This is a genomic window from Clostridium lacusfryxellense (assembly GCF_018861735.1).
Lineage (GTDB): Bacteria > Bacillota > Clostridia > Clostridiales > Clostridiaceae > Clostridium_AD > Clostridium_AD lacusfryxellense.
Map to the genome: position 1 here is coordinate 1 of NZ_JAHLEB010000004.1, position 57,671 is coordinate 57,671.

62 protein-coding genes and 1 pseudogene are annotated in these 57,671 nt (G+C 30.2%); 56 read left to right on the forward strand and 7 right to left on the reverse strand.

The window, feature by feature from the left end; translation table 11 throughout:
* The first annotated feature begins 284 nt into the window (after positions 1-284).
* The 22 genes from spoIIIAA (at position 285) to KPL55_RS03935 (ending at position 18,798) form a co-directional block, all read left to right on the forward strand.
* Positions 285-1,190, forward strand: a complete 906-nt coding sequence (spoIIIAA, locus tag KPL55_RS03830) for a stage III sporulation protein AA (RefSeq protein ID WP_216305386.1) — start codon at positions 285-287, stop codon at positions 1,188-1,190.
* A gap of 1 nt (position 1,191) precedes the next feature.
* Positions 1,192-1,710, forward strand: coding sequence for a stage III sporulation protein SpoIIIAB (gene spoIIIAB, locus KPL55_RS03835; protein WP_216305387.1), 519 nt, complete (start codon positions 1,192-1,194; stop codon positions 1,708-1,710).
* 15 nt (positions 1,711-1,725) lie between these two features.
* Complete coding sequence (spoIIIAC, locus tag KPL55_RS03840; RefSeq protein ID WP_216305388.1) at positions 1,726-1,923, forward strand: stage III sporulation protein AC; 198 nt, start codon at positions 1,726-1,728, stop codon at positions 1,921-1,923.
* A 71-nt stretch (positions 1,924-1,994) separates the two neighbouring features.
* Positions 1,995-2,378, forward strand: coding sequence for a stage III sporulation protein AD (gene spoIIIAD, locus KPL55_RS03845; RefSeq protein WP_216305389.1), 384 nt, complete (start codon positions 1,995-1,997; stop codon positions 2,376-2,378).
* 56 nt (positions 2,379-2,434) lie between these two features.
* Positions 2,435-3,583, forward strand: a complete 1,149-nt coding sequence (gene spoIIIAE, locus KPL55_RS03850; protein ID WP_216305390.1) for a stage III sporulation protein AE — start codon at positions 2,435-2,437, stop codon at positions 3,581-3,583.
* Positions 3,584-3,647: 64 nt separating this feature from the next.
* Entirely contained in the window at positions 3,648-4,241 is a 594-nt protein-coding gene (gene spoIIIAF / locus KPL55_RS03855; RefSeq protein ID WP_216305391.1) for a stage III sporulation protein AF, read from the forward strand.
* A gap of 155 nt (positions 4,242-4,396) precedes the next feature.
* The gene (spoIIIAG, locus tag KPL55_RS03860; protein WP_376770424.1) at positions 4,397-4,945 is read left to right on the forward strand and encodes a stage III sporulation protein AG; all 549 of its coding nucleotides are present in this window, start codon (positions 4,397-4,399) and stop codon (positions 4,943-4,945) included.
* A gap of 38 nt (positions 4,946-4,983) precedes the next feature.
* On the forward strand, positions 4,984-5,487 hold the full coding sequence (locus tag KPL55_RS03865; RefSeq protein ID WP_216305393.1) for a SpoIIIAH-like family protein: 504 nt from the start codon (positions 4,984-4,986) through the stop codon (positions 5,485-5,487).
* Between the two features lie 81 nt (positions 5,488-5,568).
* Entirely contained in the window at positions 5,569-5,958 is a 390-nt protein-coding gene (locus tag KPL55_RS03870) for an Asp23/Gls24 family envelope stress response protein (protein ID WP_216305394.1), read from the forward strand.
* A 94-nt stretch (positions 5,959-6,052) separates the two neighbouring features.
* Positions 6,053-6,448, forward strand: coding sequence for a transcription antitermination factor NusB (gene nusB / locus KPL55_RS03875; RefSeq protein WP_216305395.1), 396 nt, complete (start codon positions 6,053-6,055; stop codon positions 6,446-6,448).
* Between the two features lie 155 nt (positions 6,449-6,603).
* On the forward strand, positions 6,604-7,452 hold the full coding sequence (locus KPL55_RS03880; protein WP_216305396.1) for a bifunctional 5,10-methylenetetrahydrofolate dehydrogenase/5,10-methenyltetrahydrofolate cyclohydrolase: 849 nt from the start codon (positions 6,604-6,606) through the stop codon (positions 7,450-7,452).
* A complete protein-coding gene (xseA, locus tag KPL55_RS03885; RefSeq protein WP_216305397.1) occupies positions 7,442-8,647 on the forward strand; it encodes an exodeoxyribonuclease VII large subunit in 1,206 nt (401 codons plus the stop codon). Before KPL55_RS03880 ends, xseA begins: the two co-directional genes overlap by 11 nt.
* The gene (locus KPL55_RS03890; RefSeq protein WP_216305398.1) at positions 8,647-8,880 is read left to right on the forward strand and encodes an exodeoxyribonuclease VII small subunit; all 234 of its coding nucleotides are present in this window, start codon (positions 8,647-8,649) and stop codon (positions 8,878-8,880) included. The genes xseA and KPL55_RS03890 overlap by 1 nt, the downstream gene beginning before the upstream one ends.
* Before the next feature lie 15 nt (positions 8,881-8,895).
* The gene (locus KPL55_RS03895; RefSeq protein ID WP_216305399.1) at positions 8,896-9,765 is read left to right on the forward strand and encodes a polyprenyl synthetase family protein; all 870 of its coding nucleotides are present in this window, start codon (positions 8,896-8,898) and stop codon (positions 9,763-9,765) included.
* A 102-nt stretch (positions 9,766-9,867) separates the two neighbouring features.
* The gene (dxs, locus tag KPL55_RS03900) at positions 9,868-11,730 is read left to right on the forward strand and encodes a 1-deoxy-D-xylulose-5-phosphate synthase (RefSeq protein WP_216305400.1); all 1,863 of its coding nucleotides are present in this window, start codon (positions 9,868-9,870) and stop codon (positions 11,728-11,730) included.
* Positions 11,731-11,786: 56 nt separating this feature from the next.
* Positions 11,787-12,599, forward strand: coding sequence for a TlyA family RNA methyltransferase (locus KPL55_RS03905; RefSeq protein WP_216305401.1), 813 nt, complete (start codon positions 11,787-11,789; stop codon positions 12,597-12,599).
* Positions 12,600-12,652: 53 nt separating this feature from the next.
* Positions 12,653-13,534 (forward strand): NAD(+)/NADH kinase, encoded by an 882-nt coding sequence (locus KPL55_RS03910; RefSeq protein WP_216305402.1) that lies wholly within the window; start codon positions 12,653-12,655, stop codon positions 13,532-13,534.
* Positions 13,503-13,955, forward strand: coding sequence for an arginine repressor (locus tag KPL55_RS03915; protein ID WP_216305403.1), 453 nt, complete (start codon positions 13,503-13,505; stop codon positions 13,953-13,955). The genes KPL55_RS03910 and KPL55_RS03915 overlap by 32 nt, the downstream gene beginning before the upstream one ends.
* 11 nt (positions 13,956-13,966) lie before the next feature.
* Positions 13,967-15,655 carry a DNA repair protein RecN gene (gene recN / locus KPL55_RS03920; RefSeq protein WP_216305404.1) on the forward strand — a complete coding sequence of 563 codons (1,689 nt, stop codon included), beginning with the start codon at positions 13,967-13,969 and terminating at the stop codon, positions 15,653-15,655.
* A gap of 350 nt (positions 15,656-16,005) precedes the next feature.
* Entirely contained in the window at positions 16,006-17,232 is a 1,227-nt protein-coding gene (spoIVB, locus tag KPL55_RS03925; RefSeq protein WP_216305405.1) for a SpoIVB peptidase, read from the forward strand.
* Between the two features lie 205 nt (positions 17,233-17,437).
* Positions 17,438-18,256: a sporulation transcription factor Spo0A gene (gene spo0A, locus KPL55_RS03930; RefSeq protein ID WP_216305406.1), complete on the forward strand. Its 819-nt coding sequence runs from the start codon at positions 17,438-17,440 to the stop codon at positions 18,254-18,256.
* A 149-nt stretch (positions 18,257-18,405) separates the two neighbouring features.
* Positions 18,406-18,798: a hypothetical protein gene (locus tag KPL55_RS03935; RefSeq protein WP_216305407.1), complete on the forward strand. Its 393-nt coding sequence runs from the start codon at positions 18,406-18,408 to the stop codon at positions 18,796-18,798.
* An 82-nt stretch (positions 18,799-18,880) separates the two neighbouring features.
* Here KPL55_RS03935 and KPL55_RS03940 read toward each other — a convergent pair whose 3' ends face one another.
* The gene (locus KPL55_RS03940) at positions 18,881-19,096 is read right to left on the reverse strand and encodes a hypothetical protein (RefSeq protein WP_216305408.1); all 216 of its coding nucleotides are present in this window, start codon (positions 19,094-19,096) and stop codon (positions 18,881-18,883) included.
* Between the two features lie 298 nt (positions 19,097-19,394).
* On the opposite strand from KPL55_RS03940, the gene spoIIM reads away from it, so the two are divergent.
* From spoIIM to scpB, 5 genes and pseudogenes are all read left to right on the forward strand, one after another.
* Positions 19,395-20,042, forward strand: a complete 648-nt coding sequence (gene spoIIM / locus KPL55_RS03945) for a stage II sporulation protein M (protein ID WP_216305539.1) — start codon at positions 19,395-19,397, stop codon at positions 20,040-20,042.
* 265 nt (positions 20,043-20,307) lie between these two features.
* Positions 20,308-21,186 carry a tyrosine recombinase gene (locus tag KPL55_RS03950; protein WP_216305409.1) on the forward strand — a complete coding sequence of 293 codons (879 nt, stop codon included), beginning with the start codon at positions 20,308-20,310 and terminating at the stop codon, positions 21,184-21,186.
* A 234-nt stretch (positions 21,187-21,420) separates the two neighbouring features.
* Positions 21,421-22,602: a D-alanyl-D-alanine carboxypeptidase family protein gene (locus KPL55_RS03955; protein WP_216305410.1), complete on the forward strand. Its 1,182-nt coding sequence runs from the start codon at positions 21,421-21,423 to the stop codon at positions 22,600-22,602.
* 245 nt (positions 22,603-22,847) lie between these two features.
* Positions 22,848-23,588 carry a segregation/condensation protein A gene (locus KPL55_RS03960; RefSeq protein WP_216305411.1) on the forward strand — a complete coding sequence of 247 codons (741 nt, stop codon included), beginning with the start codon at positions 22,848-22,850 and terminating at the stop codon, positions 23,586-23,588.
* Positions 23,589-24,170 (forward strand): annotated as a pseudogene (scpB, locus tag KPL55_RS03965) (SMC-Scp complex subunit ScpB); the annotation flags it as partial. It lies immediately after the preceding gene.
* Positions 24,171-24,384: 214 nt separating this feature from the next.
* On the opposite strand, the gene ytfJ reads toward scpB, so the two are convergent.
* Together ytfJ and KPL55_RS03975 are read right to left on the reverse strand one after the other, a co-directional pair.
* Positions 24,385-24,849 carry a GerW family sporulation protein gene (ytfJ, locus tag KPL55_RS03970; RefSeq protein WP_216305413.1) on the reverse strand — a complete coding sequence of 155 codons (465 nt, stop codon included), beginning with the start codon at positions 24,847-24,849 and terminating at the stop codon, positions 24,385-24,387.
* Entirely contained in the window at positions 24,842-25,432 is a 591-nt protein-coding gene (locus KPL55_RS03975; protein WP_216305414.1) for a DUF2953 domain-containing protein, read from the reverse strand. Before KPL55_RS03975 ends, ytfJ begins: the two co-directional genes overlap by 8 nt.
* 161 nt (positions 25,433-25,593) lie before the next feature.
* Here KPL55_RS03975 and KPL55_RS03980 point away from each other — a divergent pair, with 161 nt between their 5' ends.
* On the forward strand, positions 25,594-26,721 hold the full coding sequence (locus KPL55_RS03980; RefSeq protein ID WP_216305415.1) for a D-alanyl-D-alanine carboxypeptidase family protein: 1,128 nt from the start codon (positions 25,594-25,596) through the stop codon (positions 26,719-26,721).
* Positions 26,722-26,928: 207 nt separating this feature from the next.
* On the opposite strand, the gene KPL55_RS03985 is transcribed toward KPL55_RS03980, so the two are convergent.
* A complete protein-coding gene (locus KPL55_RS03985) occupies positions 26,929-28,521 on the reverse strand; it encodes a recombinase family protein (RefSeq protein WP_216305416.1) in 1,593 nt (530 codons plus the stop codon).
* 212 nt (positions 28,522-28,733) lie between these two features.
* Here KPL55_RS03985 and KPL55_RS03990 point away from each other — a divergent pair, with 212 nt between their 5' ends.
* Together KPL55_RS03990 and KPL55_RS03995 are read left to right on the forward strand one after the other, a co-directional pair.
* Positions 28,734-28,886, forward strand: coding sequence for a hypothetical protein (locus KPL55_RS03990; RefSeq protein ID WP_216305417.1), 153 nt, complete (start codon positions 28,734-28,736; stop codon positions 28,884-28,886).
* A 71-nt stretch (positions 28,887-28,957) separates the two neighbouring features.
* Entirely contained in the window at positions 28,958-31,282 is a 2,325-nt protein-coding gene (locus KPL55_RS03995) for an ATP-dependent Clp protease ATP-binding subunit (protein WP_216305418.1), read from the forward strand.
* 53 nt (positions 31,283-31,335) lie between these two features.
* On the opposite strand, the gene KPL55_RS04000 is transcribed toward KPL55_RS03995, so the two are convergent.
* Entirely contained in the window at positions 31,336-31,995 is a 660-nt protein-coding gene (locus KPL55_RS04000; protein ID WP_216305419.1) for a phosphatase PAP2 family protein, read from the reverse strand.
* A gap of 179 nt (positions 31,996-32,174) precedes the next feature.
* On the opposite strand from KPL55_RS04000, the gene KPL55_RS04005 reads away from it, so the two are divergent.
* From KPL55_RS04005 to KPL55_RS04025, 5 genes are all read left to right on the forward strand, one after another.
* The gene (locus tag KPL55_RS04005; RefSeq protein WP_216305540.1) at positions 32,175-33,110 is read left to right on the forward strand and encodes a sulfide/dihydroorotate dehydrogenase-like FAD/NAD-binding protein; all 936 of its coding nucleotides are present in this window, start codon (positions 32,175-32,177) and stop codon (positions 33,108-33,110) included.
* Positions 33,107-34,384, forward strand: a complete 1,278-nt coding sequence (locus tag KPL55_RS04010) for an FAD-dependent oxidoreductase (RefSeq protein WP_216305420.1) — start codon at positions 33,107-33,109, stop codon at positions 34,382-34,384. The genes KPL55_RS04005 and KPL55_RS04010 overlap by 4 nt, the downstream gene beginning before the upstream one ends.
* Before the next feature lie 293 nt (positions 34,385-34,677).
* On the forward strand, positions 34,678-35,709 hold the full coding sequence (locus KPL55_RS04015) for a LacI family DNA-binding transcriptional regulator (protein ID WP_216305421.1): 1,032 nt from the start codon (positions 34,678-34,680) through the stop codon (positions 35,707-35,709).
* A complete protein-coding gene (locus tag KPL55_RS04020; RefSeq protein ID WP_216305422.1) occupies positions 35,706-36,080 on the forward strand; it encodes a DUF2264 C-terminal domain-containing protein in 375 nt (124 codons plus the stop codon). The genes KPL55_RS04015 and KPL55_RS04020 overlap by 4 nt, the downstream gene beginning before the upstream one ends.
* Positions 36,081-36,144: 64 nt before the next feature.
* Positions 36,145-36,567: a putative ABC transporter permease gene (locus KPL55_RS04025; protein ID WP_216305423.1), complete on the forward strand. Its 423-nt coding sequence runs from the start codon at positions 36,145-36,147 to the stop codon at positions 36,565-36,567.
* 79 nt (positions 36,568-36,646) lie between these two features.
* On the opposite strand, the gene KPL55_RS04030 is transcribed toward KPL55_RS04025, so the two are convergent.
* The gene (locus KPL55_RS04030; RefSeq protein WP_216305424.1) at positions 36,647-37,093 is read right to left on the reverse strand and encodes a MarR family winged helix-turn-helix transcriptional regulator; all 447 of its coding nucleotides are present in this window, start codon (positions 37,091-37,093) and stop codon (positions 36,647-36,649) included.
* A 243-nt stretch (positions 37,094-37,336) separates the two neighbouring features.
* Complete coding sequence (locus KPL55_RS04035; RefSeq protein ID WP_216305425.1) at positions 37,337-37,522, reverse strand: hypothetical protein; 186 nt, start codon at positions 37,520-37,522, stop codon at positions 37,337-37,339.
* Between the two features lie 188 nt (positions 37,523-37,710).
* On the opposite strand from KPL55_RS04035, the gene KPL55_RS04040 reads away from it, so the two are divergent.
* From KPL55_RS04040 to KPL55_RS04140, 21 genes are all read left to right on the forward strand, one after another.
* Positions 37,711-37,854, forward strand: a complete 144-nt coding sequence (locus tag KPL55_RS04040; RefSeq protein WP_216305426.1) for a hypothetical protein — start codon at positions 37,711-37,713, stop codon at positions 37,852-37,854.
* 243 nt (positions 37,855-38,097) lie between these two features.
* Positions 38,098-38,292, forward strand: coding sequence for a hypothetical protein (locus KPL55_RS04045; protein ID WP_216305427.1), 195 nt, complete (start codon positions 38,098-38,100; stop codon positions 38,290-38,292).
* Positions 38,293-38,588: 296 nt separating this feature from the next.
* Complete coding sequence (locus KPL55_RS04050; protein WP_216305428.1) at positions 38,589-39,587, forward strand: asparaginase; 999 nt, start codon at positions 38,589-38,591, stop codon at positions 39,585-39,587.
* A gap of 145 nt (positions 39,588-39,732) precedes the next feature.
* The gene (locus tag KPL55_RS04055; RefSeq protein WP_216305429.1) at positions 39,733-41,094 is read left to right on the forward strand and encodes an NCS2 family permease; all 1,362 of its coding nucleotides are present in this window, start codon (positions 39,733-39,735) and stop codon (positions 41,092-41,094) included.
* 139 nt (positions 41,095-41,233) lie between these two features.
* On the forward strand, positions 41,234-42,388 hold the full coding sequence (locus KPL55_RS04060; RefSeq protein WP_216305430.1) for an aminotransferase class I/II-fold pyridoxal phosphate-dependent enzyme: 1,155 nt from the start codon (positions 41,234-41,236) through the stop codon (positions 42,386-42,388).
* A gap of 223 nt (positions 42,389-42,611) precedes the next feature.
* Positions 42,612-43,490 (forward strand): YicC/YloC family endoribonuclease, encoded by an 879-nt coding sequence (locus KPL55_RS04065; RefSeq protein WP_216305431.1) that lies wholly within the window; start codon positions 42,612-42,614, stop codon positions 43,488-43,490.
* A gap of 14 nt (positions 43,491-43,504) precedes the next feature.
* Positions 43,505-43,777 carry an extracellular matrix/biofilm regulator RemA gene (gene remA / locus KPL55_RS04070; RefSeq protein WP_216305432.1) on the forward strand — a complete coding sequence of 91 codons (273 nt, stop codon included), beginning with the start codon at positions 43,505-43,507 and terminating at the stop codon, positions 43,775-43,777.
* Entirely contained in the window at positions 43,777-44,388 is a 612-nt protein-coding gene (gmk, locus tag KPL55_RS04075) for a guanylate kinase (RefSeq protein WP_216305433.1), read from the forward strand. The genes remA and gmk overlap by 1 nt, the downstream gene beginning before the upstream one ends.
* Positions 44,381-44,599, forward strand: a complete 219-nt coding sequence (gene rpoZ / locus KPL55_RS04080) for a DNA-directed RNA polymerase subunit omega (protein ID WP_216305434.1) — start codon at positions 44,381-44,383, stop codon at positions 44,597-44,599. Before gmk ends, rpoZ begins: the two co-directional genes overlap by 8 nt.
* Position 44,600: 1 nt before the next feature.
* Positions 44,601-45,791 (forward strand): bifunctional phosphopantothenoylcysteine decarboxylase/phosphopantothenate--cysteine ligase CoaBC, encoded by a 1,191-nt coding sequence (coaBC, locus tag KPL55_RS04085; RefSeq protein WP_216305435.1) that lies wholly within the window; start codon positions 44,601-44,603, stop codon positions 45,789-45,791.
* A 59-nt stretch (positions 45,792-45,850) separates the two neighbouring features.
* Positions 45,851-48,052, forward strand: coding sequence for a primosomal protein N' (gene priA, locus KPL55_RS04090; RefSeq protein WP_216305436.1), 2,202 nt, complete (start codon positions 45,851-45,853; stop codon positions 48,050-48,052).
* Between the two features lie 41 nt (positions 48,053-48,093).
* Positions 48,094-48,543, forward strand: coding sequence for a peptide deformylase (gene def / locus KPL55_RS04095; protein WP_216305437.1), 450 nt, complete (start codon positions 48,094-48,096; stop codon positions 48,541-48,543).
* Position 48,544: 1 nt separating this feature from the next.
* Positions 48,545-49,474, forward strand: a complete 930-nt coding sequence (fmt, locus tag KPL55_RS04100; protein WP_216305438.1) for a methionyl-tRNA formyltransferase — start codon at positions 48,545-48,547, stop codon at positions 49,472-49,474.
* A 73-nt stretch (positions 49,475-49,547) separates the two neighbouring features.
* Positions 49,548-50,225 carry a zinc metallopeptidase gene (locus KPL55_RS04105; RefSeq protein WP_216305439.1) on the forward strand — a complete coding sequence of 226 codons (678 nt, stop codon included), beginning with the start codon at positions 49,548-49,550 and terminating at the stop codon, positions 50,223-50,225.
* Between the two features lie 28 nt (positions 50,226-50,253).
* Positions 50,254-51,582 carry a 16S rRNA (cytosine(967)-C(5))-methyltransferase RsmB gene (gene rsmB, locus KPL55_RS04110; protein WP_216305440.1) on the forward strand — a complete coding sequence of 443 codons (1,329 nt, stop codon included), beginning with the start codon at positions 50,254-50,256 and terminating at the stop codon, positions 51,580-51,582.
* Positions 51,583-51,609: 27 nt separating this feature from the next.
* The gene (gene rlmN, locus KPL55_RS04115; RefSeq protein ID WP_216305441.1) at positions 51,610-52,647 is read left to right on the forward strand and encodes a dual-specificity RNA methyltransferase RlmN; all 1,038 of its coding nucleotides are present in this window, start codon (positions 51,610-51,612) and stop codon (positions 52,645-52,647) included.
* Positions 52,648-52,659: 12 nt separating this feature from the next.
* Positions 52,660-53,412 (forward strand): Stp1/IreP family PP2C-type Ser/Thr phosphatase, encoded by a 753-nt coding sequence (locus tag KPL55_RS04120; RefSeq protein WP_216305442.1) that lies wholly within the window; start codon positions 52,660-52,662, stop codon positions 53,410-53,412.
* Positions 53,387-55,351, forward strand: coding sequence for a Stk1 family PASTA domain-containing Ser/Thr kinase (pknB, locus tag KPL55_RS04125; protein ID WP_216305443.1), 1,965 nt, complete (start codon positions 53,387-53,389; stop codon positions 55,349-55,351). The genes KPL55_RS04120 and pknB overlap by 26 nt, the downstream gene beginning before the upstream one ends.
* Positions 55,352-55,421: 70 nt before the next feature.
* Positions 55,422-56,291 carry a ribosome small subunit-dependent GTPase A gene (rsgA, locus tag KPL55_RS04130; RefSeq protein ID WP_216305444.1) on the forward strand — a complete coding sequence of 290 codons (870 nt, stop codon included), beginning with the start codon at positions 55,422-55,424 and terminating at the stop codon, positions 56,289-56,291.
* A complete protein-coding gene (rpe, locus tag KPL55_RS04135; protein ID WP_216305445.1) occupies positions 56,288-56,938 on the forward strand; it encodes a ribulose-phosphate 3-epimerase in 651 nt (216 codons plus the stop codon). The genes rsgA and rpe overlap by 4 nt, the downstream gene beginning before the upstream one ends.
* A 1-nt stretch (position 56,939) precedes the next feature.
* Positions 56,940-57,575 (forward strand): thiamine diphosphokinase, encoded by a 636-nt coding sequence (locus tag KPL55_RS04140; RefSeq protein WP_216305446.1) that lies wholly within the window; start codon positions 56,940-56,942, stop codon positions 57,573-57,575.
* The last annotated feature ends 96 nt before the right edge of the window (positions 57,576-57,671 follow it).

Sequence of the window (57,671 nt, forward strand, 5' to 3'; positions counted from 1 at the left end):
TTCAAGCTTTATAATATCCTTTTTGGTAAATAATATTTTACTCATTTGCCACCATCCTATCTATATATAAATTATACAAAAAAAGCACCTATAATCCAAACACTTTTTTTTAAGTGTCCTTCCTATAGGTACCAGTTTATTAGGGTTCTTTTTTTTTGTTCTTTTTTGTGGATTAATTCATATAATATGTAAAATGAATCCTATCCAAGTTAATAGTTTTTAAATATATATGGAATATTTTACTAGACTTCATAATAGAAATTATATATGGGAGTGTGAAAAAAATGTTAGCTACTAAAGATTTATTTGAAATATTGCCTAAAAGCATCAGGAGCAAATTAGAACAAGTAAATAATGTGCAAAAGCTTGAAGAGATTAGGATAAAAGTAAACAAGCCTCTGTTCATTCACATCGGAAGTAAAGAGGAAAAATGGGATTATATCGCAACGACCGAGGATTTGAAATACATAATGCAGAGGATAAGCAATTACTCTATATATGCTTTTGAAGAAGAGATTCGGCAAGGGTATATAACAATAAAAGGTGGTCATAGGGTTGGCCTGTGTGGTATATGTGTTGTAGAAAATAACAACATAAAAACTATTAAAGATATATCATCTATCAACATAAGAGCATGTAAAGAAATTATTGGTTGTGCCGATAAAGTAATGCCTTACATTATGCAAAATGGTTCAATGCATAATACGATTATTATATCACCACCTAAATGTGGAAAAACTACACTACTTAGAGATATTACAAGGCAGGTATCGGGCGGTGATAAAGGTAAAAATGTTTCAATAATTGATGAGAGATCTGAAATAGCTGGTTCTTACAAAGGGATACCGCAAATGGATGTAGGAGTTCGAACAGATGTTTTAGATAATTGCCCCAAGAGTCAAGGTATTATGATGGCGATTCGAAGCATGTCTCCTGATGTCATAGTTTGTGATGAGATTGGTACCCAAAATGATATGGAAAGTATATTAATGGCATTAAATTCTGGAATAAGTTTAGTTACAACTATTCATGGTTTTGGAATTGAAGATTTGTATAAAAGGTTAGTTTTTAAAGATATTGTGGAAAACTACGTTTTCTCGCGGGCAATAGTACTTAGTAACAAGAAAGGAATAGGAACGATAGAATCTATTTATGATTTTACTAAAGGCATAGATGTGTGGAGGTCATAAAATGATTAAAATAATAGCTTGTTTAGCAATTTTAGGGGCATCAACTATGGCTGGGTTTATATACAGTGAGCGGCTCAAATATAGAGTTTCCCAGCTTAATGAAATAGAACGCGCAGTATATCAACTTCAGAATGAAATAACTTATGTACACGTGCTTTTGCCGGATGCGTTTAAAAGCATAGCAAGTAAAAGCAAAGAGCCTATAAAGGAGCTTTTTGATAAAACGGGTAAATTATTATCTAGTAATGAATATGAGAATGTATATGAGGCAATGAAAGCCTCCGTAAACTTATTGAAAAGTAAATTATATCTGAATTCTGATGATATAAATGTTATTTTGGATTTAACTAAAACTCTAGGAGAATCTGATATTCAGGGTCAAAGTAGTATATTTTCGCTTACTATATCGAATTTAAAAAAACAAATTAAGATTTCAGAAGAATTTATGAACAAAAATATAAAAATGTATAGATATTTAGGGTTTTCCTTTGGGGCAATGCTCGTAATTGCATTAATATAGGGAGGGGGTTTTTACGTGTTAGATGTTAGTTTGCTGTTTAAAATAGGGGCAACGGGTATTTTAATTATTATTATAGACAAAGTTTTAAAAAGTGGTGGCAAGGATGACATTGCTGTAGTTGCAAATTTAGCCGGAGTAATATTGCTTCTTATAATGGTTATAAATTTAGTGAACAAACTCTTTACCTCTGTTAAAACGTTGTTTCAGTTTTAGGACAAGTATATAAAGTCTTAAAATTTTATATACTTGCTAGGACACTTGCGCAGGCAATCGAGGAGGATATTATGGAAATAATCAAGATTGTTGCATTTGCTTTCATGGCACTATTTATTGTACTTATATTTAAAGGTAGAAGGGATGATTTAGCTATTCAAGTGAGTATTGCAGCTGGGATATTAATTTTTTTATTTATGGTAAACAAACTTACAATAATAATGGGATTTTTACAAACCCTTGCAAATAAAGCTAACATTGATGTTGTTTATTTAAACACGGTTTTCAAAATACTTGGTATTGCATACTTAGCTTCATTTTGCAGCGAAATTTGCAGAGATGCTGGAGAAAGTAGTATTGCAGCTAAGGTAGATTTTGCTGGGAAAATATTAATACTAGTTTTGGCAATACCTATCCTAATGGCGGTTATGCAATCCATTCTAAAAATAATGTAGATAAAAATTATGATATGCGAAAAAAAATGGTCCTAATTTTAACGTAGAGGTAGAATATGAAAAAAATACTATTGATTTTACTATTTTTAATATGTTTGCCAATTAGTGTACAAGCTGCAGAGATAGGCCAAATAGGAGAAAAAGAACAAACGGAGATAAGCAATTTGTACGATTATATCTCTAATGTTAAAACAAAGTATGAAATATTTAACGATATGGAGCCGAAAGCTTTTGTAGAACAATTTATAAAAACCGGAGAGAATGGTATTAGTTTTAAAAATATTACAGGTTATCTTATTAAATACACATTCAAAGAAGTTATTGCATCTATGCAGCTAATTGGAAGTCTAATGATTATTGCTATTATTTGTGCACTTTTGCATAATCTTCAAAGTGCCTTTAATAAAGAGAGTTTATCAAATATAGCATATTTTGCGTGTTATGGCGTAATGATTGTAATGATTACTAAAAGTTTTTATATAGTGGTGGAGCTTGCTAAAACTACTATTCTTAATATGACCGATTTTATGGCGGCACTTATCCCAGTACTGATGATGCTTCTAGCCAGCGTTGGAGGATTTGCAGAAGCAACATTACTGGATCCTGTAATAATGGGTTTTGCAACTATTAGTTCTAGAATTTATGTGGACATCATAATCCCAATAATATTTATGAGCTTCGTACTACAATTTGTTAAAAATATATCGGATGATTATAAAATTAATAATATAACAAAGCTTTTAAAACAAATTGCTATTTGGGTACAGGGAATGGTGATGACAGCGTTTATTGCAGTTATTACGTTAAGAAGTATAGCAGCGAAAACTTTAGATCAAGTTACTATAAAAACAGCAAAGTTTGCAGTAGATACTTTTGTACCGGTAGTGGGGAAATGTTTATCAGATGCAATTTCTACTGTGGCTGGATATTCGCTTCTTTTAAAAAGTGCCATAAGTGGACTTGGGTTACTTGTTCTTATAGTAATAGTAATATTTCCAATTCTAAAACTGCTAATTATGGCTTTTCTATATAAAGCGGCAGCTGCATTAATCGAACCAATAAGTGATAGACGTACAGTAGATTGCATAAATTCAGTAGGCGATTCTATTCTTCTTTTAATGTCGTGTGTAATATCGGTAAGTATAATGTTTTTCATAATGGTAGCTATAGTGGCATCCACGGGGAGAGGCATTATAGGTGGATAAGTATCATGGATTGTTATAATAACCTATTAAGAAGAAATTCAATAAAAAAGGAGGTGGTGTTAATTTGATAGAGCTATTAAAACTTTGGGTAACAAGCATTACCATAGCTGTCTTTTTTATCACTGCAGTGGAAATGATTTTGCCTGATAATAGCATGAAAAAATATGCTAAATTTGTTTTGGGGCTGCTATTAATTGTAGTAATCATAAAGCCTATAATAAAAATTTTTGATAAGGACTTTAATATTAGTGCATATTCTGGAAAAGTAACTAGTTATATGGAAACTGGAACATCCAAGGCTAACATTAAAAAATATAAAGACAGCAATATATTAAATACGGCAGAAAACTTTAAAAAGAATTTAGAAAATCAATGCATAACAAATTTGGAAGAGACTTATCCAGAAAATAAATATAATGCTGATATAGATGTTGTTTATGATAGCAAAAATGGAGTATTTAATATTAATACAATTGGAATTGGAGTAATTGACCCGGGAGTTAAAAGAATAAATAATATAGAAATAGATTCAAAAAGCGTTAGTACATCTAAAAAAGATGTTATAGAGGGTGCTAAGGGAAACAAAATTAAGAATTTAATAAGCAGTAAATTCAAAATATCTAATAATATTATTACTGTTTATAAATCTAATTCATAAAACAATCTATTCTTAAAACTGTATTAGAAGAAGAAATGAGGGGGATTTCGATGAACAATGATAATTTGCTTAGTAAATTTACTGAGTATATTAAGACAAAACTAAATGGTGGAAAGGGAGAAAATAAAAACGATAATAACAAAAAATCTGATAAAATGCTAGGAAACTTAGTATTAATAATTTTAGTGGCGGTTGTAATAGTACTAGCAAGTAGCTTTTTCAAGTCTCCAAAGGTAACCACTTCAGCAGGAGCTACTGAGACAGAGGCAGACAAGGTTTCTAAGGAAAGTAGCGCTACGAAGATAGACGATTATGAAGCACAATTAGAGGATAAGCTTAAATTAACGCTTCAAGGCATTGAAGGGGTTGGTAAGGTACAACTTATGATTTATTTTGAGAGTGGAGAGGAAAGTGTTCCAGCAGTAAATGTCACTGATTCTAAAAGTCTTACAGTAGAGAATGATACAACGGGTGGCAAAAGGAATATCAATCAAGAAAACAATGGAAGTACAGTTGTTATGTCAAACAATGGAGATGAAAATCAGCCATTAATAGTAAAAACATATAAGCCGGTTATTACTGGTGTTTGCGTAGTGGCGCAGGGATCAAGTGTAAGGATTACAGAACTAAGAATTAGACAGGCAGTAATTAATTTATTTAATTTACCAGAAAGTAAAGTTAATGTATATCCTATGAATAAGTAGCATATAATTTCAAAGAAAGGTAGATGGGGGGAAATATTATGAATAAAAAACAGTCAGGTATAATTGTTACGCTGGTAGTACTTATTGTGTTTGCGGGGTATCTCGCAACAAAGGTGAATGGACCATTATATGTAAATGATGGTGATTTTAGTACGGAGAAGAGTGCAATATCTTTAAATGAAAGCAAAACTACTTCAAGCTATTTTACAGAAGCAAAATTATCAAGAACGCAAGACGATGCAAGAACTCTTCAAGATATCAAAACTTTAATGGATGATGTTAATACTCCAAAAGCTCAAAAGGCAACTGCTGCAACTCAGTACATGAACATATCAATGGCTACGCAAAATGAAGGAGACATTGAACTTGCATTAAAGGCTTTAGGGTATAATGAAGCAATGTGCAGTATAGTAGATGACAAGGTACAAATATTAGTTAAAAGCACAAAAAAACAACTTACTGAAGCTGAACTACGTAGCATAAAAGATGTAGTAATGAGCAAAACTAAATTGGAAAAAATTGAAGTTAAGATAAAAGAATAATAATTGTAAATGCTATATTTATCTGATATAATAAATATAGCATTGTCATGTTTTACCTAAGTTAAATAAGGGGGTACTAATATGGAAGATAAGATTTTAAATGAAACTGAAATGGGTGTTGTTAAAATATCTGAGGATGTTGTTAGTGTTATAGCTGGACTCGCTGTTGCTGAAATACAAGGAATTGTTGGTATGAGTGCTAGTTTAGTTGGTGGAATAACTCAAATATTAAGTGGTAAGAAAAATTTATCTAAAGGCGTTAAAGTCAATGTTGGAGAAAATAGTGCAATAATTGATCTACACGTTGTAGTTGAATATGGTGTTAGAATTCCACAAGTAACTGAAAAAGCACAAATAAATGTAAAAAAATCTGTAGAGCTTATGACAGGCCTTACAGTATCAGCCGTAAATGTGTTTGTTCAAAACGTTGTATTACCTAAAACAGAAAAGCTAGTGGAAATAGAAGCATAAAATATTCACTCTCTGTAATAGAGGGTGTTTATTTATATACAGGGTATTATAATATTAAAATTACATTTAGGCAGGAATATTAGGAGGATTACTAATGAATAGAAGAAAGTCAAGAGAAGCTGCAATGAAATTACTTTTCGAAATGTCAATAAATAAAGAAAAGTATGAGGACATAATTGAAAATTTTAAAGAGAATACAGATATGGATTTAGTGGATATAGATATTGAGTATATTACTAAGGTTTTAGCTGGAGTTCAAGAGAATAAGAAGGAAATTGATAAAAATATTGAAAAACATTTAATTAAATGGAAATTAGATAGACTTTCAAAAATGAATTTGGCTATTTTGAGGATAAGTACATATGAAATTTTATTTGAGGAAGAAATACCAAATAAGGTATCCGTAAATGAAGGTATAGAACTTGCTAAGAAATATGGTGAAGACAGTTCACCAGCTTTTGTAAATGGTATATTAGCAAAAATGCTTTAGAATATAAAGTAAACTAAATAATAATAAAATAACTAGTCAGATATTAATAGTATATTTGGCTAGTTATTTTATTTTACTAAAAGAGGAAATCTGATACTTTGTTAGAAATATATTGTTAAGTAAGTAATTTAAATTTGTGTTTAGGAGAGGGTAATGTGGGAATTAGAGTTAATGGAAAAGAAATAGTTGAAACATATAGAGATGAGATTAGGACAATAATAAAGGATGTGGTTGATAAGGGGCTACGTGTACCGTCAATTAAGACCATTTTGGTAGGAGATGATGGGGGCTCGTTGTCGTACGTTAGAAGTCAAAATAACCTGTGTAATAAATTAGGGATTTCATATAATTGTATTCAATTGGATAAAGAGATAAGTCAAAAGGATTTAGTAGATATTATAGAAAAATTAAATCAAGATAATAGTGTGGATGGAATAATTATTCAATTACCATTACCCAAAAACCTAAATGAGAAGGAAATCACATCTAAAATTTCGTATAAAAAGGATATTGATGGATTAACAGATGTAAATATGGGTAGATTTTATAAAGGAGATAAAAGCTTTATTCCTTGTACTGCATTAGGTGTCATTGAGATGATAAAAAATACTGGATGCATTATTAAAGGAAAACATGCGGTTGTTATTGGTAGAAGCAATATTGTAGGAAAACCAGCAGCGCAACTACTACTTAACGAAGATGCAACTGTTACTATATGTCACTCAAAAACTACTAACCTAAAGCAGATTTGTAAAACGGCTGATATAATAGTAGCAGCAATAGGTAAACCTGGGTTTGTAACAAGTGAATTTATAAAAGAAGGGGCCGTTGTTATAGATGTTGGGACAACAATGATAGATAACAAAGTTACCGGGGATGTATGTTTCGAGGATGTTATAGATATCGCAAGTTTTGTTACCCCAGTACCAGGTGGAACAGGTCTTATGACCACAACAATGCTTATAAAAAATGCTTGCGCTGCGTGGAGGGATAATGTTTATTAAAGTAATAACAGTAACTGCCCTTAATGGGTATATTAAAAAAATAATAGATAGTGATTTTATATTAAATAATGCGAATGTTAAAGGTGAGTTATCTAACGTAAAATTACATTCAAGCGGACACATATACTTTACGTTAAAAGATTCATTTGGAAAGGTGAATTGTGTAATGTTCAAATCACAAGCTCAAAAACTAACGATTACACCTAGAGATGGTATGAATGTTATAATTAGAGGTAAGGTTTCTGTTTATGAGAAAGGTGGGGCATATCAAGTTTATTGTGATTCCATGGAGACAGACGGAGAAGGTCAACTATTTTTAGCTTTTCAAAATCTAAAGGAAAAACTAGCAAAATTAGGTCTGTTTGATGACAATCATAAAAGGATTATCCCATCATTTCCTACTAGAATTGGAATAATTACATCGCAAACAGGTGCTGCAGTTAAAGATATTATTAATGTTGCAACAAGGCGTAACTCAAATGTTAATATGTTAATATATCCAGCGCTTGTCCAAGGTGTGAATGCCAGTACTGAAGTTGAACAAGGCATAAAATATTTTAATAGTTTAAAAAATGTTGATTTAATTATTATTGCAAGAGGAGGAGGCTCGATAGAGGAATTATGGGCATTCAATGAAGAAAATTTAGCTTACGCAATTTATAATTCTAAGATACCTATAATTACCGGAATTGGTCACGAAACAGACTTTACTATAGCAGACTTTGTTTGCGACCATAGAGCACCAACTCCATCGGCTGCGGCAGAAATAGCTGTGAGGAATTTAAAAGATTTAAATAATGAAATTAAAACACTTAGAGAACTTTTACTAAGATCCGTGGAATTTAAGGTTACTAAAGAATACAATAAAGTCAACTTACTAAATAAAACTTTAAAAGTTAATAATCCTTTGAATTTTATAGTGAACCAGTATAGACATATAGATAATTTAAAAGAAAATTTAAATTATAAATTTGATTCAAGGATTTCAATGGAAAAACAGAAACTCTCGAAATTGAATGCACTTTTGCATGCACACAACCCTTTGAATGTGTTAAACAAGGGGTATTCGATTTTGCAAAATAATGAAAATAGAGTTATTAGTGAAATTAGTGAACTTAAAAATATAAAAGATGTGAAAATTACATTAAAAGATGGTAGTGCTTTGTTTAAATTAAGTAATTTGGAGGAGTTTTAATGGCTAAGAAAAAAGAAACATATGAAAACATGATGGAAAGACTTGAAGAAATTGTTGGGATTATGGATGGAAATGAAGTAACGCTTGAAGGCACTATGGCAAGTTATGAAGAAGGCATAAAAATATGTAACAATCTATACAAAATTTTAAATGATACCGAAGGTAAAATAAAAATATTAACAGAGGTCGGTGAAAAAGATTTTATAACACTTGCAGATGATGCTAAATCATAATGAAAGAGGTAAAGAATGAATATAAAATTGCTTAAAGATGAAGTGGAACAATGGATAAGTGATTATTTTGGTGATAAACAAGAAGTTAATATTAGAAATTTTGAGGCAATGAGTTATAGTATAAAAGTTGGAGGCAAGAGAATTAGACCTATATTAATGCTTCTTACATACAGTCTATATAAGGAAGATTTTGAGAGTATATTGCCCTTTGCATCAGCTCTTGAAATGATTCATACATATTCTCTTATTCACGATGATTTACCAAGCATGGATAATGATGATTTGCGTCGTGGAAAACCTACGAATCATAAAATATATGGTGAGGCTATTGCAATACTTGCTGGAGACGGTCTATTAAATGAGGCTATGATAATAATGTTAAATGAATGCCTAGACGGAAATTTAAATAAAATTAAGGCAAGTGCCCTAATAGCAAAAGCTTCTGGTGCAGAGGGGATGATAGCTGGACAAATTTGTGATATTTTAAGCGAAGGCAAAGTGATATCTGAGGAAGAACTTTTATATATGCATAGAAATAAAACAGGTCAATTAATTATTGCTGCAATATTAAGTGGTGCTACATTAGGAAATGCAAGTGAAGAAGATTTAAGCGCCTTAAAGATGTTTGGCGATAAATTGGGATTAGCTTTTCAAATAAAGGATGATATATTAGATGTTGTTGGGGATGTTGCTATTTTAGGAAAAAATGTAAAAAGTGACGAATGTAATAATAAAACTACATTTATAACAATGTATGGACTAGCAAAATGCAAAGCAAAATGCAACGATCTAACGCAAGAGTGTTTTCAAATACTAAAAGGGTTAAAGGCAAATACTAACTACTTAGAAGAAATTACAGAGTTTTTACTTAAAAGAGAATATTAAATAACCACTAATAATAGCTTTTGAATTAAATATTATTATATGATATAATATTTGCATAAATGTGGGTAAAATAATATATTTAATAAAAGAGGATAGATATATATGAGTAAAATATTAGATGATTATAATGATATAAATAAGATAAAAGAAATGACGATACAAGAACTTAATGTTCTTGCTCTAGAAATAAGAAAGTTTTTAATTGAAAAAGTCTCTAAAACTGGAGGCCATTTAGCTTCTAATTTGGGAGTGGTGGAGTTAACCTTAAGTTTATTTAATGTATTTGACTTAGAAAAAGATAAAATAATATGGGATGTTGGTCATCAATCCTATGTATATAAAATTCTTACAGGAAGGAAAGATAAATTTGATTCTCTAAGAACTTTTGGTGGATTAAGTGGTTTTCCAAAAAAAGAAGAAAGTAAATATGATTTTTTTGAAGCTGGGCATAGCAGTACTTCAGTTTCTGCAGGCCTTGGCATGGCAAGAGCTAGAGACCTAAAGAAAGAAGATTTTAATGTTATTTCGGTAATTGGAGATGGTGCACTTACAGGAGGCATGTCTTTTGAAGCTTTAAATGATGTAGGATTTAGAAAAACTAAAATGATTATTTTGCTCAATGATAACCAAATGTCTATTTCTAAAAATGTTGGAGGGATGTCTAAGTATTTAAGTCAATTTAGAATTGATCCAACTTATAATAGAATAAGAGATGAAATAAATTCTACTCTTAGAAAGATTCCTAATGTAGGCAATGGTATGGTTAAATCAATTGAAAAGATTAAAAATGGAATTAAGCAGGTTATTGTACCAGGAATGCTTTTTGAGCATATGGGTATAAAATATTTAGGACCTATAGATGGGCATGATATTAAAGAGGTAAGTAAGGTTTTGAAGTTAGCTAAAAATATAGATGGACCAGTTATTATTCATGTTATAACTAAAAAAGGTAAGGGTTATAAATTTGCTGAAGAGCAGCCACGTAAATTTCATAGTATGGGCCCATTTAATCCATCAAATGGAGAGTTATGTAGTAGTTCTAAAGAAAGTTACTCAGATGCATTTGGACAACAGATTGTTCATCTTGCAAAGGAGAATAAGAATATAGTAGCAATAACAGCGGCAATGCCTGAAGGTACAGGGCTTGAAATGTTTTCAAAAGAGTTTAAGAATAGGTTCTTTGATGTAGGGATTGCAGAGCAACATGCTGTTACTATGGCGGCAGGGATGGCAGCATCAGGTTTAAAGCCCATTTTTGCTGTTTATTCTACTTTTCTTCAAAGAGCATATGATCAAATTTTACATGATGTGTGCATTCAGAGATTACCTGTTATTTTTGCAATAGATAGAGCTGGCATAGTTGGACCGGATGGGGAAACTCATCAAGGAGTATTTGATTTATCATATTTATCTCATATTCCTAACATGACAATTATGGCCCCTAAATGCATAGGCGAACTTAAGACAATGCTAACTTTTGCTGTAGAGCAAGATTACCCAATTGCTATACGATACCCTAGGGGAGGGGATAGTAGCAATGTTGAAATGTTACCTATGGAAAATTTCAAAAGGGGAAAATGGGAAACACTGTTTGATGGAGGTAAAATAGCATTTATAGCTACAGGTAAAATGGTTCAAAATGCTATACTTGTTAGGGAGAAATTAATGAATATGGGTGTAGAAGCTACTGTGATTAATGCTTGTTTTATTAAGCCTATTGATACATCGCTAATATCAGAATTAATTTATAAAAATTATTCACTAGTAACTATAGAGGATAATATTGTACATGGAGGATTAGGTTCTTTAGTACTAGAGTATGTAAACTCATTAGATGTTAAAACAAAGGTTATTAATTTAGGATTTAAAGATGAGTTTATACCACATGGAAAAGTGGATATATTGTACAGATTACATAAACTTGATGTGGATGGAATTTTTGAAAGTATTTTAAAATTAGTTTGAAGTTAATCTAAAAGTGCTTTAAATAAAGACTTTAGAGGGTTCATGAGGAGTTTTTTATGTTAGAAGATAAAGAGAGATTAGATGTTATTGTGGTTGATAGAGGAATTATTACCTCTAGAGAAAGAGCAAAGGAAAATATTATTGCAGGAAAAATATTTGTTGATGGTATTAAAACTACTAAATGTGGAAAAAAAGTAGATATATTATCTAGTATTGAATTTATTGGAGAAGATATCCCCTATGTAAGTCGTGGGGGATTAAAGCTCAAAAAGGCTATAGAATCTTTTGACATCAATCTTAAAGGTAAAATTTGCCTTGACATTGGTGCATCTACAGGAGGATTTACAGATTGCATGCTTAAGCATGGTGCATCTAGGGTATACTCTATAGACGTAGGGACAAACCAGTTAGATGACAAGCTTAGATGCGATTCACGAGTGATCTCAATGGAGAAGACAAACATAAGATATTTAAGTGTGGATAGTATTGGTGAACTTGCATGTTTTGCAAGTGTTGATGTGTCATTCATATCCCTTGGGAAAGTTATTCCTAGTTTACTTAATCTATTAAAAGATGATGGTAGTGTTGTAGCACTATTAAAACCACAATTTGAAGTAGGGGTAGGCATAGTAAATAAAAAAGGAGTAGTAAAAAACCCTAATGAACATGTGAAAGTAATAGTTGGAGTTTTAAGTTTTTTGAAAAGTCTAGATGTAAAGGTTATTAATATTAATTACTCATCCATAAAAGGACCTAATGGTAATATCGAATATTTAATTTATTTTACAAAAGATAAATATCAATTTGAAAATTATAATGAAGACAATATAAAGCAATTAGTTGGTGATGCACACAAAGATTTAAATTAGGGCAAAAGAGTAATCATTAGTTAATGTCTGCTAGTAAGCGCTAAGGAGGGAATATGAAGAATATAGGCATTAATATAAATACAACTAAGGATAAAGATGGGAAAATAATTAAGTATGTAAAAGACATTGTCAGAAAATATGTAGATGATACTAATATATATACATTTCAGGATGCCATTGGACTTGATAATATCAAATATAACAATTTGGATATTATTATCGCTTTGGGTGGCGATGGAACTATTTTAAGAACATCACGAAACTTAAATAACTCTAATATTCCAATTTTAGGCGTTAATATAGGTAATTTAGGATTTCTTTCAAGTGTAGAACTATTAGAATTTGAAAATGCAATGAAAAAATATATCGAAGATGATTATTTTGTAGAGGATAGAATGATGCTTAAGTGCACTTTGCCATATAGAGAGAGACAAGAAGAATATATTGCATTAAATGACATTGTTGTATCTAAAGGAACGCTAGCAAGGGTTGTTAAATATGAACTTCATATAGATAATAAATTTTACCTGGATTTTACAGGAGATGGACTTATAATAGCTACTCCAACAGGATCTACAGCATACTCATTATCAGCAGGAGGACCTATAATTTATCCAAACCTAGATGTTATAGCCTTAACACCTATTTGTCCACTATCATTGTCTATGAGGACTATAGTACTTGATTCTAAAAGCGAAATATCTATTAGTATAAAAAGTGAGCATGAAAGCATATTCTTAACGCCAGATGGGCAGCGTGCAATAAAACTCAATAACTATGAGAAAATATTAGTAAGTGTCTCAAATAGAAAATGTAGATTAGTTAAATTTAATGATTATAATTATTTTAGTATACTTAGAAAAAAAATAATTTCTAGAACAATGGACTGTGAGGGAGAAAAAGATGAAGATAGCACGGCATGCAAAAATAATTGAAATTATTCAGGGCAAAGAGGTTGAAACACAGGAGCAGTTAGCAGAAGAACTAAAAAATAAGGGGTTTGAAATTACTCAAGCAACTGTATCTAGAGATATAAAAGAACTAAAATTAATTAAGGTTATGAATGCGTATGGAACCCATAAATATGCTACTAGTTCACCAGGTGATAGTTTTCTATCAAACAAATTAGTCAATATTTTTTCTCAAACAGTGCTTTATGTTGATCATGTGGATAATTTTATAGTTCTTAAAACTATATCTGGAGCAGGTGGCGCAGCTGCTGAAGCATTAGATTCATTGAAATTCAATGGGATTGTTGGAACTATTGCAGGAGACAATACTGTATTTATATTAGTTAGAAAAGAAGAAGATACAAAAGAGATAATTCAAAAAATTAAAAAAATGATTAATGAATAGGAGGAATTAGTATGCTCCTACAATTAAATATTATGAATTTTGCCCTTATTGAAAAATTAAGTATTAATTTTGAACGAGGATTTAATGTGTTTTCTGGTGAAACAGGAGCAGGAAAATCAATCTTAATAGATGCTATTAATTTTGTATTAGGCGGGAAATTCAATAAGAACTTAATTAGAACAGGCGAAGATAAAACTTATGTCGAGGCTATATTCACCATTAATAATTTAAATAGCAAAAAGGTTTTAGATGACATGGATATTGATTATGAGGATACTGTATTCATAAGCCGTGAAACATTTCAATCTGGAAAAACAATTGCTAAAGTTAATGGTAAAACTATGTTACTCTCAAAGGTTAAACTTGTTAGTAAAAATTTATTGGATATACATGGCCAACATGATAATCACAATTTATTAGATAAAGCTAATCATATATTTTATGTGGATTCATTTGGTACTGATAAAATTAATAAGATTCTTGAAAGATACAAAGAGAAATATGTAAGAATGATATCTATTAAAAATAGAATTATAAAACTAGAAGGAAATGAGAGTGAAAGAGAGAAAAGAATTGATTTCTTAAATTACCAGTTAGAAGAAATCAAAAACACTCATTTAAAAATTGGTGAAGATCAGGAACTTTTAGAGAAATATGCTATAATCAGCAATGCAGAAAATCTAGAACAACATTTATCTAAAAGTTATCAATTATTATATAGTACAGATGAAGAAAACACCTCAGTTTTTTATAATTTAGCAATGGCAATTAAAGAACTTCGAGGTATAGAAAAACATATGGAAAAAATAAAGCTAATTACAGATGCTATTGAAGAAAGTTACTTTAATATAGAGGGTAATATAGCAGATATCAGAGATTTAAAAGAGACAATTTATTATGATGAAAAGGAACTAAACTTTACGAATAATAGAATAAGTCAAATCAATAATTGTAAGAAAAAATATGGACTGACTATTGAAGAAATTTATAAATATAAAGATAAAATTCAACTTGAATATGAAGAATTGATTAACAGTAGTGAAATTATTCTAACACTAAAAAAAGAAAAAGTTGCCCTTGAGGGAGAAATGAAAACTATTGGGGAACAAATTCATGAAATTAGATGTACAACAGCTAAAAAGCTTCAAGATAAAATTAAAGATGAATTAAATTATATTGGGCTTGAAAAAAGTAAATTCTACATAGAAGTGAAACTCGAAAGTGTGTTTTATGACAATGGATGCGATAAAGTTCAGTTTTGTATATCTACTAATCCTGGAGAACCACTAAATCCATTAGAAGATATTGTTTCAGGGGGTGAATTATCACGTATAATGCTTGCACTCAAGACTGTATTCGTTGATAAGGATGAAATACCTACTGTTATATTTGATGAGATTGACACGGGTATCAGCGGTAGAATTGCGCAATGTGTTGGAGAGAAAATGTATTTAATATCATTAAATCATCAAATTTTTTGTGTAACTCATTTGCCGCAAATAGCTAGTATGGCTGACACAAATTATTTAATATCTAAAAATGTTATAGATAATAAAACATATACTAATATTATAAAAATGAATGATGAAGAAAAACAAAATGAAATTGCTAGAATGATTGGTGGTACTGAAGTTACTAAAATAACCTTGGAAAATTCTAAAGAAATGATAAATATGGCAAAGAAAAAAAAGAAATATTAGTTTTTTAATTTTTTTAGAAAAATATAGTAATATAAAAAGACATTTAGGGAAAGATAAAGTCATAGACTATGGCTTTATTTTTTTTTGTTTAAAGATATAGATATTACTACAGATTATCAAAGAAAATTATTTATAAAATAAATTACAAATGAAAATAAAGAAAATAATCTAATGATGTAATATTTATGGAAAATATGAAAAAAAATAAAATATTGCAAAATTATTTTAAATTATCATAAATTGGTTTTGAATCTATTTCTTTGACTATTTTTGAATTAATGTTATAGCATAATATGTAGAAATGCAGGGTAACTTAGAGTTATAACTATTGAGAAAAGGAGGTAAAGCTTATGAAGAAAAAATTAAATATATTATGTTGGATCATGACACCTCTAATAATAATTGCTTTAAGTGTCTGCTTTAAGGTGCAAAATAAAGTTGTCGCAATGTTTAATAACCCAATTGAGAGTTCCTATTCTATTGGAAATACTATACAAGTAAAAGAAAATAAAAGTAACAGTATTAACAAGTCGTTTATAGTTAAAAATATGAAAGGTTCAAAAGTTAATTTGCAAGGGTTATTAGATGTTCAAGCAACTTTTATAAAAAGCAAGTCAGACATAATGGTTTATCCAGGAGGGCAACCGATTGGTGTAAAACTAAATACTAAAGGAGTTTTAGTAGTAGCTTTATCTGATATAGAGGGCAAGAATGGTAAAACACCAAGTCCTGCAGCAAATGCAGGTGTACAAATAGGAGATAGCATAATAAGTATAAATGATAATGAAATAAATAATGCTGAGGATGTTGCATTATTTATAAATAAAGCTAAAAATTCAGAGCTTATTCTTAAATTACAACGTAAAAATAAACCTGAATTTTTTGAAGTGAAAGTACTTCCAACTATTGATTCTACCGACGGGAAACAAAAAATTGGATTGTGGGTACGTGATTCAACAGCTGGAGTTGGTACATTAACTTTATATGATGATAAAACTAAAAAATTTGCTGCGCTAGGGCATCCTATAACAGATGCTGATACTGGAACAATACTTAGCGTTAATAGTGGTGTAATTATTTCATCTAATATAATATCTATAAAAAAAGGAACAAGAGGAAGTGCGGGAGAATTAAGAGGGCTTTTTGTGGATGAAAATAAAATAAAGGGTCAAATTGTTAATAATACAGAATGTGGTATATTTGGAGATGGAACTAAGAGTCTTATTAACAGTAAATTTAATAAACCTATGCAAATTGGTTTGAGAAATGAAATTAAAGAAGGTAAAGCTCAAATTTTGACAACTATAAATGGTAGCGAACCAGAACTGTTTGATATAGAAATACAAAAACTCTTATCACAAAACACGTCTGGATCAAAAAGCATGGTAATAAAAATTACTGATCCTAAGCTTCTGACTAAAACAGGTGGTATAGTGCAAGGTATGAGTGGTAGCCCAATAATTCAAAATAACAAAATTATAGGTGCTGTAACACATGTTCTAATTAATAAACCTGATGTAGGTTATGGAATATATATAGAATGGATGTTAAAGGATGCAGGGATTTTATCTAAATAACTAGCATTATTTAAAAAAAAGAGGTAAAATAGGTATTAAGTGATAAAGGATAGCAAAGCTATCCTTTATCTATGAAAAATGTTAAATTATGATAAAAAAAAGTTTTTTTGTAAATATTATTAAAATAAAAAGGATTTGTAATTCTTTTGTCGAATTAATATTTGTTAAGATATGGGAATTTATTTATAAAGGGGAGTTATATATTATGGAAGAACCTAGAATTAGTGTACTTATTGCAGATGATAATAAAGAGTTTTGCAATATTTTAAATGATTACTTGTTGAGCCAAAGGGACATTATTGTTACAGGCATCGCAAAAGATGGAATTGAAGCTCTTAAATTAATAAAAGAGAGAAAACCTGATTTAGTAGTTTTAGATATAATAATGCCACATCTAGATGGTCTTGGGGTACTAGAAAGATTGGGCAGCATGGATCTAGATCCAATACCTAAAATAATAGTTTTATCTGCAGTTGGACAAGATAAAATAACTCAAAGAGCTATTGCATTGGGAGCAGATTACTATGTTGTAAAACCTTTTGACATGGAGGTCTTTACGAAAAGAATACGACAGATGTTTAACAATACAATTTCTAGTGATAACAGTAAAAAATCAATTTCGTTTATTGATACAACTGAACCTAGAAAAACTAGTCGTAATAACGAACCAATGGACCTAGAGGCTGAAATAACAAATATAATTCATGAAATTGGTGTTCCGGCTCATATTAAAGGTTATATGTACTTAAGAGAAGCAATTACTATGGTAGTAAACGATATAGAACTATTATCTGCAGTGACAAAGGAATTATACCCTTCAATTGCTAAAAAATTCAATACAACTGCAAGTAGAGTTGAAAGAGCAATAAGACATGCTATTGAAGTAGCATGGGGACGTGGTCAAGTTGAAACTATAAATAAAATATTTGGTTATACCATACATAATGCTAAAGGTAAACCAACTAATTCAGAATTTATAGCAATGGTTGCCGACAAATTAAGATTGCAAAATAGAGTTTCTTAAGAAACAATGAAACAAGAGCTGTGGATAATGCAGCTCTTGTTTTATTTCATTGGTAAAATATGATATAATAAAAGTATAATTTTGTATGTATGATCTATAAAAGAAAACGATTACAAAATGTATCTACTATAACATTGGAGGGGTGTATTATGTCAAGTATCATAGATGGGGAAAAGGTTTTATGCAGCATTATTACTCATAAAAACATTAGTAAATCTACTATGGCAACAAATGTTTTTGCAAATTTAATTTCATTGGGCGTTTCTGGTAGAGTAACAGACGATTTTAAGATAATTCTTACTAATGAAAAATTATATTTAGAAGTCTCAACTCTTAGTGCTTGGGGCGGATTACGTGAAACGTTGTATACAGATAAATTTTTAAGAGAAGATATAAAATCTTTCAAGGTAGAAAGTAAAGGCGATGAAGAAATTATTGAGATAACTACAAATGAGGATAAAACAATGAGTCTTGTAAGGGATAATGAAAAAAATAATGATTTAGCTCAAGTAATGTCAACATTAATATCAAAAAACGCATAATATTCTACTTTACAATTGCATAAAAACAAGAAAAAGCACAGATAAATTAGACTTTTATAGTCCTTTTTATTTGTGCTTTTTCTTAGATATATAAATCCCATTCAACTTTTAAAGCAATAATACCTTCTCTAACTTTTTCTCCTTTAACATCAAACTCTCCGTTTAATCCGGTTACGATGTTAGTATAATCATTTTCAGCACATTGGCATTCTAAAAAAATGTCAGTTCCTTCTGGGTTAGCTCTTTTAATATTGTCTATTTCTTTTTTTATTTCTATAGCATTTGTATATAATTTCATAATAGTCTCCTCTGCAGTATATATTTGATCATTAGATAATCAATTTAAGATAATATAATAACTTCTGCATTAAATAGTATATCCCGTAATAGTAAACCTATTCTTTTGGAGTACAATGTTTTCTTAAATTTGATGGCTTCTGACTAACATTTTTAAGATTTGTAAATCTTGAAATGGCCTTTTGACAACATGAAAATATTAATCTAAGCATGCATATTAACCTCTTTGTTATCATAAATATTAATTAAGTTATGAACTTTATAAAAAAGAATGATTTACTAAGGGGGAGAGAATTATGGTGCCTAATACATTAATGAGCAACATAAATAAACACATACAAGAAAATTTTTGGTTATATATTATAAGTATTCTGTGTGTATTTACAGGTATTATTTTAGGGATTTATAGTGTGAAATACATGGGCACAATAGAACGAAATGATTTAGTTGATTACATGATGAATTTCGTTGATCCTTCTAATACAAGTGGAATAAGTTACAAATTAATATTTTGGCAATCAATTAAAAATAATCTGCCTATTATTATTTTCCTTTGGTTTTTAGGTTTAACTATAGTAGGCATACCGATAATTATAATTATTGATTTGTTAAAAGGATTTACAATTGGATTCACATTTAGTTTCATGATTAGTGGGCTAGGGAAAAACGGTATCGGTATTGCAATGCTTGGAGTGCTACCTCAAAATCTTATTTATATTCCATGTATTATTTTTGCATCTGTAGTATCAATGGAATTTTCTATAATGTTGCTTAAGAGCAAATTTAACAAACAATGGACAAGTAGTATTTCAAGCAGAATAATTTATTATAGTGTAATATTTATTGTATTAATAGTTTTCTTATTTATAGGTATAGTTATAGAATCTTATATCGCACCATATTTTGTTAAAAATCTTATTAATAATATGGGAAGTATAAGTAAATGAAATATAAAGATATACGACAATTTGTTTTGTTACTATTAAAATGTTTCCTTATTTTAATAGTAATTGGCATATTTATGCCTAAAATGATAGACTACTTACTGCAGAATCTAATTACTAATACTAAAATTTACAAAAATAGTGTTGTAGTTTATAACCTAGTTGATAATAACTATAAATTGGTTTATAATTATATTCTTACATTTTATCTATTCTTTAGAGTATAACGTATAAATATTGATATTCTCTATAATATGGGAGAAAAATTATGAATAATTTATTGACAATCTATATTGAAAGTTTAAAAAATAATAGTCTGACTAAAAATACCATCGACGCATATACTCGTGACGTTAAAAGATTCGTTGAATTTACTGAAAGTAGAAATGAAAGTCTAGAAATTATTGATTATGTAACAATAATGGCTTATTCTGAGTATCTAAAAAAAGATGGCAAGGCAAATAGTTCTGTAGCAAGAAGTATAGTTTCTATTAGAAATTACTATAAGTATCTTATAAAAAGTGGTTTTGCACAGCATGACCCAACGACTTACGTTTCTATCCCAAAAATCAAACGAATTATACCTCAAATATTAACAATTGAAGAGATTGATGATTTACTAAGTCAACCAGATGATAATAATGGTAAAGGGTGTAGAGATAAAGCAATGTTAGAGTTAATGTATGCCACAGGTATAAAGGTTTCAGAACTTTTAAACCTGACTATATATGATATAAATATAGAACAGTTATACATAACGTGTAATAGTGGAAAGAATAATGAGAGGATAATTCCTATAGGGTCCCATGCAGTTAGATGTCTATCAAAGTATTTAGAGACTAGATCAACACTGAATTTAAATAATTTAAATTTACTTTTTTTAAATACGAAAAGTGATAAAATGACAAGGCAGGGATTTTGGAAAATTATTAAAGAGTATGCTAAAATGACAAATATAAAAAAAATAATAAATTGTTATACACTAAGACATTCATTTGCTGTACATTTATTGCAAAATGGTGCTGGCATAACTTCAGTTCAAGAACTATTAGGTCATAATAGTATGTCAACAACTCAAGTTTATTCAACTATAATTAAAAAAAGTAAACTTGCAGAAATATATAAAAATACTCATCCAAGAGCATAGAAAAAATAACTACAATTATTAGTTGTTTTATAAAGTTATATTTACACGTCCACTTTCTCTAATTATGAAAGTGGGCGTGTTTTCTTTGTTTAATTATAAAAAATATTTTAATTTATTATAAATAATCGTGATAATATTAATGAAATTTGGTAAAAATAACGTTATGAAATCTAAGTAAAGCAGATGATAGTTGGCAATTATTGTCTAGCGTAAAGGAATATGAGGAGGATTAATATGAAAAGAAACTTTAAAAATGTATTATGTTTAATTTTATCATTAATTTTAAGCACACAGCTTTTTGGGATCTCTGCTAAAGCTGAAGTAGAAAATAAAAATGACAAAGGAATTGTAGTAGATGCGAAATCAGCACTACTTATGGAACCAACTAGTGGAAAAATAATATATGAAAAGAATTCACATGAAAAATTTGCACCAGCTTCAGTAACAAAGATAATGACTATGCTATTAGCTATGGAGGCTGTTGATTCAGGAAAAATTAAGTTGCAAGACAAAATAACCGTAAGTGAAAACTCGAAAAAAATGGGTGGAAGTAGTATGATTCTTGATACAGGAGAGGTTAGAACTGTTGAAGAAATTTTAAAAGGAATTGCAATTGCTTCAGGAAACGATGCAGCTGTGGCAATGGCAGAATATGTTGGTGGCAGCGAAAGTGCTTTTGTAAATATGATGAATACAAAAGCAATAAGTTTAGGTATGAAAGATACTTCTTTTAAAAATTGTACAGGATTAAGTGCAGAAGGTCACTATACAACTGCGTATGATATATCAGTTATGTCTAGAGAGTTATTAAAACATCCTAAAATACTAAAATATTCAGGAACTTATATGGAAACAATTTCTGAGGGGAGAAAGGCACCTATTGGACTTGTAAATCATAATAAGCTCGTTAGATTCTTTGATGGATGTGATGGACTCAAAACTGGATTTACAAATGAGGCAATGTATTGCATGTCTGCCACTGCACAAAGAAGTAATGTAAGGATGCTTGCAATAATTATGGGAGCACCAACATATACAAAACGAAATAGTGATGCTAGTATGTTAATGAACTATGGTTTTTCAAAATTTGAAACTAAAAAAGTGATAGTTAAAGATAATGACGTAGAAAAAATTATTTTAAATAAGCAAGGTGACAAATTTTTAATGGCTAAAGCACAAAATGATTTTATTATAACTCTTGAGCGAGGGCAGAAAAATGAAATTACTAAAAAGGTAGTTTTAAAAGAAGGGTTACAAGAATATAAAAAGGGCATTGTAATGGGGATCTGTGAGATATATGTTGATAAAAAAATGTGTGGAAAGATTAACATATATAGTGATAGGGATATTAAAAAATCTAGAGTATGGGATAATTTAAAAAATAACTTTATAGAGTTGTTTGATAAAGCAATTTAGATCTAATCTTATTATCGTTTAATTTTTATGAGTAATGTAAAACTATAGCTTTTAGGCAAGGAAATTTGCTTGGAGGTTATAGCTTTTTTATATTATAAATTTGTATGAGCTATTTATAATAAAAACACGAACATACAGACTAGTTATTTTTTATAAGATGCTTTATACTTAAAGTAACGCAAATATAAAATAATAGGAGTTATTAGTATATTTTTTTATAATTAAGTATATAGGAGCGGGTGGACATGCCATTAAGTATAAAAGTAACTAATTTTGAAGGACCATTTGACCTGTTATTACACCTCATCAAGAAAAATGAGATGAATATCTATGATATTAATATAGTTGAAATCACAAATCAATATTTAGAGTATCTTAAAAGTATGAAGGAAATGGACCTAAATGTGACATCAGAGTTTATTGTTATAGCTGCAACTTTAATTGAAATTAAATCAAAATATTTGTTGCCTAAAGTTAAAGAGGAGAACAATCCAGATGATGAAATTGATGTTGAACAGGAATTATTAAATAAATTAATAGAATATAGAAAATATAAAGTTATAGCTGAAAATTTAAAAATGATGGAACAGGGTGCTGGTATAATGATTAGTAAAAAACCTGAGATAATTGAAGAAGATAACAACAATGCTGTAGAGATAGATTTTCTTAATAATATTTCGATTTTTGATTTGTATAACTCATTCAATAATTTAATGTTAGAATACATAAATAAAATGAATACTAATAACATTATAAATAAGAAAATCTTAGTTGATGAATATAAAATAGAAGATAAAATGGATGAGTTAAAACAAAAGATTGATTCTTTTGGGAAAGTCCATTTTACAAATTTAATATGTGGTTATTCATCAAAAATTGAAGTTATTGTTACGTTTTTAGCATTACTAGAGCTGATTAAAATTAGAGGTGTACGAGTGATTCAAGAAAGTAATTTTAAAGATATATATTTAGAGAGGATTAATTAAATGAATGAGTTTAACATTAAGAAATTGGAAATCGAAGAGATTTCAACTAAAAACATATATTTTTCTATCATTGAATCGTTATTATTTGTTACGGGAGACTCACTAAAGCTAACCGAATTGGCAAACATATTAGAATGTAGCATAGAGTTTACACGCGAATTAATTAATGAGTTAATAATAAAATATGAAGAAGAACACCGAGGAATTAAAATTATAGAAGCTAATGATGAATATCAACTTGTTACAAAACCATGTAATAGTGAATATGTTCAAAAATTACTAAAGACAAATATCAGACAATCTTTGTCCCAGGCTTCACTTGAAACTTTAGCAATAATCGCCTATAAGCAACCTATAACTAGAGTGGAAATTGAGGAAATAAGAGGTGTTAAAAGTGATAGGGCGATATACACTTTGTCAGAAAAAAAGTTAATTCAGCAAAGTGGACGAAAAAATGTTCCAGGAAGACCTATTATTTATATTACAACAGATGAATTTCTTAAACATTTTGATTTCCATAGCCTTAATGAAATGCCTTCAATTGAAAATTTGAATAATGAAAATTTGAATAATGAAAATTTGAATAATGAAAATTTGAATAATGAAAATTTTGAAAGTGAAAAGTCTGATAAAGAAGAATTTAATAAAGAAGATATTCAACTTAGACAAAGCAGCAAAGAAGTTAATTAGATACCTTATAAAAACTAATATAAACCCCATCTTAATAAGAATATTATGATGGGGTTTATATATTATTATTACTATTATTATTCAACTAAAACTACAAAAAAATTAATTATTCATCACACTCTTCATTTTCTTCATATTCAGCGACTTTATCACTTTTATCTTTATCTTTTTCTTTATCATTTTTATCTTTATCATTTTTATCTTTGAATAGGCCCTTGATAACATCCATGACCTGTGGGACTGTATCCACGATTTTATCATAAGAATTCTGCTGGTCAACTGATAGAAGCCTTACTGAATCGCTTTTAACTACTAAGAATGCAACAGGTTTTACAGTGACTCCAGCTCCGGAACCACCTCCAAAGGGATATTTATTATCTGAATCGGTAGATTTAACATTATCGAATTCAGTTCCGCCAGATGCGAAACCAAAACATACTTTTGAAATGGGAATAATTGTAGTTCCGTCTATTGACTTTATAGGATCACCTATAATAGTGTTCACATCTATCATATCTTTTATACTTTCCATTGTACTCTTCATTAAATTTTCAATAGGATGGTTATCCATGTACATTTCCTCCTTTATATTCTTTCATATTTGATTTGTTGTGTTTTATTTTCATAAGGCAGGGGAGTATCTTAAATGCCGTATAAATAATTTTTGATAAACTGATATAAATTATACTTGATATTTCAATATGCAAATCATTTTCTTCAAAATGAGGGATAACATTAAAATCCATGTTTTTAACTTTAAAAAAGTTTAATAATATTTTATGTAAAAAACTATAAGCAGTATATAGAGAGCCAAATAAAATAGCTACCACTGCAGCATCATCTAGTCCATACTCTACTTTAGTATTTAAAATTAGTGTAGGCATTAATTTTAAATTCTTAATTTTATAAGAAATTAATTTCATGTCATCTGAATTGTATGTTATTAGAGATTTTAAATAAATTTGTAATGATTTGGTATTCGGTTCATTTGAATTTGCTTTTTTACTTTTTTTTAAAGGTTTATTAATATTTAACTTCTTTTTATATATGAAAATTTCCAAAAGTTTGTTTGAGTATTTAAGAGTTATTTTTATTGGGATTGGAAATAATATAATTAATAACAATAAAAATAATATTAAAAAACATTTAAACATGTTGACCTCCCAATCTATCTAATAACTGGTATTATACCCAACAATATTAAAAAAAATCAATAAATACATATAATATTTGATTTTATATGTATTTATACTCCTTATTTATTAAAAAATATAATATAAATTCAGATTTTAAAAAATTTAGAAGAGGTGAAACCATGATAAAAAATTTCAAAGTGCATCTATCTTTAGGCTTAAGTCTTTTTTTATTATTTACATTATGTGTTCAAAATGTTTATGCTGATGATTTATATATTAATGCTATTAGTGCTATAGCATTAGATTGTGATTCAAAACTTGTCTTATACCAAAAGAATGCATATACACCAATTGAGATAGCAAGCACTACAAAAATAATAACTGCTTTAGTTGCAATTAAATGTGGAGATTTGAATAAGAGAATTACGATATCAAAAAAATCTGCAACTATACGTGGTTCTGAGATTGGACTTAAAGAAGGAGAAGTAATAACCTTAAGAGAGTTATTATATGGGCTTTTGCTAAGGTCTGGAAATGATGCAGCAATAGCGATTGCTGAAGGAGTAAGTGGGAGTGTTGATGAATTTTTAAAACTTATGAATGAATACGCATTAGAGGTAGGATTGTTAAACAGTAATTTTGAATCACCTCACGGATTAGATAGTGCTAATCACTATTCGACAGCATATGATTTAGCCTTAATTACAGCAAAGGCTAAACAAATTCAATTTTTTAATGAGATAGTTGGATCTAAAGATGTTGATGCAAGTGAGCATAATTTTACACGAAGTTATCATAATATAAACAAGATTCTATATCTTTTGCCAAACTCAACAGGAGTTAAAACAGGTTTTACTGGGAAGGCAGGTAAATGCCTTGTAACTTCAGTAAAAATAGAAAATAGAGATGTTATTATTATTACTTTAAATTGTACACCTAGATGGAAAGAAACTGAAAAAATTAATAAATATATTGAAGACAATTATAAATTTCAGAAAATAGTAAGTAAAGGTGATGTTTTGGAACACCTTACAATAAAGAATGGGATTAATAATGTTGAATTAGTAAGTGGAAAGGATATTATAATCCCTGTAAAAAACAATCAAAACATTACCTATAAAATTAAAAAGCCCTTATATAAGGTTTATGCGCCAGTAAAAAAGGGAGAAAATGTTGGCAGGATGGAAATATATGCTGATAATAAACTGTTATTAACACAGGCGCTAGTAGCTAAGGATTATGCTAATAAAAAAAGCAATTTCATTATAAAAATAAATGAGATAAAAAACTTATTTATTAATAACTAATTTAACAAGTGCTTATTAGTATAGATTTTAATATTTAGAAAACATAAGTTTTATAACTTATTTGTAACAAAACTTGTGTTTTTAAATATTTTAATAGTATAGTACTTTAGGAGGTTATGTTGATGAGTTATGAACCCTACGATTGCATTGATGTAGGAAGTGAATATTGTCATAGAAACACTAAACTGCGATATGTGGTTTAGTGTTTTATTTTAAAGATATTAAATTAATATGTGCTATGCCAGTAGTACCATCCCAAAATATAGATTTTACTAGAGTATTAATTAATAAACGTTTATTATTAAAATTCAATGTATTTATTATTGATGAAAAATCATTTAAAGAGTTTACAAAGTTTATTATATTTAAATTATTGTTTTTATTAGAAGTAGATTTTATTTTCTTATATTTAATATTTAGAGTTTCCAGTTCATTACCTAATTTTAATATTTGCGATTTTAGATACTTAGATATGTCATTGTCTAAAGATAGTTGGTTTACTAAAATATTTATTTGAGATTGTTTAATATCTATTTCCTCTGGTAAACTCTCAATCTCGGATAAAACCAAATTATATTTAGATTTTTCTGATTTTATTTTATTTAATTCATCAATTAATATATCTTTCATAAGATGAATATTACTTAAACTACCAATAACTACATTTTCGAGCTCATCTACGCGTATATTAGGATTGTTACATCGAGAGCCTTTTGAAAAATCCTTAGTACTGCAAACATAGTATTGAATTTTTTTGTTGGTAATAGTACTAATATGACCATGTTTCACAATCATACTTTTACCACATTTAGAACATTTTAAAGTTCCGGTAAGTAATGCTGCTGATGAAGTTCCAAGCCTTGGTGCCTTTGTTTTATTTATGTCTAATATTTTCTGAACCTTAAGCCAGGAAGTAGCATCAATAATACCCTCATGAGTTGAGACTGCTGCAATCCACTGTGTTATATCGCGCTTAACTCTAGCGCCTTGACTCTTATTATAAGTTAAAATTCCATTTTTGGAATTCGTTTTGCCCGTCACATTCATTCCAATAACTTGAAGATGATTCATAACTGCTTCATTTGCTCTTACATAAAGTGGATTTCTTAATATAAGTTGAATCCTTTTCTTATTAAAGTCAACTCCGTTTTTTGTTTTAATGTTATTTTTAAAAATATATATAAAAACTTGGCTAATTGATTTATATTGTAAATATCTATCGTAAATTATTTTTACTACATCTAATTCCTTTTTTATCGGTGACAATGTATACATTGTCTTTTCTTTGAACTGTGTATCCAAGTATGATATTTTTTTACTGTTATATCCCATAGGGGTTTGACCACCTAGCCATCTTCCGCTTTTAGCAAGCTCGAGCATATTGTCGCGAACTCTTTCTCCGATAGTTTCACGTTCGAGTTGCGCGAAAACAGAAGCAATATACATCATAGCTCTTCCCATTGGAGTTGATGTGTCAAATTGTTCATTAACACTTATAAAACTTATATGCAAACAATCTAATTCGTTTATAAGAGAAGTAAAATCAGATATATTTCTACTTATTCTATCTAATCTATAACAGATGAGAACATGAAATTTTTTTTCTTTAGCATCATTAAGCATTTTTTGAAATTGGGGTCTTTTAATGTTTTTACCTGAAAAACCTTCATCTTCATATATAATGAATTGTTCAATACCTAAATGATTTCCTTCTCGCTTACACAATTCGATTTGATTTATTATTGATTCGCCTTTTCCTGTAAATTTTGATTTTCGGGAGTATATTGCAGCAGTTTTCAATTTATCTACTCCTTAATAATTGATTATATATGCTATATAAAAATTAATGCTATATCTTAGAAACGATAATATCTTCCCAAAATTAAGATATGTATATAAAAAAAAAATATTACGGTTTATATATAAATAGCTGTATTTAGATCCAATAATTTTTGTAACATTAAAGTCGAAACTGCATAATATAAGATAATAGCTTATTTGGGGGACTATAAATGAAGGTTAACTCTATAATTCTTTCAGAATTAAATATAAAACAAGTAGAACTTTTGGATGAATATTACTCGCGTGCTGTTGCAAAAATAGTAACTTCTGAGTTTTCATTACAGGAAATAACCGAATTATTAGAAAAGTTAATAATTAAGTAGAATATATTGAACAAATTTCATAGAAGAATGATATAATAATCAATACAACATAAAATATGGAGATGATTTATATGAAGTTATGTGAAATATGCAAAAAAAATATAGCAATGATTTTAACATCAAAAATTGAAAATGGAAAAACTGAAACTATAGGGTTATGTGTTGAGTGTGCTAAAAAGCAGGGGATCCCAGTAATGGATCAATTGATGCAGCAAGCTGGATTGTCTACAGAGGATATTGAAAGTTTAAATGAACAAATGGGAAATATGTTTAAGGATATGAATTTAGAAGATATAAACCTTGAGGATATGGATTCAACAGATATGAATATTGAAAATAAGGATAAAAAGAATATTATTGGTAATATTTTTAATGGGTTATTCTCACAAACCGATAAAAACAATGATTTTTTAGAGGGTGAGGGTGAGGGTGAAGCTTTTTCGAAAATTAAAGAAGCACCAGAAGATAAATCAAAAAAGAACTGGTTTAAAAAGAAAAGAAAGCACTTAGATACATATGGCATAAATCTAACAGATAAAGCTATGCATAGAGGTGTAGATAAGGTTGTTGGAAGATATAAAGAAATTGATCGTGTTGTACAGATATTAAATAGAAGAAGTAAAAATAATCCTATTTTAATTGGGGAAGCAGGCGTAGGGAAAACTGCTATTGCAGAAGGTCTTGCTGTAAGGATTGTAGAAAAACAAGTTCCAGAAAAACTATATAATTCAGAAGTTTACTTACTTGATCTCACTGCAGTAGTTGCAGGGACACAATTTAGAGGCCAATTTGAAAGCCGCATGAAATCAATAATTGAAGAAGCTAAAGAAAATGGAAATATAATATTAGTTATTGATGAGGTACACAATATTATGGGCGCAGGTGAAGTTCAAGGTGGCGCAATGAATGCAGCCAATATTTTAAAACCTGCACTGGCAAAGGGTGAAATTCAAGTTATAGGCGTAACAACTCTTGAGGAATATAGAAAGTATATTGAGAAAGACGCTGCACTTGAGAGAAGGTTTCAACCTGTCCTTGTTGAAGAACCCACTATTGCTGAAACAATTGAGATTTTAAAAGGAATAAGAGGATATTATGAAGAATATCATAAAGTCAAAATATCTGATGAGGTTATTGAAGAGGTTGTAAATTTATCTGAGAGATATATAACGGATAGATTTTTGCCGGATAAAGCAATAGACGTTATTGATGAAGCTGGTTCTAGAGCTAATTTGAAAAATAAAGGGCTCATTGAGCTTGCGGGATTAAAAGAACAATCAGAAAAAATTCAACATGATAAAAAGGAAGCTGAGGCTACTGGAAATTTTGAAAAAGCAGCAGAATATAGAATGGAATTATGCAAAATAAAAGAAGATATTAATGAAACCCAGGAGAAATGTAGCCAGGTTCAGATCACTTTAGAGGATATTGCTTACGTAATTGAATCATGGACTAAAATTCCAATACAAAAGATTACTGAGAAGGAAGCGCATAAGTTACTAAACCTAGAAAGTAAACTTCACAAACGAGTTATAGGACAAAATGAGGCGATTAAAAGTTTAGCTAGAGCAATAAGGAGAAATCGTTCAGGTTTTAGAAAAAAGAAAAAACCATCTTCCTTTATTTTTGTAGGACCAACGGGTGTAGGAAAAACTGAGCTAGTTAAGGCACTATCGTGTGAACTTTTTGGAAGTGAAGAGGCATTAATACGCATAGATATGTCTGAATACATGGAAAAGCATACAGTATCGAAGCTAATTGGTGCACCACCAGGTTATATAGGTTATGATCAAGGTGGTCAATTAACTGAAAAAGTCAAAAGGAAGCCATATTCGGTAATTCTTTTAGATGAAATAGAGAAGGCTCATCCAGATGTATTTAATATGTTATTGCAGATTCTTGAAGACGGTATACTAACAGATAGTCAAGGTAGAACTGTTTTCTTTGAAAATACCGTGATAATAATGACATCCAATGCTGGTACTAAGTTTAAAGCAAGTAGCATAGGTTTTGTTCAAGGTAATTATGATGTTTTAGAGGCACAGGTAAAGGACGCTTTAAAAGAAGCTTTTAAACCGGAGTTTTTAAATAGAGTAGACGAGATTATTGTATTTACTCCACTTGAAAAGGCCGAGCTTCGCAAAATAGTAGATTTAATGGTTATGGAAGTTGTTGAAGAGGTAGGAGAAAAGAAAATTACAATGCATATTTCAGAAGAGGTAAAAGACTTTATATTAGAAAAAGGGTATGATGAAAAATACGGTGCAAGACCACTTAGGAGAACTATTCAAAAATATATTGAAGATGAGATTGCTGAGCACTATCTCCAAAATAAATTTGGTGAGGGTTCTAAAATATCTGTAGAGCTAAAAGATGATAAAATTGTTATAGTATAAATAAATAAAGCAAAAGTTGCTGAAGACTATTCAGTAACTTTTGCTTTTTTAAATTATTGGTTAATATTTTCATTGAGTGAATTTTGAATTTTTACCGAATTATAAAGTATATACTGCTGCTCAAGATAAACAATCAAAATGAAAAAGGTTTGACATATAAATATTGCGAAAAATATATCCATTATCACGTGTTGTTTCACAAATTCAGTAGATATAATTATTAAAAAACCTATAATGTTAACTGGAAATTTAATTAGTTTTCTAGCATTAGTAGCATTAATACCTTTTACAGCTAGGTATGCAGTAATTACATGTATGCTAGGAAAACAGTTGTTTGGAGCATCAGAGTTATAGGTGAACAAAATTAGCTTTGAAAATATATCATCCCCTGTAACTATAGGCCTTGGCACGGTGGTTTGAAAAAAATAGTAAGTGGTAAAAGCTACAACATAACATAAAAATAAAGTAATCATAATCCTATAATAAACTTTTCTGTTTTTAAAGCACAAATAAACATAGCAAAAGGCTAAAAAAAACCATAAGGTCATATAAGGTATTATAAAAATTTTTATAAGCGGCAAAGATCTATCTAAATCAGTAGTTAGATCATAAACTCCTCTTTGAGTTCCATTTAGTGTCCAATAAAATAAATTGGAAAAAGGAACAAGACCAATAAGTATTAATGGTAATAACTTTCTAAAAATATTTTTCAAACAATCAGTCCTTTCTACTAAGACTATTTTAACGGAAGATTACAATATTTTCAATAGATATATTAAATAATATACATAAATATTATGTAATCATTACAAAAAATTAGTACAAGTATATAGAGAATTACAATCACACGCTTTAACATCGCAGTTTGATGTAACGACCATGTCCTTGCCATCTGGCAGAAACAGGAGACTGTATATTATGTTCGCAGCTTGCAGGAAAAGATTTCTGTGATTGTTGCAACTTTAACGGAGTATGTATTTACCAAGAATATGCTACAAACAACTATAAAGCTAAAGAAAGTAGGAAATATTACAATTGCAAAATATTAGAGAAAAACAAATTTGAGGACAATCTTATTATAATGACTATTGATGCTAGTGATAAATTGGTAAGTGAACTAGTTCATCCTGGAAGTTATATATTTGTGCGAAGGCCAGACACTGAAGCACGGTTTGATACTCCGATATCTATAATGGATACTGATACTAAAAATAACACAATAACTATTGCTATAGAGCTTAAAGGTGTAAAAACTAAAGCATTAGATGTGTTAAATATAGGTGAAGAATTGATAGTAAAAGGTCCATTCTGGAATGGAGCAATGGGACTTAAAAACATATATGAAACTAAAAATAGTAAATGCTTAATTGTAGCAAGAGGTATAGGGCAAGCACCTATGATACCAGTAATAAAGCATTTGCATACAAATAATAATGAAGTTATAGTTATACTTGATAATTCGCCTTATAAAAATACCTTTGTAGGCGAGTATCTACAGAAATATGTTTCAAAAGTATTGGAGTGCAATACTATAGATAATGGAATAATGACGGCTGGATTCAAAAATGTTTTAAATGAATTATTTAGTAATAATGATGTTGCATTAGTTCATTGTGATGCTGCTGATGTACTAAATTATGATCTTATGAAGGTAGTAGAGGGCAAGAATAAGAACATTAGATATTCTTGTTGTAATAATGCTAAAATGTGCTGTGGAGAAGGGGTTTGCGGCTGTTGCACAAGAGTTAATAACGACCTTAAATTAAGAAGGCTCTGCAAGATGCAGACAGAACCTAAATATGTATTGGAAGGGAGGAGAATATTTTGAAGGTAATTATAATTGGTGGTGGGTGGTCTGGCTGCAGTGCAGCAATTACAGCAAAAAAAGCAGGGGCTCAGGTAGCATTATATGAAAAAACTGATATGCTTTTAGGACTTGGAAATGCAGGTGGTATAATGAGAAATAATGGAAGATATACTGCGGCAGAAGAATTAATAGCACTAGGGGCTGGTGATTTAATACATGTGACTGATGCTAACAGTAGACATAAAAACATTGAATTCCCTGCGCATAAAAATGCTTGGCTTTACGATGTGAATAAAATAGAACCAGCAGTTGTAAAATGTTTGAAAGACATGGATATTGAATTAAATATGACAACAAGAGTAGTAGATGTTGAGAAAGATGGAAATACAATAAAGGGAATATATTTGTCAGATGGTAAATATGTAGAAGCAGATTTATTTATAGAGACCACAGGGTCAACTGGTCCAATGGGTAATTGCTTAAAATATGGAAATGGTTGTTCGATGTGTGTTTTAAGGTGCCCAGCTTTTGGACCCAGAGTAAGCATAAGTTACAGAGCAGGGGTTGAAGACTTAAAAGGGGAAAGAGAAGAAGACGTGTATGGAGCGTTTAGCGGCTCTTGTAAATTAGCTAAGACTTCTTTAGGAGAAGATGTAAAGAAGAAACTTGAAGAAACAGGAGTAGTTATTTTAAAAGTGCCCGAGGAAGATGTAAATCTAGATAAACTTAAAGTAAAAGTATGTCAGCAATATGCACTAAAAGAGTTTGCAGAGAATATGATTTTATTAGATACAGGGGATGCTAAACTAATGACTTCTTATTACCCCTTAGATAAGTTAAGGAAAATAAAAGGTCTTGAAAACGCAAAATATATAGATCCAATTGCAGGGGGCAAAGGAAACTCTATAAGATATTTATCAGTAGCGCCAAGGACAAACAGTATGAAGGTAGTAGGACTTGATAATTTATTTTGTGCAGGTGAGAAGTCGGGACTATTTGTTGGGCATACAGAGGCCATGGTGACAGGTGCACTAGCAGGTCACAATGCAATAAGAAATTATTTGGGAATGCCACTTTTAATATTACCAAGATCGCTTGCTGTAGGAGATATAATAGCTTATGCAAATGAAAAAATGCAATCCAAAGAAGGAAGAAGAAATAGGTATACATTTGCAGGAGCAGAGTATTTTAAAAGAATGCAGGAACTTGGGCTTTTCTCTTTGGATGGAGATGAAATAAAGAAAAGAGTTGAGAAAGTAAATTTGACGGATATATTTAGTGAAAAGCTTATATAAAAATAGATAGTATAAATTATAAAAAATGACGTTATAAGATTAATGTAATATGTGCATTAATCTTACAATATCGTTTTTTTTATTTGCTATGTTGACTTGGATATAAACGTAACGTAATAATAGAAAAAATTCAGAGTGTATGTCATGATTTCATTAAAAAATAGAATTTTTCAGGTACTTGTATATTTTGTTTTGAAATACTATTGACAAATCAATTCATAAAATGTATTATTTTACTAAGGTATGAAACGGGTTTCATAATTATTTTACAAAATCGAAAGGAAATAAATAATATGGTAAATAATGAAAGTCTAAAGAAGGATATAACAATTTATGATATAGCAAAAGAAGCCAATGTTTCGCCTGCAACAGTTTCAAGAGTTTTGACAGGTAGTGCTAAAGTAAATGAAGATAAAAAACAAAGAGTGCTAGAAATAATTAAAATACACAACTTTCAACCTAATGAAGTGGCAAGAAGTTTATTTAAGAAAAGGTCGATGATGATAGGGTTTATTTTGCCGGATATAACGAATCCTTTTTTTTCAACAATTTTTTTAGAAGCTGAGAAAGTCGCTTTAGAATTCGGATATTCAATGATTTTATGCAATTCTATGGATAACTCTAAAGTTGAAGCACTACACGTAAAAACTTTATCAGAAAAACATGTTGATGCAGTAATTTTTATGGGTCATAGAGTGAATGCTATAAAAACAATTATAAACTATGAATCAGATTTACAAAGACTTGCTAATAAAATACCGGTTGTGATTGTAAATGGTAAGATGACTGGAGTAGATTGTTACAAAATTGTTACTGATGAAGAAGATGGCATAATTAAGTTAGTAGATTATTTAGTGGGACTTGGGCATATGGATATTGCTATTTTAGGAGGCATAACAAACTCAACTTCAACCTCGATAAAGCATAAGGCATATATAAAAGCTTTAAAAAAACATGGGATAAAAGTGGACAAAACTTTTATGATTTATGATGGGTTTTCTATTGAAAGTGGTGTTAAAGCAATGGAGAAACTTCTTAAAGGGAAAAAAGTTCCTACAGCGATTATTGGTATAAATGATTTAGTAGCAATAGGAGCAATTAGGGCTATAAAGTTAGTGGGCCTTGAGGTTCCAAAGAATATTTCAGTGACGGGTTTTGATGGAACATATATCTCGGAGTTAGTTAGCCCGCAACTTACAACAGTATATCAAAATTATGAGGACATTGGTAAAGAAGCAGTAAATACCATAATTAATATAATTAAAAAGATAGAAACACCTAAAAATAAGATAATTAAAACAAGTCTTATAGTAAGAGAATCTTGAAAACCAATCGAATATTAGATACTGCGGAGGGTGCTTTTTCTGCACCAGCAAGTGAGGGAGTGGAATATATCTTTAAAGATAAGATATTTTATGGGTTCAGTGGGAATGTTACTGGAATTGTTGATTATAATGGAGACCGAAAGGCTGAGATTATTACACCAGAGCCAAATACAAACCTCATATATTCACGTACAATTATACCAACATTAACATCTAGAATTAATAAAGGAAAACATGTTCTAATTTCTGCTATAGTTGGTGCTGTAAATGTTGGAAAAAATTTCAACTGTGATCAAATACCTATTATAAAAATTCAGGAAAGCTATATTAGTGTCTTGTTTAATGGAGAAAATATATTAATAAATTTATAATTAATCCTGCTAAACTTATATAATTTAGTGGTATATATTAGAAACTAATAGACATAATATATTTATGTGGAAAAAATTTGTTATATATGGATGTTTAGGCCTCTTAGCGGAGGTTTTGTGGACCGGACTTGGATCAATGCTTAAGGGTGATGTGCTTCTCAGAGGCACAACTTGTATCTGGATGTTCCCTATATATGGTCTTGCTATATTTCTTGAACCTGTGCATTATAGGATAAAACATCTTCCGCTTATTGTGAGGGGAGGAACATATATGGTTCTTATATTTGCAGTAGAATTAGTTAGCGGACTACTGCTTAGATTAGTTTTAGGTGAGTGCCCATGGAACTATGTAAATAGAACGCTGTCAATATTCGGGATAATTACATTGAGTTATGCACCGGTTTGGTTTGCATATGGAATTATGCTCGAGCAAGTACATGATATTATAATGCGCATTGAAAGAAGCATTAGTAGTAATGCTAATTAAGTTAAATTAGATATTTAAAATTAAAAAAATGATGTTGTAAGAGAAATGTTAAATATACATTAAACTTACAACATTATTTTTATTTGCTATTATCACTAGGAGTTAAACTTAATAACAGTGAGCTAATATTCTCTTTCAAAACTACGGCGCTTTCAAGTGAAAGTCCAGTGCAACAAAAAAGTTTATTTGGTATTTCAATAGCCATTTTTTTTAATTCAATTCCATTTGGAGTTAAACTAACGTATACATTTCGTTCATCAACAGTATCACGAACTCTTGTCACAAGATTCATGGCTTCTAGTTTTTTTAGTAATGGGGTTAAAGTACCAGAATCAAGATGCAATTTTTTTCCCATGCTTTTTACAGTGATATTATCTTTTTCCCATAATACTAATAGAGAAATATATTGAGTGTAGGTTATTCCTAATTTATCTAAGAATGGTTTATATAATTTTGTTATTTCACGAGAACAAGCATATAGTGCAAAACATAATTGGTTATCTAATTTGAGAGCCTCATAATTCATGGAGTAACACTTCCTTTATTTTAAAGTATAATTTTTTTTCAATTAATTTAACTGGATGATTACTAATTAAATGATATTAAATTAAATTGAACACAACTAATTTTATCATGCTAAGATAAAAATGGCAAGCAATCATTTGACAATTAAAAAAAATGAAACATATGTATAATAATATCCCAATTATCACAATATAATCAATGTAATAAATGGGATTTTATTCGAGACTAATTATTAAGCTATGATTTAAAAATAAATATAAAGTATTCTGTAAGTATAATAAAGTAATATCATTGCAAGACAACCTACTACAATCCAAAATACAACTAACTTATAATTCGACTTTTTAGGTTTAGGCGTGAATATATCAACAATGTTATTAAGTGGTTCATTAATTTCTTCATGTATTATTTTTTTTAATTCTTTATCCATTTTATACACCTCATTAAATACTTATTTATATTACATATATATATTATTTATATGTGAATGAATATTACCAAAAAAAAGATTAAGTGCTTATTTGATGTTTAATAAATATTTTAGGTATAATAAATATTATATGGAGAGAAAATAGAGATGTAAAGTTAACATAATTTAAATTGAAGGGAGTTTTAAATATGCCTGATCATCAACATGTTGGAGGGAGCAAAAACAGTAACATTAATATTAAACGTGACAATATAAGTAGTCCTAAAAAAAGTAAAGGGGCTAAAGAAAAACCACCTTTGTATAAAAATTTTAATGGAGAAACTCTTGATTAGGTTAAAACATAAATTAATAATTTATGACAAGCGAAAATTAGAACAAATCGAATCATAAGGAAATCCGTTTTTTAAGGAGGTTATGACATGCAAAAGGGCAAGAAAAGTGAAGTTAATAAACAGCAAGTTAATATTGGGACTAAAAGAACAGAGCGTAGTGATAAACAAAGGAAAGTGGAAAAAGAAAAAAGAAATTAAATTAATTTTTGATATACATTTTTAAATAGAAAGGAGCATGAGTTTATGGTAAATGAGGGAGATAACTCTATAGATGAAAGTTATAAGATAATGAAATTTGAACGTGATATAGATAAACTTACTGGTCAAGAAATTGGGAAAATAGAAGTTAAAGCATTGGATGGCCGTAGGCAGTTTATAACCATTGATGATAATGCTGCTGATGAAATAGAAAAGTCTTTATTCAAATATTTAAAATAATAGATAGTATTGAGTAGGACTAGTTATGTAGTATACAGAACAATATGAGATTTTAGTGATGAGGACAAGAATAGGGTATGCTTGAAACAATGAGTATATCTTATTCTTTTCTATTATTATCGGATAAGTTTAAATAAGAGTTTTAATTGTTAAGAATGTATTGTAGAATAGAATTTGTTTGTTGCGCACAACTAATGTTTTTTAAAAAAAATAAACTTGGTCAAAATTGTTGTTGCAATCATAAGATATATAATTGATTATTGGATATTAAGACTAATGATTTTGGAGGGATTTAAATGAAAAAAGTTGTGGTTATATTTAACGGTGGCACAATTTCTATGAGCGTTGATCCAAGAATAAGCGCTGCAGTTCCAACGTTGAGTGGTGAGGAAATGATGTCTATGGTTACGGGGATTGAAAATTATGCACAAATCGAATCATACACTTTTTCAAATTTACCTGGCCCTCACGTAACACCCGAGGTAATGATGGATTTATCTAAATATGTACAAAGCTTCTTAAGTAGGGATGATATATGTGGGGTTGTAGTGACTCATGGCACCGATACGCTTGAGGAAACAGCATATTTGCTACACCTTACAATCGATAATCCAAAACCTGTTATTGTTACAGGATCAATGAGAAATAGTTCGGAACTTGGGTATGATGGCCCAGCAAATTTATCGGCTGCTATTTGCACTGCTATATCAGAAGAGGCACGTAACAGAGGGGTATTAGTATGTTTAAATGATGAGCTTAATTGTGCAGGGGAGGTCACTAAATCACATTCTATGAGTTTAAATACTTTCCAGAGCCCAGAGTTTGGTCCAATAGGAATTATTGATAATAATGAAGCCATATTTTACAGGGATAGTTTAAAAAAAGATTATATAATAACAGATAAAGTAGAAAATAAAGTAGATTTAATAAAAGCTTGTGCAGGAATGGACTCTAAATTAATTGATTTTTGTGTTATGAATGGCGCTAGAGGCCTTGTTATAGAAGCTATGGGAAGGGGTAATATACCGCCTGAAATGGCAGAGGGTGTAAAGGCAGCTATAGATAAGGGCGTTGTGGTAGTAATTGTATCTAGATGTTACAAAGGAAGGGTATTAGATTCTTATGGCTACCCAGGTGGTGGAAAAGAACTTAGGAATGCTGGAGTGATTTTTGGAGATAGCCTGCCAGGTCAAAAGGCTAGAATTAAACTTATGCTTGCACTTGCTAGCACATCTGATAGGGATAAAATTCAAGATATATTTGAAAGTGGTAGTTACAAAAGCCGAATTTTATAATAATATTGTGTTTAAATATTCGTGATGGTATTGACGGATATGTATATTATTGATAATATTATTTGTAAAAACAAAATTTTATCTATAGGTTCAATTAACCTATTAGAATTTTTTTGTATTGAAAACATAATGGAGGTAAAACTAAATGGAATACTTTAAGCTAAAAGAAAATGGAAGTGACGTGAAAAAAGAAGTTATAGGTGGAATAACTACATTTTTAACCATGGCATACATTATTGCAGTTAATGCGAACATATTAGGGGATCCAGGGGTAGGAATGCCAGCACCAGCTATAGTAACAGTAACTTGTTTAACTGCGGCATTCGCTACAATATTTATGGGCTTATATGCTAATTTACCTTTTGCTTTAGCATCAGGGATGGGTTTAAATGCATACTTTGCGTACACTGTTGTAATTGGAATGAAAATACCATGGCAAGTAGCATTAGCTGCTGTCTTTGTAGAAGGAATTATTTTTATTATATTATCATTAACCAATGTACGTGAAGCTGTTGTTAACGCTATACCAACAACACTAAAATTGGCGGTTACAGCAGGTATTGGACTTTTTATTGCATTTATTGGTTTTGTAGATTCTGGAATTGTAGTTAGTAATGATGCAACAAAGGTAGCTATGGGGAACTTCACAAGTCCTACAGTATTAATAACTGTTGTAGGCGTAATTATAATTGTAGTGTTATCAAAGAAAAACGTTAAGGGAGCCATATTATGGGGAATAGTTGCAAGTACATTACTAGCATGGCTATTTGCAATTATATCACCAGAAGTAGCTGCAACTTATAAAATAGGGACTCCTCAAGGCATATTTAAATTTGAGTCAATAAAACCAATTGCAGGTAAATTAGATTTTTCATACCTTACTAGTTGGGACACTGTATGGAAATTTATAGTAATAGTTTTAACATTTTTATTTGTTGATTTTTTTGACACTATAGGAACTTTAGTAGGCGTTGCATCAAAGGTTGGATTGGTTGATAAAGATGGTAAGGTGAAAAATGCTGGACGTGCACTACTAGTAGATGCCGTTGCTACTACATTGGGAGCTTTCCTTGGTACTTCAACAGTAACAACATATGTAGAAAGCTCAGCTGGTGTTGCACAAGGAGCTAGGACTGGACTTGCGTCAGTTGTTACAGGAATATTATTTTTAGTAGCAATGTTCTTTTCGCCTTTGTTTATTGCAATACCAACATGTGCAACTGCACCTGCTCTAATAATTGTGGGATTCTTTATGATGGAAAACATAGTTAAAATAGATTTCAGTGATTTTACAGAGGGCGTACCTGCTTTCTTAACAATTGCACTAATGCCTTTAACTTATAGCATTGGGGATGGATTAACAATAGGAATTCTTTCTTATGCTGTTTTAAACTTAGTGAGTAATCTATTTACTAAGGATGCGAGTAAAAGAAAGAAAGTTTCAGTTGTAGTGTATATTTTAGCAGTATTATTTATTATTAAATTAGTTGTTACAGGTTTACAATAACAATAAGAATATTAGGTAAATACTATAGCATGAGAGATCGACTCATATTGCTATAGTATTTTTTTATTGAAGTAATGCACTGTAACAAATTTAATATCACCAGAATAAGATAATATAAAAATGTAAAAAGGGTGATATTATGAAAATAAATAATAGGTTATCCAATGTTGAGGAATACCATTTCAAAAAAATTGATGATATTAAGAATAAAGCTATTAACTCTGGCAAAACAATTATTGATTTGAGTATTGGAGATCCAGATTTAGAAGTTCATTCAAATATTACGGATGCACTAATTGGCGCCCTAAAAGATGATGGATATAACAATTATCCTCCTTATGATGGTGTTATTGAACTAAGGAAAGCGGTTATAAATTATTATAATGATGTTTATAATGTAAGTTTAAATTTAGATGAGGTAATAATTCTTATAGGATCAAAGGAAGGAATAAGTAATATAGTGCCAGCTGTTTGCGATGTTGGGGACTGCGTAATAGTGCCCGAACCCGCTTATCCTGTTTACAAAATTTGCAGCAAACTTTGGGGGTGTATCCCATATACTGTGCCATTATCGAGAAGTAATGGGTATATGCCAAACCTTGAAATTATTCCTGAAAAAGTCGTAAATAAATGCAAACTTATGTTTATAAATTATCCCAATAATCCAACAGGTGCAGTAGCAAGTAGTGACTTCTATAAGAGGATTATTAAGTTTTCTTATGATAATAATATTGTTTTATGCAATGATTCAGCTTATAATGAAATAATTCAAGTAAATAAAGAACCTATTAGTCTTATGCAATATGACAAAAATAGGTTATGCATAGAGTTTGGTACTTTATCTAAAACTTACAATATGACAGGATATAGGATAGGGTATGGGGTAGGAAATGCTAATGTTATAAGTGCTCTTTCAAAAATAAAAAGCAATTGTGATTCAGGGCAGTTTATTCCAGTGCAAAAGGCTGCGATTGCGGCTCTTAATTTAGAACGTGATTATGTTCAGAATGCACGAAAAATATACGATGAAAGACGATCAATGTGTAAAAGCGTCCTTAAACAAAAAAACATAGATTTTTTTGATGCTGAGGCTACTTTTTATTTGTGGTGTAAAACACCTAGAAACTATACTACTAATGAATTCTGTGAGGAATTGCTGATTAATTATGGAATTGTGGTTCTACCTGGCAATGTTTTTGGAAAGCTAGGATATGATTATTTTCGTATAGCGCTTACAAAAGATAAGTTTGTTATTGAGGAAGCCCTAAAACATATAAAAAAATGTATTCTTTAAATTATTAGTTAAATAGTATTATTATTGGTATAATATAAAGTATATAGGAAATATTTTATTATAGGTGTGAGCTTAATTAAAAGGTATCAATTACGATTTATTAGTATTATTAAAATTAAATTCGTAATAAAAGTAGAAATTTATAATTTAAGCTTGAAATTTAGGTTATAGTTTATGTATACTTACTAAGGGCTTAAAATGAACATGGAAAGGATGAGTTGTTATGATTAGGAGTATGACTGGGTTTGGGCGAGGAAACTCTGAAAAAGATGGTAAAAGCTTTACAATAGAAATTAAAAGTGTTAATCATAGATATTTCGAAACTAACATAAGAATGTCTAGAGTATTAATTGCTTTTGAGGATAAAATACGAAAGATTATTGGGGAAAAAGTAAAGAGAGGAAAACTTGATGTTTATGTAACTCAGGGTAGTTATGATAAGGAAGATGTAGAAGCCTCTCTAAATGAGAAATTGGCACAAAGCTATATAGATTGTTTTCAAATTTTAAAAGATAAATATGGCCTGGCTGGAGATATATCAATTGATACAATAGCAAGGCTACCTGAGGTTATAACGCTTAAACAAAAGGAAGAAGATGTTTCACAAACATTTGAACCTATTGAACAAGCATTGAGTAAGGCCCTTGAATCGCTTCTTTTTATGAGAGAAAGAGAGGGAGAGAAGTTACTTTCGGATGTTATACTTAAATGTAATTTCATTAATAATCTAGTTGGAAATATTAAGAAAAGAGCACCGCTTGTAGTTGGTGAGTATAAACTAAAGTTAACTCAAAGGCTAAATACTCTGAATAAGGAAGTTGAGTTTGATGAAAATAGAGTTTCTATGGAAATTGCGATATTTGCTGATAAAGTTGGAATAGATGAAGAACTTGTGAGGCTCAATAGTCATATAGAACAAATGAGGGAAACTCTTTTGTTAAATGAACCAATTGGTAGGAAACTTGATTTTATTATTCAAGAACTAAATAGAGAAACAAACACAATAGCATCTAAAGCAAATGATCTAGAAATTTTAAATACAGTAATTAGTATGAAAAGTGAAATAGAAAAAATTAGAGAACAAATACAAAACATAGAATAAACAGGAGGCACACGATGAGTATAAAGTTGATAAACATAGGTTTTGGAAACATTGTTTCAGCAAATAGATTGGTAGCTATAGTTAGTCCTGAATCAGCGCCTATTAAAAGAATAATTCAAGAGGCAAGAGATAGAGGTATGCTAATTGATGCAACTTATGGACGAAGAACTAGAGCGGTTATTATAACTGATAGCGATCATGTTATTTTATCGGCTGTTCAACCTGAAACTGTTGCACATAGATTATCTGTTAAAGATGAGGAACATTTAGATGAGGTTGAGGAATAATGAACTGTAGAGGGCAACTGATTGTTATATCAGGACCTTCTGGAGCTGGTAAAGGAACTGTGTGCAGTGCTCTTCTTGAAAAAAATGATTTTTGGATTTCTGTATCCGCGACTACAAGAAGTCCAAGAAATGCTGAAATAAATGGTATAGACTATTTTTTCATAAGTAAAGATGAATTTAAGGAGAAAATAACTTCAAAGGATTTTCTTGAATATGCAGAGGTCTATGGAAATTATTATGGAACACCTAAATCTGAAGTTCTAAAGGTATTAGATAGCGGCCAGGATGTAATACTAGAAATAGATATTCAAGGTGCTCTTAATGTAAAAATGGCTTATCCAAGTGGTTTGTTTATTTTTATTCTTCCACCATCAATGGAGGAATTAAGAAATAGAATTACAAATAGGGGCAGTGAAACACCGGAGTCCCTAATGACTAGATTTACATCTGCTCATAAAGAAATCAGTTTTGTATCAAAATATGATTATGCAGTTGTAAATGACACTGTAGACAATGCTTGTAATAAAATTCAAAGTATTGTAATTGCAGAAAGGTGTAGAGTTGATAGAATGAATGGAGATTTTCTAAAGGAGGAAATTAGTAATGAATAATTCAATGATAAATCCATCAATAGTAAACTTGTTAGAAAAGGTAGACAACAGGTATTCTTTGGTTGTAGCAACATCAAAAAGAGCAAGACAAATAATAGAGGGTCAAAGCCCACTTGTACAGGTAGATTCTACTAAACCAGTAACTATAGCTATACATGAAATTTATGAAGGAGCTATTGTCGCAATTACTACACAAGAAGGAATAAAATAGTATGGAAAACTCAAAGAGCGTAGTTATTGGTGTAACGGGTGGGATAGCAGTATACAAGGCGCTTGATGTTATTAGTAGACTTAAAAAAGAAAACGTTGAAGTATATGTTATCATGACTAAAGCAGCTAAAGAGTTTGTGAATCCCATAAGTTTTCAAACACTTAGTCAAAATATTGTCATTGGTGATATGTTTGAAGAACCTAAAGCATGGGAATTACAACATATATCGCTTGCTAAAAAGGCAGATTTGGTTGTTGTAGTTCCAGCAACTGCTAATATAATTGGTAAAGTTGCAAATGGTATTTCTGACGATATGTTAACGACAACTATTATGGCAACAAATGCTCCAGTTATATTTGCGCCAGCTATGAACGTTAATATGTATAATAATAAAATACTCCAAGGTAATATTCAAAAGCTCAAGTCTTACGGATATGATTTTATTGATCCTACATCAGGAAGACTTGCGTGTGGTGACATAGGCGAGGGAAAACTTGCTCCAACTGAAGATATCTTCGAAATTATTATGAGTAAGTTGTATCCAATAAAGGATATGATTGGAACTAAGGTCTTAGTTACTGCTGGGCCTACAATTGCACCTATTGACCCAGTAAGATTTATTACTAATAGGTCATCAGGTAAAATGGGTTATGCAATTGCAAGGGAAGCTAGAGATAGAGGGGCAATTGTTACTCTTATATCTGGACCATGTCATGAAAAAGAACCCTTAGGAGTAAGTATCATAAAAATTAACACTAATGATGAGATGAGGACGGCTGTAATAAAAAATTATGAAAATAGCAATATAGTTATAAAAGCAGCAGCTGTATCTGATTATAAATCCAAGATATACTCAAGTCAAAAAATTAAGAAAAGTGAAAATGGTTTAAATTTAGAATTTGTACGCGATAATGATATCTTACAAGAATTAGGGTCGCTTAAGAAGAAGCAAATATTAGTAGGTTTTGCAGCTGAGAGTAATGATTTACTTCAAAATGCAAAAGCAAAACTTTTAAAGAAAAATTTAGATTACATAGTTGCAAATGATATAACAAAAACAGATGTTGGTTTTGGAACAGATGATAATAAGGTAATTATTTTAAGCAAAGATAATGATCCAATAGCAATAGAAAAAATGTCGAAAAAAGAAATTGCTAGGGAATTGTTTAATCTAATAAATAAAAAGCGCTAATGCGCTTTTTATTTATTATAGATTATTAAAGAAAATTATAAAACTAAAAGGGTGATTAAGTGTATCAGTATGCTGGAGTTGTGGTGAATAACGATTCTGTTCAAGTGGATAAGGTGTTCACATATAAAATACCTATAAATTTAATAGGCAGCGTTCACTTAGGATTTAGAGTTAAAGTTCCATTTGGTAGAGGAAACAAAACATTGGATGCTTTTGTTTTAGAATTGTATAAGCAGTGTGAAAATGTAAATAATATTAAAGAAATAGCAAGTATTTGTGATGAGATTCCACTCCTTAAAATAACTGATATTGAACTTATAAAGATAATGAAAAAGAAATATCTTTGTACATATTTAGAGTGCATAAAAGTTATTATTCCAAGGGGAATAACAAAAGGTATAAAAAAGAAAACAGCACAATTATTAACTACTTGCAAGGAACTTGAAGGTAAATTTTTAAATGAACCTTATAAAAATATTTACATGATGATACAAAATGATAATATGAAATATAACAAAAATGAATTTAGCAAACTGTTTAATGTTTCATTATCATCAATAAATACAATGATTAAACATGAATTTTTGGGCACTAAAGAGGTTGTAATTAATAGGTATAATGAAAAAGACTACTCGAGGTATGAAGAAAAAATACTTAATGAAAATCAAAAGAAAACAGTGGATTTAATAATGAATTCAAACAATAAAAAATTCTTAATTCATGGAGTTACAGGTAGTGGAAAGACCGAGATATACATGAATTTGGTTAGTTACATGTTAAAAGATAATAAGCAGTCTATAATTTTAATTCCTGAAATATCGCTAACACCGCAAATGGTTGAAAGGTTTAAAGGTAGATTTGGACGAGATATAGCAGTTTTTCATAGTAGGTTATCTGATGGCGAGAGATATGATGAATGGATGAGAGTAAAGCAAGGGAATGTCAAGATTGCAATTGGGGCAAGGTCAGCTATATTTTTGCCTTTTGAAGATTTAGGATTAATTGTTATTGATGAAGAGCATGAAGCAAGTTATAAATCAGATAGTGACCCTAAATTTGATGCTCGAGAAATAGCTTATATGAAATGCGAATTAGAAAATTGTATATTAATATTAGGATCAGCAACACCATCTATTGAAAGCTATTATAGGTCAACAATAAATGAATTAGAACTGATTACTATAGGCGAGAGAGCTGATGGTGCATCAATGCCGAGTGTTGAAATAGTTGATATGCGCGAGGAACTTATGAATAACAATAGGTCAATATTTAGTAAATCACTCTTTGAGGGGATTACTGAATCTTTAAGAAAACACGAGCAAATAATTTTATTTTTAAATAGAAGAGGGTTTTCAACCTTTGTATCTTGCAGAAAATGCGGATATGTATTTAAATGTAAAAAATGTGATATTTCATTAACATATCATAGCGCTTCTGATTACCTAACTTGTCATTATTGTGGTGAAAAAGAAAGAATTAGTAAAGTATGCCCTAGTTGTGGAAGCACTTATGTGAAATATTTTGGAGTTGGTACAGAAAAAATTGAGCAAGAAATTAATAGAATTTTTCCAAGTGCAAGAACTCTGAGAATGGATTTTGACACAACACGGAAAAAAAATTCTTATGAATATATTTATAATACATTTAAAAACAAACAGGCAGATATTTTAATTGGAACCCAAATGGTCGCTAAAGGATTAGATTTTGAGAATGTTACTTTAGTAGGGGTAATAGCAGCAGATTTATCTCTTAATTTACCTGATTACAGGGCTTTCGAGAGGACATTCCAACTTCTTACCCAGGTCTCAGGACGTGCAGGTAGGGGAACGAAAGAAGGAAATGTTGTAATACAAACATATAGCGCAGACAGTTTAACACTTCAATATGCAGCAAATAACGATTATGATAGTTTTTACAAAGATGAAATAATGATGAGAAGAGCTATGGATTATCCACCGTTTACAAGTATTCTAGTAATAACTCTGAGCTCTGAGGATGAGCCTTTGTTAATAAAAAGTATACAGAATGTTGGAGAAAATTTAAAATATAAGATCAAAGATAATGATAAAATTACATTATTAGGACCATGTCCTTGTGGAATATCTAAAATAAAGAACTTTTATAGATGGCAAATTATCATTAAAGGAAATATTGAAGAAGCAATTGCGCTAGAAATAAAGAATTCAGTTTATGAATTAGTTAAAAATGTTTATACAAGTATACGGGTTAGTATAGATGTTAACCCTAGTAATATGATCTAATAGAACTAAAGATTATAATTTATGATTAGGAGGTTTTTCACATGGCTACAAGAACAATTAGGACAAATGGTGATGAAATTTTAAGAAAAAAAAGCAAAGTTGTAGATGAAATTAATAAAAGAGTTTTATTATTAATTAAAGATATGAAAGAGACTATGTATAATTCGAATGGTATAGGCCTTGCTGCACCTCAAGTGGGAATTTTAAAAAGAATAGTTGTTATAGATATTGGGGAAGGTCCTATAGCATTAATTAATCCCCAAATTGTAGAAATGTCAGGATCACAACTTGGCAGTGAGGGTTGCTTAAGTATACCAGGTATACAAAAAAATGTGGATCGACCACAAAAGGTTAAAGTTAAAGCTCTAAGTGAGGCAGGAGAAGAGTTAGTTATTGAGGGAGAAGACCTTCTTGCAAGGGCACTATGTCATGAAATTGATCATTTAGATGGTATACTATTTATAGATAAAGCTATAGAGGGTGAGGAATAATATGAAGATAATTTTTATGGGTACACCAGAATTTTCGGTGCCATCTCTTTCGGCACTTATAGATGAATTTGAAGTTTCAGCTGTTTTTACTCAGCCAGACAGGCCAAAGGGTAGAGGAAAGAAATTAGCCATGTCACCTGTTAAGGAGCTCGCCATAAATTTTAATATACCAGTATATCAGCCTTTAAAACTCAAAAACAATATAGAAATGATAGAAATAATTAAAAACATAAAACCAGATTTTATTGTAGTAGTAGCATTTGGTCAAATTCTTCCAAAAGAAGTACTAGATATTCCGAAATGTGGATGTATAAATTTACATGCATCGTTATTACCCAAATATAGGGGGGCAGCTCCTATAAACTGGTCTGTAATTAATGGTGATAGTAAAAGTGGTAATACAACAATGAAAATGGATGTAGGACTTGATACTGGAGATATGCTTTTAACAGAAGAAGTGGACATTACAAGCGAAATTACTGCGGGTGAGCTTCATGATATTCTTAGCAGTGGTGGTGGTCAGCTTTTAGTTAAAACAATAAATGGTATAGTTAACAATACTATAAAGCCTGTTAAACAGGAAAACGAAATGAGTTCATATGCGGCAAAGCTAGGAAAAGAAATGGCTAATATAGACTGGAAATGTAGTAGCAGTGATATTCACAATTTTATAAGAGGGTTAAATGCATGGCCAATCGCATATACTCATTATGAGAACGCGGTAATGAAAATATATAGGTCGAAAGTAATCGAAGAGTTATCTGATAAAAAAGTTGGAACTATTATAGAGGTCTCAAAAGAGGGATTAAAGGTAGTCACTGGTAATGGTGTTTTACTTATCGAGGAAATACAATTCCCTGGTAAAAAGCCTTTAAAGGTAAAAGATTACATAATAGGAAATAAGATAGAAATAGGTATAATCTTAATATAATAAATACAAAATTTGTTTATGTTTTAAATTATTATTTTATAATTATTCAAAAACAAATGAGAGGAGAATGAATATGTTTTTTTTCGATAGCACTATAATAATATTATTGCCAGCTATAATTATAGCAGCAATTGCGCAGATGAAAATTAAATCGTCTTTTAAAAAATACCCTAAGGTGAATAGTGTAAATGGATATACTGGGGCACAAGTAGCCAGAATGCTTTTAGATGCAGCTGGACTTTTTGATATACCAGTTGAGATAGTGCAAGGTAAACTTACTGATCATTATGACCCAACTAAAAGGGTAATGAGGCTTTCATCAGATGTGTATAATGGAATTTCAGTAGCCTCTATTGGGGTTGCTGCGCATGAAACAGGTCATGCACTTCAAGATAAAGAAAAATACGTGCCATTAAAGCTCAGAAATGCTATTGTTCCTGCTGTTAATTTTAGTTCTAATGCATCCTGGGTACTATTTCTAATAGGAATAATTTTTAGTATTCATTCTCTTATAAATGTTGGAATTATATTATTTTCAGCAGTTGTATTATTTCAGTTAGTTACACTACCTGTTGAATTTAATGCTTCTAGTAGAGCAATTAAAGTTTTAGAATCTAGGAATATTCTCTATGGAGACGAAATAAAAGGTGCTAAATCAGTATTAAGTGCAGCGGCTATGACTTATGTAGCTGCAACATTAATGGCAATATCTCAGCTTATACGTCTTGTGATTATAAGTCGCGATAGATAAAAATCAAATAGAAGATTGAGGTAAAGGTATGAATAATAGTAGACTTGTAGCAATTGTGGTTATAGAAAAAGTATTAAATGAAAATGCTTATTCGAATATTGTATTAGGACTTGAACTTAATAAATCAGAACTTAGTGATAAAGATAAGGCATTAGTTACAGAAATAGTTTATGGTACTTTAAAATATAAATATAGTATAGATAAAATACTGCTACGATATGTTAAAAAAGGAATAGATAAATTAGAGAGTTTTGTTTTAAATATACTAAGAATCTCAATCTATCAAATTAGATTTTTAGACAAAGTACCTAGCTTTGCAGCGGTTAATGAAGCAGTAAATTTAACAAAAAAAATGAGCAATGTAGGAGCTTCAAAACTTGTAAATGGGGTGCTTAGAAGTTATCTTAGAGATCCAGACGTTAAATATTATAATGAAGAAGACAACATTGACAGACTTTGTTTTGAGTATTCATTTACAAAGGCTCTAGTTAAACTTTTTATAAAGCAATATGGCAGTGAAAGCGCTGAAAGAATTCTAAAAGGACTAAACTATAAGCCTGATGTTACAGTTAGGGTTAATACCTTAAAATTAACATATAAAGAGATATGGGAAAAACTCATAGAAAATGGATATAATATAGAAAAAGGTTATGCTTGCCCGTCGGCAATAAGAATAATTAAAGGTAAAAATATAGAGAACAATCTTTTATTTAATGATGGAAACATAACAGTTCAGGATGAATCTGCAATGCTCGCAGCTCATTCTATGGATCTTCTTCCAAATCTAAATGTGTTAGACCTTTGTAGCGCACCAGGAGGAAAGACAACACATATTGCAGAACTTATGGGAAATACAGGCCGTGTTCGTGCGTTTGATATACATAAAAACAAATTATCTTTAATTAAAGATAATTTAAATAGAATTGGGATTACAAATACAACTTGTGATGAGATGGATGCCACGGAGTACTCTGAGGAGCTACTTGAAAGTGCAGATAGAGTTCTTATAGATGTACCTTGTTCCGGTCTTGGAATTATCAGAAAAAAGCCTGAGATAAAATGGAGCAAGAATTTAAGAGATATAGATGGTATAATAGATATACAAAGAAAGATAATGGAAAATGCTTCTCAATACGTAAAAAAAGGTGGAGTTCTTTTATATTCAACATGCACTCTTAACAAAAATGAAAATGAAGGCAATGTTGATTGGTTTATAGAATCACATCCGGAATTTAATATTGAACCAGTATTTTATGGGGAATTTGATAATATAAACTACAGTGATAAAGGTTATGTTACTATATTTCCAAATGAATATATGGATGGATTTTTTATAGCCAAAATCAGAAAGTCATAAAAGATGATAAAATAGTAGGAGTATAAAATGATAAATATATTAGATCTTAATTTATTAGAGCTGAAAAAATGGATGAAAATTAATGGGGAAAGTGAATTTAGGGCTAAACAAGTATTTGACTGGATTTATAAAGATGTTTGGGACTTTGAAGATATGAATAATATTCCAAAAGGTGTAAAAGAGAAGTTGCAAAGTGATTTTCACATTGGAATACCAAAACTTGTAGAAGAATATAGTTCAAAACTAAATGATACAAAGAAATATTTATTTGCGTTAGAAGATGGTAATTTAATAGAATGTGTTATTATGAAATATAAACATGGAAATTCAATATGTATATCAACCCAAGTTGGATGTAGGATGGGATGTAAATTCTGTGCATCTACAATTGGAGGAATGATTAGAAATCTATCACCAGGTGAGATGTTAGCTCAAATAATGAAATCACAACACCTAATTGGAGAAAGGATTTCTAATGTAGTACTCATGGGAAGCGGTGAGCCTTTTGATAATTTTGATAATGTAATGAAATTTCTTGAGATTGTGACTTCTGGCAATGGCTTAAATATTGGTCAAAGGCATATAACTATTTCAACATGTGGGATTGTACCTAAAATTAAAGAGTTTGCTGATATTAATCTACAAATAACACTGGCTATTTCACTTCACGCAGCTACAGATGAAATAAGGATGAAAAGTATGCCGATTGCAAATAAGTATTCTATTGCAGAAATAATTGATGTCTCTAAGTATTATATAAATAAAACAAATAGGCGGTTAACTTTTGAATATGCTCTTGTGAAGGATCTTAATGATAGTAGGTTAGATGCAGAAAACCTAAGTAATCTACTCTCGGGTATGTTATGCCATGTTAATTTAATTCCAATTAATGAGATAAAAGAAAATGAATTGAAAACATCTTCAAAGGATAATGTTGCTGAGTTTAAGAAAGTACTTGAAAATAATAATGTGCAGGTAACAATAAGAAGAGAAATGGGACTTGATATTAATGCGGCATGTGGTCAGCTTCGGAGAAGCTACATTAAATGTGAAGAACTTAAATAAAGGGGTGTAACAATGCTGGGGGTTTTATCTGATGTTGGTAATGTTAGAAAAACAAACGAAGACTCTGTAGGTTATTTTGAAGATAATGATTTTGATATATATGCTGTAGCAGATGGTATGGGAGGGCATAATGCAGGGGAAGTTGCGAGCAGACTCGCCATTGAAATTATAATAGACTATATAAAAAAGAATCACCAAGGATTAGATCTAAAAGAAGTACTTTCTGATGGAATAAAATCTGCAAATAAGCAAATATTTGATGTTGCAAGTGGCGATGAGTCTCTTAAAGGAATGGGTACAACAATAACAATTTGTTTTAAAAAACAAAATAAAATGGTTGTTGCAAATGTAGGTGATAGCAGTTGTTATATTATTGATAATAATAAAAAACTGATAAAAGTTACAAGAGATCACTCTCTAGTGCAACAGCTTTTAGATAATGGTAGTATAACTGAAGAAAGCGCTAGGAATCACCCTAATAAAAATATTATAACAAGGGCACTTGGAACAAATGAGATTGTAGAAGTTGACTTATTTGATGTTGATTTGAATAGTGTTATCAAATGCATTTTGTGCACAGATGGTCTTACTAATGATGTGACTTATTCAGAGATGTATGATATTATTATCAAAAATGAAGACAATAATGCTTCTAGCTGCAAAATGTTAGTGGATTTAAGCAAATCTAAGGGTGGACGGGATAACATATCCGTTATCGTGTTTGAAGGAGAGTGCAGAGATGATAGGAACCATATTAGGGAGTAGATATGAACTCCTTGAAAAAATCGGAGAGGGTGGTATGGCGATAGTTTATAAAGCTAAGTGTCAATTACTCAATCGTTATGTTGCTGTGAAAATATTAAAAGAAGAATTTTCAAATAACATAAATTTTATGGAAAAGTTTAAAAAAGAGGCTTTATCTGTAGCTAGCCTTTCATCAAACAATATAGTTAACATATATGATGTTGGTCAAGAAAAAGATATTAATTATATAGTAATGGAGTATATTAAAGGAAAAACGTTAAAGCAAATTATACTTCAAAACGGTAGCATGAATTACAACCAGGTTTTAGATTATGGAATGCAGATTGCAAAAGCACTTGAGTGTGCTCACAAAAATAACATTATTCATAGGGATATAAAACCTCACAATATTTTAGTAACTGAAGATGGAACAGTTAAGGTTACAGATTTTGGCATAGCAAAAGCTGCAAGTTCTGTAACTATTACTAACACTAGCACAGTTATGGGATCAGCTCATTATTTTTCACCAGAACAAGCAAAAGGAAGTTTTGTAGACTTTCGAACGGATATTTATTCTTTTGGAATAGTGCTTTATGAGATGGTTACAGGTAGAGTGCCTTATGATGCAGATAGTCCTGTATCAGTAGCATTAAAACATATCCAGGAACAAGTTGTTCCACCTAATCAAATAAATAGAAATGTTCCTGAGAATTTGAATAAATTAATATTAAAAGCTATAGAAAAAGAACCAATAAAGAGGTATCAGACTGCGAAAGAAATGTTTTTAGATTTGCAGAGAATACAAAATAATAGCTCATATACTATAGCAACAACAAAGAGTATGGAAAATGAGTACACTAGGGTTATGGCGCCAGTAAATGTAGCAGATTATGAAAAACCAAAAAAAGAAAAAAAAGAAAAAAATTACGAAGAAGATGAAGACGAAGAAGAAGTGGTTAAAAAACCAACATCTAAAGTTAATAAGAAAAATAATAATAAAACAAAGGTAGCGGTTGTTTTTGCATTCATTTTATTAATTATTTTAGGTAGTCTTGCAGCTGTAATTGTTAGCAACTATATTACTAATAAGCAAGCAGTAGTTACGCAGAAGATATTGGTTCCTAAAATTATTGGTTTGGATAGTGCAGAGGCAGAGAAATTAGTTGTGGCCAAACAATTAAAGTTTACTGAGTTACAAGAAAATAGTGACGAACCTGAAGGTACGGTTACTATATGTTATCCGGATGAGGGAACTGAAGTTGAAGCTAATAGTGAAGTAAGAGCTACTGTTAGTAAAGGTCCAGCAAGTTTTAAAATGCCTTTGGTTAAAGGGTATGATAAAGCATCGGCAGAGGCTATTATTGAGGATAGTGGATTACTTCTTAGTAATGTTACATCAGATTATAGTAGTACTGTTGCTAGTGGAGTAGTTATAAGCCAAGATCCAGATAAGGACAGTTTAGTTAAAAAAGGTGATTCAGTAAGTTTAGTAATAAGTAAGGGCGTAGAAATTAAAAATACAACGGTTCCAAACCTAAGTGACTTTAACTTTTCACTAGATGGTGCAAAACAAATGTTGGAAGCTAAAAATTTAAAATTAGGTGAAAAAAAAGAAGTAGAAACAAGTGATCAAGCGCTGGATGGTAAGGTATTTGGGCAAACTATACCTAAAGAGACTCAAGTTCCAGAAGGTACTGCTGTAGGCGTTAGTATTTACAAGTATAAAGAACCTGTAAAAGAACAATTTGATGTTCCAGACTTTAAAGATAAAACTGTTAAAGCTGCAAAAGATCTAGCTACGCAGCAGAATATAACTATATCAGTTCCTGGTAATGATGAAGATATTGTTGATTCGCAAGACAAGGTTGCAGGAACTAAGGCAAACGTTGGAGATGTTATAACTTTAACAAGCAAGGTAGCGCCAGTAGCACCTACGGGAACAACAACCCCACCTCAATAATAAAAATAGATAATTGTAACTTATGAAAAACATTTAATAATGTAAGTCAAAAGTGAATGAAGGAGGATATATGCAAGGAGTAATCATAAAGGGTATAGGTGGATTATATTTTGTAAAAGTTGAAGACAAAGTCATAGAATGTAAAGCAAGGGGGAAGTTCAGGTATACTGGACTTTCTCCTGTTATTGGTGACCGGGTGGAAATAATGCTTGAGACAGATGTTACTAAAGGCGTAATTGAGAAAATTTTTGCAAGAGATACAGAAATGATAAGGCCGGTAGTTGCTAATGTTACTCAAGCGTTTGTAGTTTTCGCCTTTAAGAAACCTGATTTAAATATGGAACTACTTAATAAATTTCTAGTGCTTTGTGAACATTATAGGTTAAAAATAGTGCTTTGTTTAAATAAGCTAGATTTAGTTTCTGAGGTTGATGATGATCTTATAAAAGAATTAAGGAGCGTTGGATGTGATATTGTATTTTTAAAAGCAAAAGAGGGAATGGGTCTTTTGGAGCTTAAGACAAAAATTAAAGACAATATTACCGTTTTTTGTGGACCATCTGGAGTTGGAAAATCAACTATTCTTAATAGTCTACTTGGAAGGGAAGCTATGAAAACTGGCGATATAAGTAAGAAATCTCAGAAAGGTAAACATACAACTAGGCACAGTGAGCTTATTGAATATGAAGAAGGATTTTTACTAGACACTCCAGGATTTTCATCATTAAGTTTAGACTTTATAGAGAAGGAAAAATTGCAAGATTGTTTCCCTGAATTTGAAGATTATAGAGGTGAGTGCAGGTTCTCTAATTGTGTTCACAATAAAGAACCTAACTGTAGGGTCAAGGAAGCTGTTGAAGCTAAAGAAATTTACACTGATAGATATAAATTTTATATCAAAACATTAGAAGAAATTATTGCTAGGGGGAATAACAAATGATAAAAATATCACCATCAATACTGTCAGCGGATTTTTCAAGACTTGGAGAACATATTAGGGAGTTAGAAGCGTGTGGCGCGGATATGATTCATATAGATGTTATGGATGGTATGTTTGTACCAAATATTTCTTTTGGCATTCCTATAATTAAGAGTGTTAGAAATATAACGAAATTGCCATTCGATGTTCATCTTATGATAGAGGATCCCTCTAGATATGTAGAAGATTTTGTGAATGCGGGAGCAGATATTATAACTGTTCATTATGAAGCTGATAGGCATATTGATAGAACTATTAATTATATTAAGAGTTTTGGTATTAAAGCAGGTATAGCATTAAATCCTGGAACGCCTGTAGCATTAATTAAAGATTTAGTAAGCAATCTTGATATGGTGCTGATTATGTCAGTAAACCCAGGATTTGGAGGACAAAAGTATATTAAGTACTCTTCAAATAAAATTAAAGAAGTTAGAGATCTTGCAGATATTTATAATAAAGACATTATGATTCAAGTGGATGGTGGCGTTGATGACACAAATATTGGTGAAGTTGTTAAGAGCGGGGCCAATGTAATTGTAGCAGGCTCTGGAGTATTTAAGAATAATGAAATCGAGAAAAACATAAAGGGCTTAAGGTCATCAATTTAATATGAAGGTAATAATAATATCAGGAGGAAATCCACCCTCGAAAGAATTACTTACTAAGGAAATGGAAGATGGTGCATTTTTAATCGGAGCGGATAGCGGGGCAAATTGCTTGTTTCGCTATAATATAAAACCCGATTTACTTGTTGGAGATTTTGACTCTATTGATAAGAAGATATTGTACCATTTTAAAAAAAATAATTGTAGAATAGATACTTACCCTACAGAAAAAGATTTTACTGACACTGAAATTGCAGTTCAAAAGGCTCTGAGCATGAAGCCAAATAAAATAGTACTAATGGGATGCACTGGAAGTAGGGTTGATCATTTGCTTGGTAATATTGGTATGCTAAAAAATTGCCTTGAAAATGGCGTTGAGGCGTGTATTGTAGACCAAAACAACTATATTAGGTTAACTGATGCTTCAACTTCATTAAAGGGCACTGTGGGGCAAACATTCTCACTTCAGGCTTATGGCGATGAGGTAATCGGATTAACCATTGAAGGCTCGAAATATCCATTGAACAATTATAATTTGAAAATTGGTCAAAGTATAACTATCTCAAATGAGTTTATATTGCCTATGGTTAATATTAAATTTAAAGCAGGAATACTTATGATAATATTATCAAAAGATTAATGCTAAACAAAACTATTTTTTTTATTGCTGACTTCAATTTAGGTTGAAGACTTCAATAAAAAAAATAGTTTTTTTATTTTGTAAACATTACCTTGA

What these genes read in the sequence shown, in the direction of transcription:
- KPL55_RS03960 (WP_216305411.1), top strand. Translation starts at nt 22,848, where the DNA reads ATGCCATTAAGTATAAAAGTAACTAATTTTGAAGGACCATTTGACCTG.
- KPL55_RS03895 (WP_216305399.1), top strand. Translation starts at nt 8,896, where the DNA reads ATGAATATAAAATTGCTTAAAGATGAAGTGGAACAATGGATAAGTGAT.
- KPL55_RS03910 (WP_216305402.1), top strand. Translation starts at nt 12,653, where the DNA reads ATGAAGAATATAGGCATTAATATAAATACAACTAAGGATAAAGATGGG.
- KPL55_RS03870 (WP_216305394.1), top strand. Translation starts at nt 5,569, where the DNA reads ATGGAAGATAAGATTTTAAATGAAACTGAAATGGGTGTTGTTAAAATA.
- KPL55_RS04105 (WP_216305439.1), top strand. Translation starts at nt 49,548, where the DNA reads ATGTTTTTTTTCGATAGCACTATAATAATATTATTGCCAGCTATAATT.
- KPL55_RS04055 (WP_216305429.1), top strand. Translation starts at nt 39,733, where the DNA reads ATGGAATACTTTAAGCTAAAAGAAAATGGAAGTGACGTGAAAAAAGAA.
- KPL55_RS04030 (WP_216305424.1), bottom strand. Translation starts at nt 37,093, where the DNA reads ATGAATTATGAGGCTCTCAAATTAGATAACCAATTATGTTTTGCACTA.
- coaBC (WP_216305435.1), top strand. Translation starts at nt 44,601, where the DNA reads ATGGAAAACTCAAAGAGCGTAGTTATTGGTGTAACGGGTGGGATAGCA.
- KPL55_RS04140 (WP_216305446.1), top strand. Translation starts at nt 56,940, where the DNA reads ATGAAGGTAATAATAATATCAGGAGGAAATCCACCCTCGAAAGAATTA.
- KPL55_RS03950 (WP_216305409.1), top strand. Translation starts at nt 20,308, where the DNA reads ATGAATAATTTATTGACAATCTATATTGAAAGTTTAAAAAATAATAGT.
- rsgA (WP_216305444.1), top strand. Translation starts at nt 55,422, where the DNA reads ATGCAAGGAGTAATCATAAAGGGTATAGGTGGATTATATTTTGTAAAA.
- spoIIIAB (WP_216305387.1), top strand. Translation starts at nt 1,192, where the DNA reads ATGATTAAAATAATAGCTTGTTTAGCAATTTTAGGGGCATCAACTATG.
- nusB (WP_216305395.1), top strand. Translation starts at nt 6,053, where the DNA reads ATGAATAGAAGAAAGTCAAGAGAAGCTGCAATGAAATTACTTTTCGAA.
- KPL55_RS03915 (WP_216305403.1), top strand. Translation starts at nt 13,503, where the DNA reads ATGAAGATAGCACGGCATGCAAAAATAATTGAAATTATTCAGGGCAAA.
- rpoZ (WP_216305434.1), top strand. Translation starts at nt 44,381, where the DNA reads ATGAATAATTCAATGATAAATCCATCAATAGTAAACTTGTTAGAAAAG.
- spoIIIAG (WP_376770424.1), top strand. Translation starts at nt 4,397, where the DNA reads ATGCTAGGAAACTTAGTATTAATAATTTTAGTGGCGGTTGTAATAGTA.
- fmt (WP_216305438.1), top strand. Translation starts at nt 48,545, where the DNA reads ATGAAGATAATTTTTATGGGTACACCAGAATTTTCGGTGCCATCTCTT.
- KPL55_RS03865 (WP_216305393.1), top strand. Translation starts at nt 4,984, where the DNA reads ATGAATAAAAAACAGTCAGGTATAATTGTTACGCTGGTAGTACTTATT.
- KPL55_RS03995 (WP_216305418.1), top strand. Translation starts at nt 28,958, where the DNA reads ATGAAGTTATGTGAAATATGCAAAAAAAATATAGCAATGATTTTAACA.
- KPL55_RS03890 (WP_216305398.1), top strand. Translation starts at nt 8,647, where the DNA reads ATGGCTAAGAAAAAAGAAACATATGAAAACATGATGGAAAGACTTGAA.
- KPL55_RS03955 (WP_216305410.1), top strand. Translation starts at nt 21,421, where the DNA reads ATGAAAAGAAACTTTAAAAATGTATTATGTTTAATTTTATCATTAATT.
- recN (WP_216305404.1), top strand. Translation starts at nt 13,967, where the DNA reads ATGCTCCTACAATTAAATATTATGAATTTTGCCCTTATTGAAAAATTA.
- KPL55_RS03905 (WP_216305401.1), top strand. Translation starts at nt 11,787, where the DNA reads ATGTTAGAAGATAAAGAGAGATTAGATGTTATTGTGGTTGATAGAGGA.
- KPL55_RS03990 (WP_216305417.1), top strand. Translation starts at nt 28,734, where the DNA reads ATGAAGGTTAACTCTATAATTCTTTCAGAATTAAATATAAAACAAGTA.
- pknB (WP_216305443.1), top strand. Translation starts at nt 53,387, where the DNA reads ATGATAGGAACCATATTAGGGAGTAGATATGAACTCCTTGAAAAAATC.
- KPL55_RS03935 (WP_216305407.1), top strand. Translation starts at nt 18,406, where the DNA reads ATGTCAAGTATCATAGATGGGGAAAAGGTTTTATGCAGCATTATTACT.
- KPL55_RS03980 (WP_216305415.1), top strand. Translation starts at nt 25,594, where the DNA reads ATGATAAAAAATTTCAAAGTGCATCTATCTTTAGGCTTAAGTCTTTTT.
- rpe (WP_216305445.1), top strand. Translation starts at nt 56,288, where the DNA reads ATGATAAAAATATCACCATCAATACTGTCAGCGGATTTTTCAAGACTT.
- spoIIIAE (WP_216305390.1), top strand. Translation starts at nt 2,435, where the DNA reads ATGAAAAAAATACTATTGATTTTACTATTTTTAATATGTTTGCCAATT.
- ytfJ (WP_216305413.1), bottom strand. Translation starts at nt 24,849, where the DNA reads ATGGATAACCATCCTATTGAAAATTTAATGAAGAGTACAATGGAAAGT.
- spo0A (WP_216305406.1), top strand. Translation starts at nt 17,438, where the DNA reads ATGGAAGAACCTAGAATTAGTGTACTTATTGCAGATGATAATAAAGAG.
- dxs (WP_216305400.1), top strand. Translation starts at nt 9,868, where the DNA reads ATGAGTAAAATATTAGATGATTATAATGATATAAATAAGATAAAAGAA.
- spoIIIAD (WP_216305389.1), top strand. Translation starts at nt 1,995, where the DNA reads ATGGAAATAATCAAGATTGTTGCATTTGCTTTCATGGCACTATTTATT.
- KPL55_RS04045 (WP_216305427.1), top strand. Translation starts at nt 38,098, where the DNA reads ATGGTAAATGAGGGAGATAACTCTATAGATGAAAGTTATAAGATAATG.
- KPL55_RS03940 (WP_216305408.1), bottom strand. Translation starts at nt 19,096, where the DNA reads ATGAAATTATATACAAATGCTATAGAAATAAAAAAAGAAATAGACAAT.
- KPL55_RS04025 (WP_216305423.1), top strand. Translation starts at nt 36,145, where the DNA reads ATGTGGAAAAAATTTGTTATATATGGATGTTTAGGCCTCTTAGCGGAG.
- KPL55_RS04065 (WP_216305431.1), top strand. Translation starts at nt 42,612, where the DNA reads ATGATTAGGAGTATGACTGGGTTTGGGCGAGGAAACTCTGAAAAAGAT.
- KPL55_RS04040 (WP_216305426.1), top strand. Translation starts at nt 37,711, where the DNA reads ATGCCTGATCATCAACATGTTGGAGGGAGCAAAAACAGTAACATTAAT.
- KPL55_RS04015 (WP_216305421.1), top strand. Translation starts at nt 34,678, where the DNA reads ATGGTAAATAATGAAAGTCTAAAGAAGGATATAACAATTTATGATATA.
- rsmB (WP_216305440.1), top strand. Translation starts at nt 50,254, where the DNA reads ATGAATAATAGTAGACTTGTAGCAATTGTGGTTATAGAAAAAGTATTA.
- remA (WP_216305432.1), top strand. Translation starts at nt 43,505, where the DNA reads ATGAGTATAAAGTTGATAAACATAGGTTTTGGAAACATTGTTTCAGCA.
- KPL55_RS04035 (WP_216305425.1), bottom strand. Translation starts at nt 37,522, where the DNA reads ATGGATAAAGAATTAAAAAAAATAATACATGAAGAAATTAATGAACCA.
- rlmN (WP_216305441.1), top strand. Translation starts at nt 51,610, where the DNA reads ATGATAAATATATTAGATCTTAATTTATTAGAGCTGAAAAAATGGATG.
- xseA (WP_216305397.1), top strand. Translation starts at nt 7,442, where the DNA reads ATGTTTATTAAAGTAATAACAGTAACTGCCCTTAATGGGTATATTAAA.
- KPL55_RS04050 (WP_216305428.1), top strand. Translation starts at nt 38,589, where the DNA reads ATGAAAAAAGTTGTGGTTATATTTAACGGTGGCACAATTTCTATGAGC.
- spoIIIAA (WP_216305386.1), top strand. Translation starts at nt 285, where the DNA reads ATGTTAGCTACTAAAGATTTATTTGAAATATTGCCTAAAAGCATCAGG.
- def (WP_216305437.1), top strand. Translation starts at nt 48,094, where the DNA reads ATGGCTACAAGAACAATTAGGACAAATGGTGATGAAATTTTAAGAAAA.
- spoIVB (WP_216305405.1), top strand. Translation starts at nt 16,006, where the DNA reads ATGAAGAAAAAATTAAATATATTATGTTGGATCATGACACCTCTAATA.
- KPL55_RS04120 (WP_216305442.1), top strand. Translation starts at nt 52,660, where the DNA reads ATGCTGGGGGTTTTATCTGATGTTGGTAATGTTAGAAAAACAAACGAA.
- gmk (WP_216305433.1), top strand. Translation starts at nt 43,777, where the DNA reads ATGAACTGTAGAGGGCAACTGATTGTTATATCAGGACCTTCTGGAGCT.
- KPL55_RS03975 (WP_216305414.1), bottom strand. Translation starts at nt 25,432, where the DNA reads ATGTTTAAATGTTTTTTAATATTATTTTTATTGTTATTAATTATATTA.
- KPL55_RS04060 (WP_216305430.1), top strand. Translation starts at nt 41,234, where the DNA reads ATGAAAATAAATAATAGGTTATCCAATGTTGAGGAATACCATTTCAAA.